The sequence below is a fragment of the Okeania sp. SIO2F5 genome (genome assembly GCF_010692685.1).
Classification (GTDB): domain Bacteria; phylum Cyanobacteriota; class Cyanobacteriia; order Cyanobacteriales; family Microcoleaceae; genus Okeania; species Okeania hirsuta.
On record NZ_JAAHGU010000008.1, the window covers coordinates 198084 to 255754 of the forward strand.

Genomic DNA, 57671 nt, shown 5'->3' on the forward strand with positions numbered 1-57671 from the left:
AGCAAGGTCTCCATCTACTAAAACCAAGTCTGTACTAACAGCAAAAACTGTTTCCCTTAACTCCTTTGGAAGTTTAGCAACTGCAGCATCAAACAAAGGCTTAATTTCTTGATTTTTAATCATACCGAGAAGACGGTCTTGCATTTCTGTCTTACGTTCCTTTGAATAATCACTAAACAGTTCCATGCGAGAGAAAATATTATTAATACCTTGAGATTCACTCTTCGTAATAACACCATCAGCAGCAACAGCAATTAAAGCGATCGCTGCAAAAGCTTCTGCCGGTTCTAATTGAATATCAGTAGCTTGTATTGTTGTTGTTCCTTGATCGAAAAGACCCATTTTAGTACCTCATCAATGATTTTTTTACCATCTCTATTTTGGAAAAATATTAGGTGTTATTAAATAAGTTTTAGATTGAATATACAACCTAAAATTTACCACCTACTACCTTCTTCAATACTTCTCAAAAACTGCTAAATTAGCTTTGAGAAAATCAATAAATTGTCGTGCCGTTCGCCCAGAGCGACCATTATATTTCGTAGCCCATTGTAAAGCTTGATAGTCTAAATCTTCAGGATTTAGATTAATTTTTGCCTGTTTTGCCAGATGTCTAACAATTGTTAAATAAGTATCCTGGTTAGCAGGTTCAAAAGTTAAAGTTAAGCCAAAGCGATCGCTAAAAGAAAGCTTTTCTTGAACTGTATCCCAATTATGAACCTCATCACTATCTTTTGGGCGAGGGCGATCGTTAAAAAATTCTCTAATTAAATGCCTTCTATTTGATGTAGCATAGACTACCACATTTGTTGGTCTAGCAGTTAAATTACCCTCTAAAACAACTTTAAGAGCTTTAAAAGTATCATCATCTTCTTCAAAAGAAAGATCATCTACAAAGATAATAAATTTTTGTGGAATATCGCGTAATTTTTCTGCAATTAATGGTAAATCTTTTAAGTCTGATTTAGCTACTTCCACTAAACGAAGATTGCGTTGACTATATTCATTTAATAAAGCTTTTATTAAAGAAGATTTTCCAGAACCGCGACTACCATAAAGTAATACATTAAGTGCTGAATATCCTGCTAGGAGAAATTGTGTATTTTTGATTAAGGTATCTTTTTGAAATTCATATCCGACTAATTCTTTTAATTCAACTGGGTCGGGGTAAGTAATAGTAAGTAGTTGACCGTTACGCCATTCAAAGGCAATTGATTCAGCAAATAAACCAGTGCCATTATGATGATAATGAGTGGCTAAGGTCTCAATGGCATCTGCCCAATTTTCTAATTTTTTTAACTCGTCGTAGATAGCTTCTTTTTGTTGTGATTGTATTTCCCACGCAATAGGGGGATTCTCTAATTTAGCTATTGTTTTTACCCACTGACTAATTGTTTTACCACTGCACTGATAAAGATTTTGTAAAATTTGTAAATCATGTTTTGCAGCTGCAATTAAATTTGGAGATAGGCTGGTAATATTTATTTTTTGAACTTGTTGACTAAAGGGATTATCATCTTGAATAATCTGAGCAATTAGATATTCTTGCCAGGAAATATTTTGACTAGCAATATTTCTAAACCAGTTACCATAAGCTTGAAGGCATTCTATAGCAACTCCATCATTTTTAGACAAAGATTCTAATAATTGGATAAAAGCTTCACCCACTGTTTTTTTTAGAACAGACTGATATAACAATAGAGATGCTATTTGCTGTTGTAAGTTTTGAATTTTGGCTAACACTTGGGAACCTAAACAAGACATAATTAATGATATGATTGCCTTATTAAATAAAGGATCAGCACTTAGCACTCAGCAATTAGTAGGAGCATTTTTTTTAGGTTTAGAAGGGGATTTCAACTCCTACTAAACTATCTGAAACAATATTTGTTAGAGATTTTAACCCAAACTCAAAAAACTTTATAATAGCTGATAGCTTACCACTGGATACTTACCTATTTCTTTGGCGTAATGTAAATCTATGTAATTCTATAATAAATTTTACTCTTTGTAGTTATAAACCACTATTTTTTTACATTTACTTAAGATGCAATTTAAGATCGAGAAATATTTCAAAAAATGTTATTGAATAGTTGAAAATTTCATTTTTAATCATAGTTTAATAATTATTGAATCTTGATTAAGCAATATTAAGTTTTGATAAATTGGCTAGCTATTGCCACAAATAAGCTGTATAAGTTAGTTTTAGTTTTAGGAGTTAATAATAATGACTATAAATATCGCCATAATAGCAGCGATCGCCTATGGTATATTAGCCATTGTTGGGGGCATTATTGGATATACGAAAGTAGGCAGCAAAATATCTTTAATATCTGGTAGTATCAGTGGTTTACTACTAATTGTTAGTGGAATTATTCAACTAATGGGCATGAATTGGGGTCTAATATTTTCTACCCTCATTACAACTATTCTAGTAATTACATTCATTATTCGTTTAGCAAAAACTCGTAAAATGATGCCTGCGGGATTAATGATTTTAACTGGAGTTGCTGCTGTAGCAGTTATGGTTTATGAAATTACCATAAACAATTCAGCCACAATTTAAAAAGAAACGTAAGTATTTAGCCGTCAGCTTTCAGCTCCATTAGAACTAATGACTATAGCCTTTAAAGCAGAAGTTACCATTGACAGATTTTATCTAATTAAAAATATGAATTAAAAGTTTCCCTAGTAACTTCTAAAGTCTTAAAAAATGCTTACTTCATTTATTAATCAAGATGAGAGCTGACCACTAATCACTGTTTGTGGAGCATTCAGGCACGGAAATCCTTATACCAATTTCATAAACTTGAGCTACTTAGGTTTGGAGTAGTCAGTAGTCAGTAGTCAGTAGTCAGGAGGTAAGGTGAGTAGCCTTACTTTTTGAATTTGGTATTACAAAGAAACAAAGAATATGGAAGAGATAAAAAAGTAGAAACTTGCTCAATAGACATATAGATATCTCCAGAAAAGAGATAACAGGTAACAGGAAGAAATAATAGAAATCATCAATTATTTCTCCCTACTCCCCTACTCCCCTACTCCCTGCTCCCTACTCCCTACTCCCTAAATTGGGATTAATCAACCCATTAGCCGTACCAAAAATATTAATTGGACTCTTACCATCAGTAATTAAAACACTCTGAAGACCAAGCCCCTACAACAACCTCGCCTGCATTTCTGGGCCATCTTGAGCGATCGCCCGAATTGTCTCAGCCCCCAAAGCCTCCACTTTTTGCTGAAACTCAGTAGCAGTAATTTCAGCCATTTGCCTTGCCTTCTCAATCTCTAAATTATTCAGTGTCTGCTGATGGGCTAACTCAGTCTCCTGACGCGCCCTCAACTGAGCCATCTCAGCCTCATGGCGAATCCGTGCTGCTTCTACTTCCTGCTGCGCCAAATTCACCGCCAACTGGCCTTGAAAAGGAGATAACATATAAGCTTGAGGTCCATTGACTAATTTTAGTTCCCCACTTTGAACATCCCGTACATATATACCTTCATTTTTGTCTAGGGGAATAGCCTGAAGTTTTTCTAATACTTCTAATTCCACTGGGGGAATATAATCTCTTGGCCCAGTAATCATCCATAAATCTCCTGGTTGCCGAGTAATAACGTTTGCTCCTGTTCCCTCGGTGAAAGTTTCCTCAACTCTGATTAGGAGTGCTTCTTGTTCACCAAGAATATAGACCTTTTTAATTCCTGTTTCTAAATCTTCTCCTGGGTGCAAAAAGAAAGATGTTCTGCCCTGACGCACTTCTTTCATACCCCACTGCGGTTTACCATCTGCATCTATGGGATTAGTTACTATGCACCATTCGCGATCGCTTAAAGTAGTGATTTTGACTTCTCCCACTACTTCTTCATAAACGTCGGGAATATGAATTTCAGCATCTGCAAAAGTAACTAACTATTCATCTCCCGCTTTGCGTTGCTGACCAAAAATATCAGTAAAAGTCCGTTTTGCTTTTAGATGTAGTGCTTGACGTTCGGTTAATACATAGGCATCAATAGTATCGACAATTTCTTCATCTACTCCAGGCAAATAAGCACCTTCTTCCCTGACCAACCATTATTCCCCAGTTCTACGTCTGTTACCTTGACGATCTATACAATTTTGTCGTGCCAGCAGTCGTAAGGCTTGGTTAGGTTTAATTATTTTAGCTATAACTGTGACTACCACTTCAACTTCTACCCTGGGAGTGTAAGTTCCTGGCCCCTCAAATAACCATTCATCCCCTGTCGTACGAGTGACAGTTTGAGACTCTCCTGCAACGGTGACTGTATCAGTAAAATCTCGTATTGCTTTGAGACGTAGAGTTTGGTTTGTGTCAATTACTTGTAGTTGAGTTACATCTTCTTCGAGTATTTCTCCTGGATATAGTGGGAAAGTGTCTTGAGCAAAGCGAATTTCCAGATCGCCATATTTGAGTCTAATTTAACCATACTCATCGGCCACAAGTTGATCTGAACTATTTCTTAGTACAGGGTTAGTTACTACACAATAATGGCGAGGTGGAACTACAATTGTCAGTTGTGGTTGTAAGACTAACCTTTCTGCATCTCCAAGGGTAATGGTTTGAGGGCCTATTTCTAGTCTGGTGACACCAGTGTTATTGTCAAGAACATGAATATACTGTTGTGGCTTCAGGAGAATTATACCATTGTTCTCTATTGTAATTGGATATTCTGTGGTACTTTTTATTTTACTCATAGTTTAATAGTTTTGTAACTAGGAATTTTAAGTTATTCATTATCCATTATTAATTATCTCTTACTATCGTCGCCAAATTTTAATAGTTCTGTCTTTACTACCACTAGCAATACTATTACCATCAGGACTAAAAGTAACTGTATAAATCTCATCTTTATGCCCGGTCAAAGTACTAACTAATTCTCCTGTTTCTAAATCCCATATCTTAATATTATTATCCTTACTGCCACTAGCAATATATCGACCATCTTCGCTAATATCAACAGATACAACTTCAGCAGTATGACCAAGAATAGTTTTGATTAATTCTCCTGTTTTTAAGCTCCAAATTTTAATAGTATTATCGTAACTCCCACTCACTATTTTTTCCCCATCTGGACTAATATCAACAGACCTAATTACTCCTTCATGTCCAGTCAATGTATTAATTAATTCTCCAGTATATAAATCTTCAATTTTTATAGTTTGATCTGCACTACCACTAACCAATATTCTGCCGTCAGGACTAATAGCAATAGAATAAACTACATCTGAGTGATCGGGGAAATTAAAAATTAAGAAACCTGTTTCTAAATCCCAAACTTTAACTGTTTTATCTCCACTAGCACTAGCAATTGTTTGATTATCAGAACTCATAGCAACTGACCAAACAGGTGCCCAATGTTCAAATACTCGAAATAATTCTCCTGTTTCCAAATTCCAGATCATTACTCTCCAATCATAAGTACCTACCACTAATTTAGTACCATTATTATTCAAAGCAACTGACCAAATTGGAGAATCATCTGCAGCTAATGTGTTGATAACTTTTCCTGTAGGAACTTCTAAAATTTTTACCGTTGTGTCTCTACTTCCAGTAACTAAAGTTTTGCCATTAGAACTAAATGCAAGAGTACCTATAGAAGCATTAAACCTAGACAAATCTTCAACTTGATAATTCTGCCAATTTATACCTTGTTGACAATTTTGTAAAAGAGATTGAGCTTCAGCAAAAATGCTAGATTTTTCACTAATTAAAGTTCCTTGATTAATACATTCTTCATAGTTGCGCTCTATGTATAAGTTTTTTACAAAATTAAATTTTGCCGATTCTTGTTCTTGCTGTTGTAATACTTGTTGTTGACGTAATTGTAAATAATTTTGGAATTTAAGATATCTATATATAGCAAAGATTATTACAATTAAGGTAGCGATAAATCCTAAAATCAACTGCCAGTTAAAAGATGATTGTTTGTTATTATTGCTAAATATTTTTTTAAATTTAGTAAGTAGAGATTTTGGTAAAACTCTGTTTTCTATTAATTCTATATCTTCTTGAGTTAGTCCTAAAATTTGCTGTAGACGCTCTAACTCCTGGCGAGTTTCTTGACTAAAAGGATATTCTTCCTGAATCGCAGCTTTTAATGTTTCTTCATATCTTTCTCCTTTCATCCGATATTTACGGTAAGGATTTAATACTTCATCCTCAATTATTTCCGTTTCTTCCCGGGAGAGTTCTAAACTTTCTCTAAGTTCATCTAAAATTCTTCTCCCGACAATAGAAATATCTCCTCTATCGCTAGCTCGACGAATAACCTCTTCCCGATAAATTTCTTTATTATCTGTAGCGAAACTTGGAAACTCATTAATTTTTTTTAAATCTGCTATAACTTCTGCTGCTGACTGGTAACGTTCGTGAAAGTTATAGCGCACCATTTTATCTAAAATATCTGCTAGAGAAGTAGAACAATTTGTTAGGTATCGCCAAAAAATCTCTTTTTTTTCACCATTTTCATTATCCTTTAGTTTCGATAATTCGCTGCTAGGCAATCCCGTAATTGCCTGAATGCCAATCATTCCTAAAGCATAAATATCACTATTGAATTGGGGATTATATTCAAATTGTTCAATTGGCATATATTCCATTGTGCCAATCCTAGCTGTACGATTTTGCTGACCAATATTAATTTCTTTAACAGCTCCAAAATCAATTAATACTAATTGATTATCCGATTTTCTTCTAATTAAATTAGCAGGCTTAATATCTCGATGAATAACACTATTTTCATGCACAAATACTAAAATTTCTAATACTTCATTGAGAATTAAAATTACTTGTTTTTCAGATAGGGGTTTACCTGGTAATATTTCATTGTCTAAAGATTGACCAGGAATAAAAGATTGAACTAGAAAAAACTCTCGATCTTCTTCAAAATATGCAAGTAGTTTAGGAATTCGATCATGTTGAGAAAGCTTTTCTAGCATCTGTGCTTCTTTTTGAAATCGATCGCGAACGATATTAATTAATCTTCGATCATAAATACTTGGTTGCAGATGCTTAATAAAACATTGTGCTTCTCCAGGACGACGAATGTCTAAGGCCAGATAAGCATGGCCAATTTCCCCTGATTCAATAATTTTAATAATTTGATAGCGTCCATCTAAAATATTACCAATCATCATTATTGTGGTAGAGCCTTTTTTAGTTGATTATGGCATGAAACAATTTACTCATTTTGACATCTACAATTATAAAAAAAATAGTTTTAATTAAGAATATTTTCCTGATTCCAAAACTGAAAATTAGAAGTTTAATTGTAACCCTTAATCATTAATTGATAGAGATATGTTACTCCAGAACACAAATTAATTCTGATAAAAAGTGTAATATAGAAACCAAAATAATAATTTTGGCCACTCAAAACAAAAGCACAATTTTAACAGTGCTATCATAGACAGAAGCAAAGCTAAAATCAGGTATAGGGAGTTAAGTGGATGAGCCATGAAATAATAGCAATTAGGAGACCTGTTAGACCAAAACAGCCTATTGAGCCAAATTCTCCAAAGGAGGCGCTTCACGAACAAATTGAGTCAAAAGTAGAAAAACCAAATTCAATAAAAAATAGCCCCTCATCAAGAACAGAAGGTACGAATGAAAGGCAATTAGGAAAACCAATAAGTAAATCAGAAAGACCCAAAAAACCAGGAAAACCAAAGCTAAAAGAATCTATCCAACAAGTCACCAATGCTAACGGAAAAGTTTTTAGTTCGGGGGATAAGATTTTAGTATCAGCACCCTGGAGTAGTATTGTAGAAGCTGAAATTACGGGTTTTTATAAAAGTCCTGGAGGTTCAATCTGGGCAATTTTTCTTCCCCAAGAATCTCTACCTAAGTGGAAGTGGGAAAAAGGTTGCATCCGAGCTGAATTATTAAAACAAGCATAATTAAGGCAAAAAAAATCTTAAATTCAGGATAATTTAGCATCTAAAAAAAATCCTAAAAAATATAACAGGATGATTTGGGTTGTGTAGAAAATATCCTGAATCAAATTAAGAGGAAACAGGGAAAAAATATCCTGAATAAAGGGAGGGGGGAGAGGATATATTTTAAACTTTTCTCCTGTTCCATAAATATTTAATCAAACTTGATATAACTGATACTAAATCTGATTTAGATAGGTTACTTGTTAAGGTAGTAAATATTTATCCAAATGGTTAAATTCAAACAAATCAATTTCTTAAAGTGCTGAAAGTGTTAGTTTTTCAGGAGTTAATTCTTGAGCAAATTGGAAAACAAAATTTTCTTGCTGTTTAGTTTCTATTGTGTATTGAAGAGTTTCTCTGACCTTAGCGATCGCCTCACTATCAGTTCCGGTGCTCCCTACTCCCTCTCTTGGTGAGCGTTCCTTGCCTTGGTCGATTGGATATGGCGTTAGCGCAACGGATCTGCCAGAGCGGGTTTCCTCGCCATTTCACCCTACGGGAAGCTCCAAAGATCGACCGCTTGCGTCTGTCGCACCCCGCGGGGTCGCACCGCTGCTCCCTACTCCCTAAATTTTTGATTGTGGTTATTCAAACAGACATGATATAATAGTAAAAATCCTTAAAAAAAATTTAGAGACGCGATCGCCCACATCTCTAAAATTACTATTCGACTATTTCAGCCAGAATTGATATCCTCTCGACGTTGCGCTTAGGCGACAACGTGGGATTCCTAACCATCACTGATTAGGTTTTTCTGTTCCCTCTTGCCTCCTCCGGAGGAGCTGCGCTAACAGAGGATCTGCCTCCGAGGTCTTTCCCTCTTTTTGGTCTTAAGGTCGCTCCACAGTACGTCACCAATCCGATGGCTCCCCTAGACACTGCTAGCCCAGTAGCCTCAATTTAAGTATTATAGCACATGGTTTGAAAAAAACCCAATATTGATTGGTTTTCCCATAGGATTATCCCGCACTCTCCTGAGGGCGGGTCTTCAACCAACGTTGAAATAAGTAACTTAATTATTGCGTGACACAGAAGCCTCTTCTACAAAATTGTCACCATCTCTCCTCTGATTTTTAGGAGAAGGTTTTTGATGACGAATCTTCGGTGAGCGTGGCTTTGGCTTTGGCTTCGGAGTTTCATAGACAGGGATTTCTTCCTCCTGAGCATAATCAGGCCCCATCCAAGCAGGACGAGTTTCATCATAAGCTATTTGTAAAGCTGCTGCAGCGATCGCATGGGGGTCATACTCTTCACCCAACTGAGCAATCAATGGTAAGAAAGAAGCCATTCGTTCCCCACTCAGAGCATCTCGTACCTTATTCTGTAACTTCTGCAACTGTCGGGCTTCAATTTGAGACCGCTTAGGAATCGAGCGAGTATCCAAACGTTGACGTAGATGACGTTCTATCAACCGTAACTTCCGCTTATCTAAAGGATTAATTAACGAAATCGCTGTACCTTCACGACCTGCACGACCTGTACGACCAATACGGTGAACATAATTTTCCACACTATCAGGTAAATCGTAGTTAATCACATGAGTTAAGTGGTCCACATCTAAACCACGAGCTGCAATATCAGTTGCCACTACCCAACGTACTTGTTGATTACGAAAGCGACTTAGCAACCGTTCTCGTTGGGATTGATTCAAGTTACCATGATATTCATCAACACTATGACCTGCTGACTGTAATTGGTTTGTTAGTTCAGCCGCTGCTTGCCTTGTCCGCACAAATATCAAAGCTGCTTCTGGGTCTTCGAGTTCTAGAACTGGCTGTAAGGCTTTAGCTTTCGGCCAACCACGAGGCACCATGTAAGCAATCTGAGAAATTCGCTTCGGAGTTGTCTTTTGTTGAGCAACTTTGACTGTTACTGGCGATCGCAAATATTTATTCACCAGTTTCTTGATTGAGTAGTCCATGGTAGCAGAGAAGAAAGCTGTTTGATGTTCAGTGGGTGCTGCATCCAAAATTCTTTCTACATCCTGAATAAAACCCATACTCAACATTTCGTCAGCTTCGTCTAAAACCATCATTTTCAAACTATCTAGTTTTAAACTATTGCGACTCAGCATATCCAGAATCCGTCCTGGCGTTCCAACTACGATATGAACACCTCTTTGAAGGCGCTGAATCTGACGTTCAATAGATTGACCGCCATAAACAGTTAAGACCTGTAATCGATGTTTCGTTGGACTCTTGTTATCCAAACCAGCAATTTGACGAATCGCTTCTGTAACTTGCAGCGCTAACTCACGAGTGGGAGTCAAAATCAAAGCTTGAACTGCCTTTGTCTCCAGGTCAATTCTCTCCAATATGGGTAACGAAAACGCTGCGGTTTTACCTGTTCCTGTTTGGGCTTGACCTACAATATCGGTTCCTGCCAGCAAATGAGGTATTGCTTGGACTTGAATCGGAGTAGGTTCAGTAAAACCAATTGTTTCCAGATGATTTACACGCTCTTGTGAAATTCCTAAATTTGCAAACGATAAATCCATTAATTCTCCTAAGTAAATTATTTGACATCTGGTTTTGTTACCCAACTTGGAGGCAGATTTATGCTCAACTATAGCTGCTTATCAGCCCTTGCTCACGATAAACCTGTAGTTATTTGGTAGGGCAATGCCTTTGCCAATCACAGTCTCTACTAAACTGATAGCATTAGAGTTAGTAGCTAAAATTTTAGTAGTGTCTGTGTGTTCTTAACGGCTAGGTTTTAACCTGAAGATCGACGACAGAATTAAAGGCAAAATGCCTGTTCCTTTTCTCCCTAGTTGGGTATAGTGAAGTACCTGCTGCTCTATAAAACTGGTACAAAGCGTCACATAAAGTGACAAATTGACGTTTACTTCTTGCTTCAACTGAGGCCGTCGGCGGTTACTCATCCACAAGTATTTACGGTCGAGCCGACCGCATCTCTCAAATTTATACTGGCGTTTAAATCTCCTCAAAAGGAGAATCCACGCAGCCACCCTGCTTCTCAAGGCGGATAAATTCTGATTTTTTTTGTAGAGGCTTTCCGATTTTACAGGCAGACAAACATGAACATTATTAAGTTATGTAGTTTGTCTGATTACCTGAACTACCGCTAGTACATATACTAGAAAATTTACATTGTTTCTAAGACCTTTTAAGTAGGTCAGGCAGGTTATCAACCACTACAATATCAACAATATAAGGATAAAGATATAGAGATTACTACCATCTCACAGATGTCAATCTCAGGAATTTTAAACCCCTGTGATTGAGCCTTCTTTCGTCTCACTCTTAAACCTATGGCTATAGACAGGAATTTCCTAGAGGGACTTTTTCCCAAAGATTAGAGCCTATATTTGGCGATCATTAAGCTGTTGTATATATCAAGTTATCGTTGGACAAAGGAAGAAAAAATGACCTTAATTTTGAGGTTTTCCATGTCCCCGCATATCTACCTAAGTTCCCGTAGGTATTTTATGATACTTAACAGCTTGCTTTGGGTACCTTGTCTTTATCTTCATAATCATTAACATAATAACAAATGACTTAACATTTGCCACATTTATTACATATTTTCCTGGAATTAACTTAATTTTTTAGATTTTGTACATTGATGTAGAGGTTTTGGGACATTATACACTTTTTACAGAAGTTACTTAAAAGTGATACAGGCGTTACATATAAAGTCTGTAAAGCAATCAAAGTTAAGAATAATTTCTGATGTATATATTGTAATGTGTTAAGATTTTAAGTTGGGCAAGAAGTCTAGTATAGTTTATATCTTCATAAGTATCATTTAGTTGCAAGACTTTATGTGTCTAATGATGCTTTGGCAATCCCTAAAAATTTACCCTACACTTCAACTGAATGACTAATTGCTTGATTTACTCAAATCTACATAACCATACAAATCGTAAACATCTGCATCTGTAATCATCACTGGCACAATTGAACCCAAACGAGCTTTACCTTGGAGATAAACAAGTCCATCCACTTCTGGAGAAAACCGTGGTGACCTACCAATCAACTCTCCTGTCTGAGGATTTTCCTGTTCAATCAGTACATCAACTACTTGTCCCACTGATTTTTGATTCTGTTTCCCAGATATGGGCTGCTGGACTTGCATAATTTCTTCTCTGCGGGCCTCCATCACCGCTTTGGGTAACTGATTAGGCAAAGTATAGGCGGGTGTTCCTTCTTCTGGAGAAAAAGTAAATACCCCAACATGATCAAACTCGTGGCGCTTGACAAATTCTACTAAATGTGCATGATGCTCTTCCGTTTCACCAGGGAAGCCCACTATAAAGGTTGTCCGCAACACGGCATTGGGCATAGCTGCTTTTATTTTTTCGATTATATCATCATTAACCCGACCTTGCCAAGGTCTATTCATGGCCTGCAATATTTGGGGATGAGAATGTTGTAAAGGCAAGTCTAGATAGGGTAAAATATTGGGAGTTTCTTGAATAGCAGCTATTACTTTGGGAGTCAAACCTGTAGGATAGGCATAGTGCATTCTAATCCAGGGTATATCAACTTTTCCTAGGGCGCGGAGAAGTTCGGCGAGTTTGGGTTCGCCATAAATATCGATTCCATAGTTAGTGGTTATTTGGGAGATGAGGATGATTTCTTTTACCCCTTGGTCTGCTAGTTGTTGAGCTTCAGTGACAATAGATTCTATGGTGCGCGATCGCTGATTTCCTCGTAGATGAGGAATAATACAAAAAGCACAACGATAATCACAACCTTCAGCTATTCGCACATAAGCAACTCCTTCGGATGTGGTGCGGTAACGTGGGGTTGTTTCATCGGCAATATAGGTGGGTTGAGGGGAGACTTCTGTGACGCGATCGCCTTTTTCTACCCGTTGCATCACATCAACTATTTTATGATAATCACCAGTCCCCACAACTGCTACTGCTTCTGGTAACTCTGCAAGTAATTCTTCTTGGAAGTGTTGCGCCATACAACCTGCGATGACTATTTTTTTGTTAGCTTCTGCTAATTCTACCAAAGTACGAACAGATTCTTCTCTGGCAGTTTGAATAAAACTACAGGTGTTAACGACTACATAATCTGCTAATTCTTCGTTAGCATCTACTTGATAACCCGCTTGTGCTAGTAAACCTATGATATGTTCGGTATCGATACGATTTTTTTCGCACCCTAAGTGAGAGAATGAAATGGTAGGTTTTGTAGACATTTAGAGTTCTGAGTTATTAATTTTGATCGGGAATAGTCTTTATAATATAGCATATTACCTATGGCCAAATAAGGTATGGCAGTCGAAGGAAAGGGTGCGAACAGATCGAGAGCTTAAAACTCAGACAACACAATATTTTTTCTTTTTCCTTCTTCCTTCTTTACTTCTTCCTTCTTCTTTCTGCTATAAAGCAAGTCAAAGGTCTTAAACAGACAAAAACTGGCATTAAATCCTAGAATTTGGCATCTGCCAGTCGAAAAATAAGAGTTAAAAATTAATATTGATTTTGTGAAGAAGTTCAAAGTTAATTAGCGGGTGTCAAAATAATTACTGTTCGCTGATTGACATCAGCAGCAGGATCGCTACCAGGGAGTGGTTGAGAAAATCCCATTCCTTTGCCAACAACCTGATATGGTAAATTCTGCTGTTTCAAATATTCGACTACTGCATTTGCTCGGTCTTGAGATATTTCTTGGTTTAACTGAGCACCACCGACCTGAGATGTATGACCTTCAACTCTAATCGTAACTTTATTAGGATCGTATTCTTTAATTTCTGAGATGAGACTATTTATAGTTTGCTCTGCTTGGGGAGATAATTCAAATTCATCAAATCCAAATTTTACTTGACCTAAAGTTTTGGCTTTACTCAAATTCTTGCCTTGTGGTTGAGATGTTGTAGATGTGTTAGTAGAGGTAGCAGCAGAAGTTTCGATTTCTGGCGATGATGTAGCAGTTGGTTGTGCAGTTCCAGATCCAGAGGTAGTAGTAATATTAGTAGTAGGTGATACGGTCGCAGATGGAGAAGTAGATACTGAGCTAGTAGTTGTTTCAGTGTCTGTGGTTTCTGTAGTTGTAGTTATAGACTCTGCTTCAGTGGTTGTTGTATCAGTTGTAATAGGAGTGGGAGACTCTGCTGTAGTAGTTGTTTCGGTTTCTGTGGTTTCTGTAGTTGTAGTTATAGACTCTGCTTCAGTGGTTGTTGTATCAGTTGTGATGGGAGTGGGAGACTCTGCTGTAGTAGTTGTTTCGGTTTCTGTAGTTTCTGTAGTTGTAGTTATAGACTCTGCTTCAGTGGTTGTTGTATCAGTTGTTTCAGTTTCTATTCTTTGTACTTGAGTAACTTCTGTTTTATCATCTACATCTTCAGTTTCAGTCAATTGAACATCAATAGTAGGTTTTTCAAAAGCTTTAGGACCTGCAAATGCCCAAGCACAAATCATCATAAAGCCCATACATCCTGCTAAGATACTAGGACTTAAAGTTTGTTGGTGATGTATTTTTTTTTCAGCAGTCATATCTAATAATATAGCTCCAAACTAGGTTGATCTGAAATAACTTCTATTAAACTAATATGATATTGATAGAATCAGCAACTGGCAAAAAATCCAAAATCATTGAGATTCTTGTTATTATTTATAGCAGCATTTTATGACAAATGGAATAAATCGTAAATTATTTTTTTTAAGTTCTTTATATCCTTTTAATATTACTATTTAATATTACTATATTCTAAATAAATTGGATTTTAATTGAAAATTAAATATCTTAAAGAGACGTTCCGCCAGAACGTCTCTAGAAAACTTGTATTGTTGTTAACTAGCCAACTGTATAAGCGGTACTAAGTCCCCACAAAAGAAGCAAGACTATTGCACCTAGAATCACAATCGCAGAAATGGCGATCGCGCTGGGAGTATCTGCTCCCTTAAATTTCATTATTCCACGGTCAAGGTCTGACATAATATTTATCTCCTAATTATGTTTTTGATTTTAGCTAAGATTTTCTGGAAATATGTCTATATTGCTACTATATTTTCTCCCATTTCTGTTTATGATTTGTCTCTAATATTAAAATAATAATAAAGATTGGCAATGGTCATATTTTAGGCCGTTTATAAATTAGATAATTCTATGATTTTGTCATCAGTGTTAATTAATTATTGACTGAGATCAGACTCAAATTGTTTCCTAATCTAATCAGGGGTGTTAAAAAAAGGGAAGATACTTCAGAATATGATAATTATTCTGGTAATTCTGAGCAGGTTAAAACTGAGGAGGAATCTGAGCAAATTAATGAAGTTTTGCATGTTTAAACAGCAGATTCTCAGGAGTTATCTCAAGATATTAGTTTGCTCAGGGATTTTTTATACTTATTTGTACGGTTCTCTTTACAATCCAAGGGCTTAATTTACTTTTTAAATGTTCGGGAAATTAAGAAGAATGGATTTTATGTTTTTTGAACGCAGCACATAAACAACCAGAATTAATGTTGATGATGATATTATTTATTCCAAGTATCACAGTTTCATTGTTTGTGATTTACTGGCTAATACTTCAGTTTATTAAAGCTCTGGCTTTGCTTAAGCAAAAGTTTCTTGAAATATACTTCTCCGACATTAACTTTAATCCCTTGTAATACCTGGGAAAAAACTTAGTTTCCGGAGATGAATAATCCAGAAATAGGAAGGTAAAAAACATCAAAAAATTCCCGAAAAAAAAATGATATAAATGTTAGGTAGATTGCCTTCTCTAAATATAGAAGCTAGAAATAAGAATTGTTTAGATAGATCGGTTCTGACAATATGTAGATAACGACTGTACAGATCTCTACATTTATAATGATAGCTTTTTGTCGAATATCTTTACTCACTAATAACTTTGATTCAGGTATAATAATAATATCTCAATAAAAGATTAAATATATATACCTATGGATACTGCAAAAATTAGCACCGAATCAGTAAAGTTACTATCTATTATTACTGGCAATAAACTAAGCAAAAGAGATATTAATCCACCAGTATTGTTTCTGGCAAATTTAGTCATCATATTGATAGGTGTTATTTATGCAGATGGGAAAGTAGCAGAGGAAGAAAGAGCAAGATTAAAAATTACCCTCCATAAATTTATCCCGCCGAAAGGAAATATCTTGGAATTAACTAAGTTAATGATTAAAGGAGTATCAAAGCAACATCTTTACAAAAAAATTGAGGCGATTTTGACATTAACTTATCCTCTGTCTCCTCCAGAAAAATTGTTATTAATTTGCTTTGGTTATGAGATGTCTGCTGCTGATGGAAATATTGATGTACGAGAAAAAAAATATTTGGAAATTATTAGTCGTAAGTTAGGCATTAAAACCAAACATTTGCAGGTATTAGAAGCAGGATTTACTCATCAAGAAAATTTCGCCCATAAGGCAATGGAGGAAGTGGCATATTTACTCAATCCAGCACGTTTCCATCAGTTAGATAATATTTTTGTCAAAGCTGCTAGTGAAATGCTAAATTCACTCTTACCCAACTACAATCAAAATCAAAACAAAAAAAATCAGCCTCAACAAACTGTTGTTTATCAAAGATTAAAAGAGTTTCAAAAATATAAACAACAATTGCATAATCTTTGCTCCGAAATTTATCAAATAGTTACAGTATCAACTGAGAGAGATTTACTGCCCAATACTTTAATATCTGAAGTAAATAAAATATTAAAAAAATTCCAATCCCAAAAATTCCGAGTTGCAGTGGTTGGAGAATTTAGTCAAGGTAAATCAACCTTATTAAATGCTTTGTTAGGAGAAGAAATTCAACCAGTCAGAGAAATTCCTTGCAGTGGCACAGTTACAGTTTTAAAATATGGCGAACAAAAGCGGGTAATTTGTCGTGATAAAAATGGTAATGAGATAGAAATTTCTTTAGCAGAATATCAGGAAAAATCTACTATTTCAGAATCAGCAGCTTTAGGAGATATGAGTCAAGAATTAGCACACTCAGAGATAGAATCAATATTTTTTGAACATCCAGATTTAGAGTTATGTAAAAGTGGGGTAGAAATTATTGATTCTCCTGGTTTAAATGAAAATCCTAACCGTACAGCTATTACTCAAAAACTATTAGAAGATACTGATGCAGTGATTTTCTTAACTAATGCTTCTCGACCATTAACTCAAGGGGAACAAGAGTTAATTCAAAGTATAAAGTTGCAGTTAAATGGGAATCAAATTAATTTACCTGCAGATAATTTATTTGTGTTGGTGAATTTTCTAGATTTGGTCAGGAGTGAAAAAAGCCGTCAGCAAATTAGGCAACGATTAGAAAATTTTGTATTTGGTGAAAAACCGATTATTTCTACTAATAGTCATTTACATTTTATTTCTGCTCAAGCTGCTTTAGATGCAATTTTAGAGAGTGAAGAAAATGAATATTTAACCTCTTTTAATAATTTTACAAAGTCCATAGAAAAGTTTCTGACTATTGAGCGAGGTGTTGTGGAATTTCAGCAGTTTGTAACTAAGATGAATAGTTTAATTTCTGAGTCAATAAAAGGATTAGAACAAGCAGAAAAAATTTTAGATGGTCAGGTGTATTTGCCGGAAGAGGCAAAACAGAAAATATTGGAAAAAATAGGGGAAGCTAGTGAAGGGGATGTGAAAATTTTATCAACTACTGAAAAACTGAAAGATAAGAGTATTAAAAAAGTGGCTGAAGCATGGGTTCAATGGACAGAAGGATTGAGCGATCACTTATCTGAAAAAATTAATGAATGGGATTCAGAACATTCACCTCTTTGGGATAAGGAAAAAGTTATCAAAGATTATGCTGAAGGATTTACAAGTTCTCTTTCTACAGAATTAGAAAATTGGGGTAATACAGAAGTCAAGAAAATTGTGGTGAATAATTTACAGATTTTAAGTAAAGAAGTTTGTCAAAACTTAGAGGTTGTTAGAATGAATTTACAAGAGGTTGATGAGCAAATAAATTCTAATTTGAATGAGCAATTTAATTTGGCAATTAAAAATATTAAAGTAGATGGATTAGATATAAATTCTGTAATTAAGTTAGAAGAGTATGATGATAATGGAGGTGCTTTATGGGAAGGATTACAATTAGGTAGTCTCACGGCAGGTGCATTATTTATGTTTACAGGATTGGGAATTTTGCCTATTATTATAGCTGGGGGAGCAGTGGCTTTGATTAGCTCATTTTTTGGTATTGGTGGTGATGAAGAAAAAGCAGATATGAAAATTAAACAACAAGTTTATAATGTGGGTTTTCAAAAGTTTCAGGAGTCTTCTGAAGAAATACTTGATAAGGTTTGTGACAATATTGCTGAAGTTTTCTATACTCAGTTTAAATCTGTAAGTACGGTAATTGAACAGGCAATCTTGCTTTACGAAAATATCCTGGAACAACAAGATAAAGCTCACAAAGAAACTCAGTCACAACTACAAGTTGAAAAAGTATTTATATCCACTAAACAACAGCAACTTAAACAAATACAAAGCCGACTTGAAATAATCTTAACTCAAATTAGTGGGAGTAAATAAACTGCTATTGACTGAAATGAAAAGTCCTCAATAATTTATTTACTAGAAAAGGCGATCGCTCAAATTATTCAGCGGGGGAGTAGAGGAGAATTCAACAATTAATAATTAATAATTACCTCTCCTTAAAAAGAAGAGGATTGACGCTGAAGGAATTTTTTTTCTTTTTTCTCCTTTAAAGGAGAGGCTTTTAATCTTAATTATTCGGTAAATACAAGAGTAATTAACAATAACTGGTTAATAATTACTAAAAGTTTATTCAGTATATAGCGTTTTTCAAATTAGTGAGATACAGTTGTTTTTCTTTTTTTCTATCCCCTGTTTCTCGAATTACTACTCCCTACTCCCTACTCCCTACTCCCTAAAACAAACGAATTTTGTACCTCACCAATATGAGAATTGCTATATGTTAATTAATTAATAATTGAAGTGTTACTTAAGTATAGTATTTTTTATTTCAAATTGGTATAAAAGTGGGTAGGGAATAGTAAGTAGAAGAATATCCACGCCCTATTTGCGTAGTGCTATATTTATTCAAATTGTATAATTCAGAGGAATAAAATCAAATGAGTCGCAAGAAACCTTTTTCTCCAGAAGAGTTTAAACTGCTATATTCTCAAGTTCCTAGATTAGTTGTAGAAGTAGTTGTGAAAACTGATTTAGGTGTGGCATTAACTCTTAGAAAAGATGCTGCATGGAATAATCTGTGGCATATTCCTGGAGGTACGGTTTTTTATCAAGAATATATTGAAGATGCTATTCAAAGAATTGCCGTAGAAGAGTTGAGTATTACAGTTACAAAACAACAGTTATTAGGATATTTAGAATATCCGAGTGAAGAAAAACAACGTGGTTTTGGTTGGTCTGTAGGATTAGTATTTTTATGTACTCCTAATTCTCCGCTCCCGACCGAAAATCAAGAAGGAGAAAAAATTCAAATTTTCGATTATGTTCCTGAAAATATTGTTGAAGAACACAAAAAAATTTTGACTCAAGTTTTATCGACTTAAGAGGAAACAGAAAACCAGAAATTTATATTCTTAAAAATTAGAAATTAACTACACTGTGTTACAGGTTGAGAGTATTAGATAGGGAAAAAGATTACCAAATAATGAATAATTAGGATTTGCTGAAAAAGTATTATGATTGAGGTTAGGAGTCAGGATAAATAGGAATTATAGAGTAGGTATGAGTAAGAATTGTCCCTATATTTTTCTGCCCAACTCTTGCACAAAATGCTAACTTTTTGAGCTTGAGCAACCGAAAAGCTGGCACTTTTTTTCAGCCTAAAACAGTTAAAAACTTTATCTATCAATCCTTTGATATTTAATCAGCAAGTCCTAATTATTCATTAAAGTTTAAATTCAGATTCCCCACGTCAATTTGTTACATAAAAAGTTTGCTGAAAAAGTCTTTTAGTAGGCGTAGGAGACAACCCACCCCTAACCCCTCCCAGGAGGGGAGAAATGGGAATGATCCAGGAGGTAGGATTCAACAATTAAGAATTAATAATTAATAATTACTTCTCTTTGAAAGCAGATAGGATTGACTCAAAGGAAAATTTTTTTCTCCTTTAAAGATAATAAAGCTGATACCTGATAGCTGACTGCTGTTTGCGCAGCATTCCGCAAGAAATGCTTACAACTGTATTGACTTATAAATAGGGAGTATCGGAAATATTTCTCGTTGAGAAGAGGCTTCAAACCCAAATTTTTCGGTGAATATGGGGGCAATTTTCTACCTTTTTCCCTATTGTATTTCTCGAACTCCTAACTCTTGACTCCTTTGCCAAAAACCCTTACCTTTGCAAAGATATCTAAGGGTTCTTTCATTAATGGATAATTGATAATTGATAATTACCTCTCCCTTTTAGGGAGAGGATTGACCAATAAGGAAAGAATTTATTTTTTCCCTTTGAAAGGGGAGACTTTCAACCTGAATTATTTAATTATTTAATTATTTAATTATTAATTATTCGGTCATACCAGAATACGCGATAAATTTTGGCTACAAATAATAGAAAATTGTGATGATAATTTCTCTATATTATTGCTCTTTTCTTACTTCATTCTACTTCTTCCTTACTCCTTATCAAAAAACTAAATATTACAAAAATTTCAACTTAGATAATTAACCTTTTCTTGACTACCTTCTACTATAGCAATCAGGAATCAGTTGTGAGAATTGAGTTATTCCTTAAAAATATAGAATATAGCAATTATGATATTCATATGATACGTTTTTTTCTTCTTATCTGTTGCCTGTTCCCTGTTGCCTGTTCCCTAAAAGTTTCCAATATCTCACAACTCAAATCATATTGCTATATAAACTTACTGTCGCGATCGCAATTGCTTTACTATTACGATCTACTTTTATTATCCAAAATCTAAAAATAGTAAATTCTTGATTATATATTACTCAGTGTAATATGTATGTAATATAATTGATATAGCACTACGCAAATAGGTTAGGAAATTTATAAATACTCAAAGTTAGTCAGGGATTACTTCTAACTTTTGTAGGGGCAAATGGCCATTCGCCCCTGCTGACTTCTGACTTGCGTAGCGCCATAGCTGTGCCTCTAAAATATTTGATAGTAGAATTATGGCAACTTTTCGGGACATCATTAAATACTACCAGGCATATCTACCACTTTCCATCTTAGGTATCGGAGCATCTAGCACTCTCGAACTAATTGATTTAATAGTTCCTTATGCCATCGGTCAGACTTTGAACATACTTTCAGACCGCTCTACAGACTGGCCAATGGAAAACTTGATTGGAGCAGTCTCCAATGTAACTGGACTACCAACTAATCAACTATTATCCCTATCAGTGACATTAGGACTAATATTTTTAGTCAGCATCACCAAAGGTCCAACTATGGCTTGGTTAGGACACTGGTATCACTGGGTAGTTCCTCTAAAAGCACGTCGAGACCATTTCCAAAACGCCGTCAAAAAAATCCTCACCCTACCTATAGAATTTTATGATGAAAATAACCCAGGACGGATAGCTAACCGTATTTCTAAAGGAGTCTTAAACCACACTTGGACTTATCCTGAAATTGCTGGTGTATTAATACCCAAATTAGTGCGTGTAGTTGGAATTTTTATCGTCATCTGTTTAATAGAATGGCAGATTGCTATTCTATTCTTAATTTCTTTTATCTTTATCCTCAGCTTTACTATCAAAACTCTTCAAAATCTTGCCAAAACAGAAGTAACTTTTGATAAGTATGAAGAAAACACAGAAAGTCGCAACTCAGAAATTATTACCAATATTAAAACAGTCAAAGCATTTGCCACAGAAACTCAAGAACTGCGCAAACAAACTACCCGAATTAACCGCGCTCTCAAATTTATTATCTATCGAATTCATCGAGGCTATGTTTGGCTATCTATGTATCAGACAACAGTTGTTCAATTTTGCCTTTTCTTCATTCTAGGTTTAACATTATCAGCAACATTGTCTGGCGAAATTTCTCTAGGATATTTCGTGACTGTATATACACTAGCAAGTATGGCTTATGCAGAGATAACTCCTATTAGTCAGCTAACTGAAGAATTTGTCCGTCGCTATGCTTCAATGATTCGTTTCCATGAATTTATGAAGTTACCTATAGGTTCTGATGCTGCTAATTTATCAGGAAAAATAACCAGCTACTCACAGATTAATGCCTATAAATTTACAGGAAAAGTTGAGTTATCTAATTTAAGTTTTGGTTACAACCCAAACCAACTTGTTTTACAGGATATAAATCTCTTAATTACACCTTGCCAAACAGTCGCTTTAGTCGGAAAATCTGGCTCAGGAAAATCTACTTTAGTCAAATTAATATTTAGATATTTTCAACCAAATCAAGGGAAAATTTTAATTGATGGAGAAGATATTAATACTCTGGATATTACAGGTTATCGACGTAGATTAGCAATTGTTCATCAAGAAGTAGATATATTCAATGGCACTCTATTAAGTAACTTGACTTACGGTAATCCTCAAGCAACTTTTGCCCAAGTTAAAGATGCTTGTAAAATTGCTAAAGCTGATGAATTTATTGAACAAATGCCTCAAGGTTACTATACAGTTGTTGGTGAAAGAGGAATGCGATTATCCGGTGGTCAACGACAACGTATAGGAATTGCTAGGGCATTATTAGTAGACCCAGATGTGCTAATTTTTGATGAGGCAACTTCAAGTTTGGACTATGAAAGTGAGCGATCGATTCAGTTAGCAATGCGTAATATTTTTGGTACTCGCACTACAATTATTATTGCCCATAGATTAAGTACAGTTAGGGAGGCGGATAAAATCGTAGTTCTTGACCAAGGTAAAATTGTCGAAGTTGGTAGTCACGAAGAATTATTAGCTCAAAAAGGTATTTATAGACGACTACATTCATTGCAAGAGACTGGAGAATTAATAGCTTAAGTTTGGCAGGAGGAAACAAGAAAAAAAGTGTCTACTTTCGTAGCATGATCTAGTACACTGACACATCTAAAATGGTGCAATAAATATAGGTTGGGTTGCGGGACGTTAGCGGAAGCAAGCTACAACCCAACCTACATTTTTAGGCATGTCGGTCCACTAGGAAAAGTTAGTCCAAAAAAGAGAATAACTTCAATCTCCTAAAAATGACTAATACCCTTGATATTTAAGTATTTATGCCTTTTTTAGATCAAACCGTCTGCCTGTATATATTTGAGTCTATTCCATCGCTCTGTTTTGTCTAAGTCCCACTAATATCAATTTTATAAATATTTGCTACAAATGACTGAGCTTTTTACCCGGAGTTAGGACTCAGAATCGGGAGTCATAATAATGGCTTTAATACCATTTTTAAGTCGAAAATTCTCTTTTTTGTCAAAGGCATATCTGCTACAAAGTATGCACTATCACACTTATTATTTGTAACATTATTTTTTTAATTGGTACAACTACTATTTCTCCCTGTTGCCTGTTGCCTGTTCCCTCTTTTCTAGAGATGTCTAATAAATTTTTTCCCAAAAACTATTGCAATTAATTTTTTTTGTGTTATTATATATAGATGTGAGTAGTAAGGGTCGATGCCCGAGTGGTTAATGGGGGCGGACTGTAAATCCGCTGGCTATGCCTACGCTGGTTCAAATCCAGCTCGGCCCACTCACAAATAAAAAGGATTGAAAGAAAAACGCCCGTGTGGCTCAGTGGTAGAGCACACCCTTGGTAAGGGTGAGGTCACGAGTTCAATCCTCGTCACGGGCTTTTAAAATAATTAACATTATTCCTAAACGTATAATATAATATAATAATAAACAAGTTTTGCTTTTTTCAATTATATATAGTCATGGTTAGAGCCAGATGAAAAAAGCCTAAAGCATCAGATGATGATGTAATTAAAGCTTTAGTATTTTAAGTAGAGTTATACATATTTAGCTATCATTTTCAAATAGCTTCAATGGTATGGCACAATCAATAAACTAAGTATTTTTTGGGGAAGGTGGTATGACACCTACAAAACTTTCAGATTCAGAAAAATTAGAAATTGTTGAGCTGTATCAAACTACAGAAAATAATACTATTACTCTAGCAGACCTCTATGGAGTAAGTAGTTCTACGATTAGACGTATATTGCAAAGTAGCATACCAGAAGATGAATATAAAGACCTAGTTCAACACAAACAAAAACGTCCATCTCGTTCCCAAAAAAATATCGACCAGGATACAGCAGACGACTTGGATGAGTTCAAATTAAAGGAAGATCAAGCTCGAGAAGTATTAGATGATGGGGAAGATGAATCAGGTGAAGTAGTCAAAAAAAGACGACGACGGTCTTCTTCATCTAATAATTCTGAGATTAATCAGCAAACAGAAGTTTCTAAATTATCTTTAACTTCTCAAGACAAGCAAAGATCAAGCGATCGCCTTGAGAATAATTACGATCTGCCAAAAGAAGAAATAGAAGAGATTTTAGCAGCAGATTTACTAGAGCAAACCCAAAACTTAGATGATTTTGAGGATGATGATTTAGAAGATTTTGCTCAAGAATTTGACGATGAAGATAAGCTTGACGAAGAAGAGGATGTAGAAACCCCTTATAACTTATCTATTCAGAATTCTAGTTATTCTGAAATTAGAGTATATCCTCTCACAGAATCTGTTCTGCCAAAAATTTGTTATCTAGTAGTAGATAAATTTACAGAGTTAGTTACTAAACCTTTGATGGCCTTTGGCGAGCTAGGACAAATACCTATAGAAGATTCTCAAGAGAGGACTTTACCAGTTTTTGACAATCACCGAGTAGCTCATAGATTTTCTACCCGCAACCAAAGAGTGCTAAAAGTGCCTGATGGTAGAATGTTGCAAAAAACTTCAGTATATTTACAAGCAAAAGGAATTACTCGACTACTGATTGATGGTCAAGTATACAAGTTATAGTAACTACTGAGGTCAGGAAATTCTTGACTAAATTCTTTAAATTAAAATCTAAGAATAAGAATAGGCACAATTTATTTTCCAGAATCAAATCAAAAATCTTCTTGATGATCTTTCATCTGTCCAATACCAAGCAGAGGTGGTAGGAGAATAGAACTAACGATAACTCCTATACTCACGCTAAATGCCAAAATTACTCCGATAGGTATCTCGATAGACCGGAAAACAATAAATTTCAAAGATATTGGGGCAGAATTCTGGACTGAGAAGATTGCAATACCACTCACCCACAATGCCAGAATTATACTACTGAGAATTGGCGAAATGAATTTTTGCATTAAAAAATCAGCTTAGGAAACGGAATATAACTAATTATCACCTTACCATGAATTACAACATTGAAGAAGGAAGAATGAAGAAGGAAGAAGGAAAGACTGTAGTCCTGCTCGCGTAATGTTAGATGGGGATTAACAACGGTCCTTTATGGGAGTATCTTGCTCCCACTACTGTTGTCCTTAACCAAAAAAATTACAATAGACCACTATTACAATGCACTACCACCGAAAAAACTAAAGGACTGGAAAGGTGGATGGAGATACTAATACAATTTCTGAATAGTAATGCTATGTTTAATTACCATCTCCCCATTAAAAAGATACATAGCAAACTGTTTGAGATTTGGTCTAAAATGTCGCTGCTTGATCGAACCCCAAAAAACTTGTAGATACCGCAGTTGACTTACGTGGGTATTAAATCCATAAGAGAAAAGATAAAGGAAACTAATGGTAACTAAATAGTATAAAAAATTTGCCAGATTAAGTGTAATAATATTACTCATCTAAATTATATTTAATTCATTGATGTACCGTAGTCTAAAATTAAATCAATTCATCTAAACTTTAAAATCTATAAATGCTAGTTCCTCTAACTCGTAAAACATTTGAGCAACTAATTCCAACTGTAGCTACGAGCGACCAATATAAATATTATTGGGGAAAATTCTCTGATGTGTTGAAACGAGCTTTAATTTCTGCTGTTGCAGTTTTGACCATTGTTTTAATTAACGTATTTGCTCATAACGATGGAGACCCTTTATTTTTACTAATTGGTATTACAGCAGGTCTTTATTGGTTTTGGGGACCTGTTTTATTAGCTAGTCTTCGCAATATGGAATGTAGGCGATATCCATATAGTGGTCTATGGCAAGGACGAGTTTTAGATGTATATATGACAGAAGAAGTTGTTGGTGAAGAAGAAACAGTTAATAAGAAAGGGGAACTAATGATCGTAGAAAATTTAGAGCAACGAATTAATTTAGAAGTAGGCGATAAAACAGGATTTGTAACTGAAATTCAGGCTCCACTGCGCCGTCATCATCAAGGTGTTTCTAGAGGTCAGGTAGCTGTAATGTTGGTGATGTCTTATCAAGAAGATTTAGGAAAAATTGTGAAAAGTTCAGATGTTTATCTTCCTACTGTAAATCTCTGGGTTAGTGATTATCCATATCTGAGAAGAGATGCTTTTATTGAAGTAATTAATCAGGTACGCTCATCTCGTAAAAAAAGTAAGCAAGGTCAATCAAGTGATATGAGATTTAGTTAAAATTCTACAAGTTAGACTATAAACATATTTAACTCTATCTTCTTATAGATGATTAAAATTAGGTTATTTTCCTAACAAAACTTCGATATGGCTTATTTCTAAATAGTACAATTTCACGAAATATTCAATAAATAAATATTACTTAGTTTATACAGTAAAAATTTATAATTCGGCATTAATGTTTTTGTCAATACATATTTCTAGAATCATAAAATTTATCTGATAGTCGGTATTATAAAGGTTATTCAACCATTAATAATTAACAATTACCTCTTCTTTTCAAGGAGAAGATTGACGTGGTAGGAAAAATTTTTTCTTGTTTCTCCTTTAAAGATGAGGCTTTAAACCTTAATTATTCGGTAATTTATGATCTATATTTTTATTTTTAATCCCACATTCCGCACTTCAATTTGTAACATGAAAGTTAGTATAAAATCCGTAGCTTGCTTAGGTATTTATACTATATAAATTATCTTCATTTACCTTAATCGGAAGTCAAATTCTCAGTTAAATATTAAGCGCATAAATACTTACTGAATCCTTAACTCCTATTGACCACTATAATTTTCTTCTTACTTGTTATTTCTGACTTTTGACTTTTTACTTTTGAATTTTGGCTTTTGACTTGTTATAATAATTTATAATCAAATTCAGTAGTTCACTTACCTTGACCTTGTTGACCATAAGCTTGCCAAGCTAAGTCCACTAAACCATTAATAACAGCCACTGCTACCACAGCACTACCCTTACGACCATCAATTCTAATATGAGGAATCATCGAATCGTATAAACGTGACTTAGCTACATCCACCCCCACAAAACCAGAAGGAGTACCAATAACCAAAGCAGGTCTAATTTCCTCCGCTTCAATTAAGTCAACAATTGCACAGAGGGCAGTTTGAGCTTCACCTATAACAAAAATTCCCTCTGGATAACGTCTAGCTAAAGTTTCAATTCCCCAAGCTGCCGTAGTTTTTTCCTTCTGGGGTCTAGTTATAGCATCAATTGAACAATAAACAGGATTAACAAAGGTACTTTGAATTACTGGTGTAATACCCACCTGAACCATTGGCACATCTACGACAATAGTTGTACGAGCGGCTAAAGCAGCAGCTCCAGACTGTAAAGCATGGTCAGAGAAACTAATTAGAGACTTATATTCAAAATCTGCCGTAGCATATATTACCCGTCTCACAATTTCGTACTCCGCAGGAGAGAAGGCGTGAGGGCCAATTTCTCTGTCAATAATTCCTAAGCTTTGGGCATCTGTGATGTGCCATTCCATATCAAATTATCCCCTGCCTGCAATAGTTAATTAATATAAAGATTCAAATAAATGAAAATATTAGCACTTAATAATACCCTGGAAGGGCAAAATTTTCCAGAAATCTCCACGGAAGTAAATCTATACTTTATAGATATTAAATCAGCTATAGCGTTTTTATAGATATGTTTAACCATCGTCAATTTATACTTTCTTCTGCTTTAATCGGTGGTGATCTAATTAGGGTTTGCTGAAAAAGTCTTTTTGCTCTTCGTAGTAGTCAGTTTTGGGTCTTAAACACTATGTATCTATAACGTTATAGTTTTTCAACGCTATATATTATATTCAGGAGTTTGGCATTTTTGGGTCTTAAACACTATGTATCTATAACGTTATAGTTTTTCAACGCTATATATTATATTCAGGAGTTTGGCATTTTTGGGTCTTAAACACTATGTATCTATAACGTTATAGTTTTTCAACGCTATATATTATATTCAGGAGTTTGGCATTTTTGAGTCTCAAACACTATGTATCTATAACGTTATAGTTTTTCAACGCTATATATTATATTCAGGAGTTTGGCATTTTTGAGTCTCAAACACGATTTATCTATAACGTTATAGTTTTTCAACGCTATATATTATATTCAGGAGTTTGGCATTTTTGAGTCTCAAACACTATGTATCTATAACGTTATAGTTTTTCAACGCTATATATAGTGTCTCTGCGTAAATCCTGATTCTGTTTCCCCCATTTTTTAACAAGTTGAGGGATACTCGACACACCATTAATAAGCAATATTATTTCCTACTCCGCATTATTCCAGCCATCAATCGAAGCCATTAAAATATTAACTGCTGGATGGTCAATCAACTCCTTAAAAGCTTCCTTTCCTCCCTGTTTTAAAGCTTCAATTATTCGAGATTTCAGAGAGGGATTTTTCTCAATTTCTTGCATTACTTCACCTACAATTATTGCATTTTCCGTAGGAGTTGCAGAATAGTCCGGTTTAGACAATTGTTGTAATAATTGTTGAATTTCTTTTGCTGCCTCTGCTAAATTTTGCTTTTGCTCTGGGGAATAATTATATTGAATTACTTTATCTATCTTTGGTTTACCCGCAGCAATAATAGAACGATCACCCTTAATATCATATTTATTTTCCTCAGTCATTTTTAATCTCCTTATTTCACTATTTACAAAAATATTAGTACCATTAATTTTATACTCAGTAGTTGTCTGTTGAACAACCTTTTCTGAATTGTTCTCCAGATATTGGATAATATCGTCAAACTTAAACTTAGCTTTTATTGCTTCATATTTATTCTGCTCCTTAGCTTGATTAACTATACCTTCCAGAGTTGAAAAGACTTTCCTAAAATATTTTGTAGACGCTTCTTTAACGGGAATAATAAGCTTTTATTGACCGGATATTTCTGTTAAAGGCGGCAAGAACACTAAGCAAGGCAGTTGTGCAATAGGAACGCCTAAGTCTCGTGCTATTTTGTAAGATTCATTTCGATTAAATGGCTTTTTAGTAAACAGTCTAATTGGTTTAAATATTTCATGCAGCTCTGATAAAAGTAGATACTTCCAATACTTGATGAAAAGCTTCCAGTTAATTCCTTTTTTTTCTAAGACATATATATAGCACCACTTACCAGTTAGCTCGTCAAAGTCTTCAAAGTTATTCATCATATAGTCTACTATTTCCGCATCTCCATCTGTACACAGGAAAATTCCTTTGACTAAACTATGTGAGTATTTCTTGATATTTTTGTCAGTGATTATAGTGTCTTCATATAGAGTTTTGCTTGCAGGGATAAAAGGGACAAAACCAAAAATCTCTTTGTATAAAGCTTCGATTGTAGGGACAGGAGGCACAGAACTTTGAAAATAGGGACGATAGTCCTCTAAAAACTTGTAATACTTTTCCTCAATTACAGGGGCAAAAACTTTACTAATTACAGGGACAAAAACTTTACTGTTCTTTTCAATTAAATTTACCTCCATTAGGTCAATTAATCTTTGATATTTAGCCTTGATTGCAGAAGCAAAATTAGGATTATGATTACCTCGTAGAGGGTAGTAAATATCTTCAATTATTGTTCCATACATTACCTTGATTGCAAAGATAACATTTGTCCTATTACTCTCAGCTAAATTTGATTTTGCCAACTCCACTAATTCTAGGTACTGTTTCTCAATTCTCAGGACAATACTTACCTCGTTATGTGCATCTATACCTCGCTCAATTAACAATTCAGCTAATTCAATTAACTTTTTATGTACTAGCTCAATTCTAAATAAAATAGATGTATTATCTTCAGTTGAACTTAACTCAATTAACCCAATTACTTGTTGATTGACTTCCTCAAGGACAGAAACAATGTTAGTTGTTTTATTATTAATTGAATTTAACTCTATATTTGATGCACTTAATGTTCTGAGCTTTCTTATAACAAACTTTCCCAATTGCTCTAATAGTTCGTCCCGACTCTTATTACCCATAATAATCTCCCCCAATTAACCCAACTTCTTAACAACCAACAACTCATTCCCTTGATCGTCGCGCCTTAACTGCTATCTCCCGATATTCCCCTGATTCAAACGGTGCGTTGGTAGTACCTGCCAAATGTTCTTACACAGAATCTTCATAACTACCTTTCAATTCTTTCTTGATACTATCCCAAACATTTGTCCGCTGAATTCTAAATTCTGAATTCTACATTCTAAATTCTTGTAGCGATCGCCTCCTTATAGCTTTTATATAAATTTCAGGAGACATCTGTACAATAAAAAACCAGCTCAATTAACTTATAAATTCTCAATTCCCAATTCTAAATTCTGAATTCTAAATTCTACATTCCAAATTTCCAATTCTAAATTCTGAATTCTAAATTCTACATTCCAAGTTTCCTTTATTTAAAGTCCAACATTTATCAGCTATGGGTAAAAGGTCACTAGCATCATGGGTGACAACCAATAAACTCCAATGATTTTTCAATTTAGCCAGTAAATTGACAAGTTGTTTTCGCATTGACCAATCTAATCCTGCTGTTGGTTCGTCTAACATTAAAAGATGAGGTTGTCTAATTAGTTGTACTGCTAAAGCAAGGCGACGTTGCTGACCTCCACTTAAAGCATGAGGTGATGTACTTAATAATAAATCCTGAAGTCCTACTTCTTCCAGAGCAGAAGATATTTGTTCTGACCGTATCTCTGGATGGCCTAATCGTAATTCTTCGAGAATAGTAGCGCCACAAAAATGTCTTTCTGGGAATTGAAATACTAAACCACCGAGTTGTTGTAGGTGTTCGGAGGTTAATTTTTGGTCTCGCCAGCAAATTTCTCCTTTAGAACATTCAGCTAAACCAGCTAATATTTCTAATAATGTAGTTTTGCCGGAACCGCTACGACCGATAATTAGTCCCATTTGTTGAGGTGCTAGTTCCAGATTTATATTTTTGAGTATAGGGGTGATACTAGCGGCTGGATGATAGTGTAGGTTTTTGAGATATAGCATTGATGAAGAAAGAAGAAGGAAGAAGGAAGAAGGGAGAATTTAATTTTCTGTAATACCCTTGTTCTTTTAAATATATTTTTTATTGTTTCTACTCATAAATTTTTCTGAGTTTGGGTTAAAACGTTTTCTGGATTTAGATGAAAATTGTCTAAAAAATTATATATAATCTAGCTTAGATAATAACATAGAACATCACAAAATCCACTCTAGTAGTAAATTTCTCTATTAACAACCCAAGCACCGTCACAATCTAATTAGTCTCAAAATAAATTATGCGAAAAATATTATTTAATTGGTGTCAAAAAAAATCAGTCTTGAAACAAATATCAGTTCTTTATAGCGCTACTTTCATCAGTTTAAATCTATTAGTAAATCCAGCAATAGGAGACCCATTTCGCAAAAAAAATCCTATTGAAATAGGAGAAAAAACTGAAGCAGCTTTTAAAGCGATGTTTGAGGAAGGAGATTATAAACAAGCAAAAGATTATCTTAAAATAGCTGAATCTGAAGAGATAAGTGAGCCACTTGTTTATGCAATGATATCTTCCTTACATTACTTAGATGAAAATTGGGAATCGTTAAAATTGTATGCCCAGAAAACTACTGAAGTAGCAGAAAATTTAATTACAATTAATCCAGTTCGCGGTAATATTTATGCTGCCACTGGTAAATTTTTAGAAGGTGCTTATATTATATCTACTGAAGGTACATTAAAAGGCGCTCCAAAAGCTCTGGAGAAACTTCGGAAAGCTTTAAGTCATTTTGAAACAGCAGAGAGAATAAATTCATCAGATCCAGAGTTAAATTTGCTCAAAGGATATATGGATTTAATGTTGGCTGTTAATTTACCATTTTCTGACCCGGAAAAGGCAATAAAAACATTGCAAGATAAAGCTTATCCTCATCATTTAGCTTATCGAGGAGTGGCAGTAGCTTATCGAGATTTAGACAAGCTTGAAAAAGCTTTGGAATATGTGGATAAAGTTTTGTTAGAAGTTCCAGATAATCCTGAAGTACATTATCTAAAAGCACAAATTCTAGTTGCTCAAGCTAGAGATAAAGATAATGATTTATCAATGAGAAAAAAAGCTAGGGAAAACTTTGATATGGCTTTGGAAAATTCAGATAAAATGCCAAGACGTTTGGTAGCACAAGTATTTTTTGAACAGTGTAAAAATATTAATAACATAGATGATGGTAAACGACCTTGTGACCCAATGCGAGATGCTATTAGGGATGGTTTAGGTACATGGGGACCAACAGAATTACCACTGCTTTAAAGTAGCATTTAGCAATTAGTAATCAGCACTCAGCAGTAGTGGAGCATTCCGGTACGGAAACGCTAAAAGCTAGTTAAATTGTTAATTCAAAAGTATAAATTTTCAACTAAATTATATTTTTTTCTATAACAATTCTTGGGGTAGTGGTGGATAAAATATCTGGGAATGAGAGAACAGATGTAAGGATTCATAGTTTTTTTATCCTGGTAATTTTTGATGATTTATACCCAGATTACTATATTGATAAATCGTTATAATTACTCTAAATAAAATCAGGTATGACAAACATTTATGGAAATACAATTTCGCGAATTTAATCCTTTTGATGTGTGGATTTGGTTAGAGTTTAGCACTGTTCCTTCAACGGCAGAAAAGCATTACATAGAGGAACTATTTGATTCCTGGTTTTTATTAGGAAAACTGGGTGGCTTTAATGCAGAAAATCTACAGGTTCAAGATGCAGGAATAGAGGTTAGTTATATGGAATATAGCCAGGAAGTTGCAGGTCAAAGTATGATGGCTGTTATGCACAATATGGGAGAAGTAGAATATCAAGGATTTTGGGGTCGTTGTTGGTTCGATTTGGGAACTAGCGATGCTTTAGCAATAGATATTTTGACTAATAGTTTTCAACGATTAGATGAGGAATTTGTCAAGATAGAAAAACTTATTATTGGGGGGCAAAATGAGGACTGGCCTGTACCAGAAAATAACTATGAAATGGGTTTTTCTGATGATAATTGATTGTCAGTAGGTAGGCGTTAAAATTTATCGCTAGAGGAAGCCAGCAGGCAGAAGGGAAAAGGCTTATAAACTACTTTACTTTTTGTTACATACTAAATTTTTTTGTGCCTACCTACTTAATTTCTTTTTTTTCTATATTGTAAAAATTAAACCTGATTAAGCTTTTTTTACTGACAAAAAAATTAGGTTTCAACCTTCCCCTTTTAAGGGGATAAAAAGCGGTCGATATTCGGAGCTGGATGGCGTTACGGAGCGGCTCTGTCAAGAGCGGGTTTCCTCGCCATATCCAATCGACCAAGAGAAAGAAAATTCAGTATTTCAAGCCCCCTAATGAAGTAGGAGGTACTGTTAAATGTTAACGGCTAACTGATAACTGAATTGACTTGTATTTCCCAATTAACTTTGATATTTATGTGAGAAAATTATGAGTAAGAAGAATAAAATAAGGGTCTTAGCTTTGGGTTTAATTAGAGATGACGATCACTTGTTTATTTCTCAAGGTTATGACTCTATAAAACAGGAAAGTTTCTATCGAGTTATGGGTGGGGGCGTTGATTTTGGAGAGTATAGTCGTGATGCTTTACAGAGAGAGTTTCAAGAGGAGATTGAAGCTGAGTTGACTAATATTAAATATTTGGGATGTATGGAAAATATTTTTATGTTTAATGGAGAGGAAAGACATGAGTTAATTCAATTATATAAATGTGATTTTGCTGACCCAAAGTTTTATCAAATAGAGGAGTTAACTTTTTGGGAGAAGGAACGAAAAAAAACGGCACTTTGGGTTTCGATAGATAGATTTAAGTCTGGAGAATTGAAAATAGTTCCAGAAAATTTTTTAGAATACTGTGATTAGGAGAATAATTAAAATGGAGATTAATATTCCAGATGTCGTGGCAGAGGTAACAGGAGGATTTGAGCAATATGAAGTTGCTTTGATTAGTAATAATGTGAATGTTTTAGCCCACATTCCGTACTTCAATATGTAGTATAAAAATCAGGAAGACCGAGTCAGGAAGACCGAGTCAGGAGAAAAAAATAGTGGTTAATAGGAGTAAATAATTAAGTATTTATACTTAATATTTTCCTGAGAATTTGACTTTGAGAAAGGTCAATGAATAGGATCTATATAGTATAAATACTGATCGATCCTCCGATTTTTATACTACTTTTAATGTTACAATTTGACGTGCGGAATGCGAGTTTTAGATGAATTATTTTGGCATATTCCCCAGACTATCCGTTATGCAGTAAATGAAAATCTCTATGGATATGAGGCAATATCAGCTTTTAGAAAAGCGCGTGGAAAAGTTAATTTAGAGCGAGTATTAATGAATACTGTTATTACAACTTATGGTCAAGATTTTGCCACAGCAAATACTGAATTTCAGCGTCAAAAAACTGGAAAAATGGGTAGGCAAAGTCAAACTTGGATGTGTACTTCTGTTGGTTGGCGAGTTGTGAGTGCTCATGTTTCTTTCTTATAAGGAAGGGAGAAGGAAGAAGGAAGGAGGAAGGAGGAAGAAATAAAGGGAAAAAATTAGTTGAGATCAGTAGCTTTTAGAAGATGAATCAAAATTTACAAGATAAAAAAACTTTTCAACAAAATAATAAATCTCAAAATTATACTGAATTAAGTCAAGTAAAAAATGATTATTCAGAGTTATGGAAATATGAACAAGATGATGTTGATACTATTAATAAGTTAGCTGAGATTTATTATAATCAGGGAAATTTTACTGAAGCGATCGCTGTTTGTCAGAAAGTATTAAAAGAACAAGCAAATTTTGCTCCAGTCTACAAAACTTTGGGAAACATCCTACAAGCACAAAATAAAATAGATGCTGCTATTCGTGCTTATTCATTGGCAATAAAAATCAATCCAAATTTTATTGAAGCTATTGTCAATTTGGCGAGTATGTTTTATAAAAAAGGGCAAATTGATGCAGCAATGATTAATTATAGAAAAGCAATTAAAATGAAACCCGATCTAGCAGAAGCTTATTGGAATTTAGGCAAAGTTTTAGAACAAGAGGGCAGATTTTACGAAGCATTTTTTTTTCAAGAAAAAGCTTTAGAGCTTCAGCCTAGTTTAGTTGATAATACTGAAAATAATCATCAATATAGTCATTTTCAAAAGTGGAATAATATAGAGAGTTAAATCAGTTATCAGTTATCAGCAATTAATAATTAAAAATTACTGCTACGGTTAATATAGGGTAAGTAATTTTTTATCTATAGCAATATGAAATGATTCGTCAAAAAAAACTGATAAAATTTTACAACCTATTTAGAATTACTATATCTCAATTTCTCATTTGCTTCAACCTTTTTTCTTTCTTCCTTCTTCCTTCTTCCTTCCTTAGTCAGAAAAAAGTAGTTTTGCGAAATTACTTTAACTCTTAGTTCCTTATTTCCTTTTTCCTTCTTCCTTCTTCCTTATTTTTATGAAATCAGAAGAACAACAGCATCCCCAATATCATAAAGATAGACTAATAGTTAACACCCTATTAGCAGAAAAAGATACTGCCTATAACTTAGCAGAATTAGCAAGACTAAAAATTCGTTATCGAGGTTTTCCTGGGGCAAAAGATATTCAGGAAGACTTAGAGAAAGTATTAGTAAAGTGGGAACTAACTGAAGAAAAGCTCTATGAAAAAACTCGTGAAATTCATCGCAAAGGTCAGGTTTATAAAAAACACAATAACGACCAAGAAGATTGGTTTTAGAAATTTTTTATAATTATTTAATAGAGTGGTTAAATAAGGTAATAAGCAGTAGGTCTGGTTAGCAATGGAAGTAGAGGTTCGTGAGATTATTGCTGTTTATATGGACTCACGGGATTGAGAAGTCACTAGGCATTTGTAGCAGTCCTTACCTGCTGTAGGTCGTCAATTTGCCTTTCGCTCCGCGACATTAAACGTGTAAATAATGTGTAGTCCGTTACTGTGAATCGCTACATTTATATAGTTTTTGCAGATAATATCAAATCCGGTTAATTGCACATAAAAAAATTCTCCAATCGTCATAACTACGCTTATCTTTGTAATTCTCTTTCCTCCTGACTCCTGACTCCTGACTCCTGACTCCTCCTGAGTTAACCATTCTATAACTGTTTAACCGGACTTGATATAATTTGGCATTCCACTATACCTAAAGTATAATTAATATGAAATACGAAAAATTATGCTACAAATAAAGCATCAGATAAAGCTTCTAAAATCAAGTCCCATCCGGTCACAGATATAATAGTTTTTGGGGTTAATTCTAGTAAGATTTTAGATAATCGCTTTCTGAAAATATCGAGATTTTCAAACAGTTCCCACTTGAATTTTTTTTGAATTTCTTTCCACAATCTTTCAATGGGATTGACTTGTGGAGTGTAAGGAGGTTGAAATAAGGAGTGTAAGGAGGTTGAAATAAAAGGATGACATTATTGGGAATTAGGCGATCCATCTATAATGCCGTAATCTGCAAGTCTTACCTGTGAATAGTCTTGGATAGATTCGATTGCTTTTGTTACTAAATCACCAGTAGGTTCGAGAGAAGGTTTTGCTCCAATTGTGTTGAATGAAGTAGTTAGATGTCATATAAATTTCCATGTCATATCCTCTCTAATGATGATTATTTGCAACCTGATTTTTAGCTAATTCATCCTCAATAAACTCAGAAGTTTTACTTCCAACTTTTGGTTGTTTATCTACGTTCTGAAATTATAGTAGTTTAACTTAAAAATGAGACGTTTTTTCATCTGAAACTCCCTCATAGCAAGAAAGCTTTGTCTCAATCTAAAGTTAAATGACTATAGTGTTGATATGATTCAGGTATTTCATAATGCCAAAAATCACAATAGCATATTTTGGACATCCAAATTGAAAATTTAGACCGCTTAGGTATAAATCAATACAGTTCAGTTAAGGATTTTTTTTGGCAGTTCTGTAATCTCAAGAGCTACTCTAATAGTTCCATACCTTATGAGTTTTATCCCTATTCCCTACTCCCTATTTCCTACTGCCTAAAATTTAATGATTATCTGTTTCACTTTTTGCGATAAATATGAAACTTTTGGCTTTCATGGATACTAACAAAACTAAATCCAGCTTGTTCCATAATTTCTTCTTTTTTCCATTGCTTAATGTAACTCAACTTAAGTTTTTATTGAGCTAATATTTCCCCATCTTTCTTAAAAAAATAAGTTTTATCAATGGATTCAATTTCATAATTTTCCCCAATTTTTTCTATCTCATGAGAATAAACAATTCCTGTGGGAAGACTTTGTTGATAACTTTTATGTTCTCCTTGAAAACTCAATAGGAATAACCCATCTTGATGCAGATGTTTAGCAACATTAATTAATCCCTTAATATCCTCATCAATATCCTTAGTATGATTTCTTAAGTCAGTCCGATCACCTCGTTGACTTATTACCCAAACTCCTCTACTAGAAACAGCGATATCAAAAGTTTCTTGGAGGTTCATATCATAGATATCTGCCTCTAGCAACTTTCCCCATCCTCCTAATCTCTTTCTGGCAATTTCGAGCATTGATAAGGTAATATCTACTCCTGTAAATTCAGCTTCGGGAGCAAGTGGCAATAATTTTTCAGCAAATAATCCTGTTCCTACACCTAATTCAAGTATTTTTTTATGACCATCTTTCATCAAAGAATAGACTGCATTAGCCATTCCTTGATAATCATAATAGCCTTGGGTCATCAAAAGATCATAATAATCAGTAAAACTATCGTAATAATCGGTGATATTAATATATTGACTCATAGTTAATTTTGCAGGAGTCAAGTGCAGTCCCTAATAAATAATTTGAATTTTAGTAACTATAACCATGATGATTTGATTGAAAAATCCGTATCAATAAATCAGCTATTTATTTTCTCAATTTGATGCAACTTAACAGGGAATTTGTATCAGACTTAATTTGGATACAATTATTTGATTATCTGTTTCACTTTTTGCGATAAACATAAAACTTTTGGCTTTCATAGACACTAACAAAACTAAACCCATCTTGTTCCATAATTTCTTCTTTTTTCAATTGCTTAATGTAGTTCAACTTAAGTTTTTGTTGAGCTAATATTTCCCCATCTTTCTTAAAAAAATAACTTTTCTCAATGGATTCAATTTCATCATTTTCCCCAATCTTTTCTATCTCCTGAGATTAACGAAGTCAGAAGTCAGAAGTCAGAAGTTAACCCACCCCTCGCCCCTCCCCCTCCCAGGAGGGGAAGTAGGGGATGCGTGAGCAACTCTCCAAAAATATTGCGCCTTAAAAGGCGGGGTTTTAGACCAATATTATTTTGATAAACAATTCCTGTGTGGAAATTTTGTTGATAACTTTATAGGTTAGCTATGGGTAATTAGGGTTTGCTGAATAAAGTATGAGTAGTAGGGGTAGGAGTCAGGAGTCAGGAGTCAGGAGAAATGGGGAATTTAGAGGAGGTAGGAGTAAGAATTGTCCCTCAATTTTTTTGTCCGAAGGTTTGCCTTTTATGCTAACTTTTTGAGGGTTTTAGACTAAAACAAGCGCATTTTTTGGGAATCGAAGAAAGCTCAAACCTTTACCTGTCAATGGTCTTAAAATTAATTGGCAAACCCTAATTATAAATATCTGGAAATCAAAGAATTAATTTAATATTTGGAAAAGGTAGGCAATAGGTAATTTCAGTTATCAGTTATTAGTAACTCTTCAATAAGGAGGCAAGAAAATACGGAATTCTCTTTTCTCTTGGTCAATTGGATATGGGGAGGTCTCCTCGTCACCCCACCCTACGGGAAGCTCCGAAGCTATACTGCTTTTTATCCCCTTAAAAGGCTATGCTTTATCAACATATTTACTTAACATAAAACTTGACAAAATAGACAAGTTATATTCAAGCCTTTAAAAGTTTTTTTTCAGAGAAAAAGTGTATTCAAAGGTATATTTGTTTTGATAACTTAAGTAGCTTTTCCTATCTATATGATTCTTTCTCCCTTCTCCCCTGCTCTCCACAAGGTTTTCAGGAGTTCCTTATAAGGGATAGCTTAAAAGGGGAGGCTTTAGACCAGGATTTTTCGGTCAAAAGAATATCGTTGATTAGTAAATGCACAAATAATTTTATCCATCTACTTAGCACAATAATTTGATTGAAAAAAATCATCAATTTCCTGCAAATTTTTGATAATCTTCTAGTAACCAATGAGGCAGTTTAGTTATATCTTCGATTCGTAATTGTTCAGAACGACAATATAACATTGCTGCTAATAAATAATTTATAGTTTTTGGTGCTTCTATTCCTTTGGCAAGTTGAGCAGCTAACTGTCGTAAAAATTCTTGTTCGCTTTCTATTAAAGATTCATTTTGAATTTTGCTATTGAGTAATGCTTGATAACCTTTACCCATTTCACCCAAGTAAAAAGTTTCTAGTTTTTGAGGTTCTAAATTTATCCAAAAATCAGCCATTTGTTTTCTGATTTGACGCAATTCTTGAACCACAGATTCATCAGATGGGTCAATATAGTAAAGATTCACACTGCCCAATAATTGATTGATAAATTTTTGCTGTGGAATGTCTAAATTATCTGTTTGATTTGCTGTTAAAACTACATTTTTTTCTGGTCTAACTTCAGCAGTTGTGACTGGAGAATTTTCTGGTAGATGAGGGGATTTAGATTTAAAAGCTTTTTCCAACTTCTGGGCAACTTCTCGACTTTCAAATATCTGTTTATAATCATCTATCAACCACTGAGGTAAACGATTTTTAGCATCTCTGACTAACATTTTGCTTGGAGGAAAATATAACATTGCCCCTAAAAATGTATTGATAGCTTTTGGATTAGTTAAACCCATACTTGTCTCAGCTAATTCTTTGAGAAATTTCTGTTCATCTTCGGTTTGAGGTTCGTTTTGAATTCCACTTTTTAATAAAGCTTGATATGCTTGTCTAATTTTGCCTTGATAAGTATTTTCTAATTCTTTGGGAGCTACAGCTAACCAAAAATCAGCTATTTGTTTACGAAGTTGACGTAATTCTTCTATTAAAGATTGGTCAGTAGGATCGATTTCGTAGAGATTCACACAACCAATCAAACGATTGATAAATTCAGAAGTTAAAGAATTTTTATCTGTAGATTCTATAGTTTTTGGCGCGTGAATATTTTGCCATTCTTGGAATAATTCTTGAAATAATTTACCTATCTGTGTAGAGTAACTAAGACTGTCTAAAAATGAAGGGTTTTGCTCAATTTTTTCCAGAATTTCTTGCCGCTTTTGTTGACGTAACTGAGGATTAGTTGCTAGTTTCACTACTAAATTAATATAACTCTCTTCCCCATCAGCAATAAGATCGTCCATCTTTATCTCTCTGAGCAATGCTGATGCTTGTCGAAACCTTAAAGCATTTCCTTCAACAACTACTGGTGGAACTCCGACCATGAGTGGATCGACCAGAGAGGTTGCACCACCGTAAGGGAAAGAGTCTAAATAAATATCCGCTAATTTCAAACATTCTTTGATATCTGCTTGACTTGGTAATGCTTTAATTACGACCAAGCGCTTACTGTCGATACCATGACGTTTCAAAACAGACCGCATCTGTTTGATAAAAGGGGCAAATCGATAAGAATTAGTCCAGTTAGGATTAAAAGGATACAAGACTAAAATAGAATTGGGCACTTTTGCTAGGATTTTGGCCCAAGTCTCCCGCATCTCCGGTATAATTTTGTAGAAATTAGCTCCAGAAATAAATATGGTGGTTTGGTCGGTTGCCCCCCAACTAGAGCGAATTGGTTTTACTCCTGAGGGGGGTTCGGCGATCGCATATCGGAAACAGAGTCCGGAATCTTCTAGGTTGGCCAGTTTTTCTGTATAATGTTCTTGGGTTGTCTCTGTTGGTGCAGTAATTTTACCGGAGATATAGTAGTCTATGGAGTGCATCCCGGTGGTAGTGGGAGAATTGATGGATGTAATTTGTATTCTGGCCAGTTTGTGTATTGCCAGCAAGGTAGAATTTTTGATAGTAGCAGTAATATTAGAGCCAATAAATAGAATATCAAGGTTGTCGTTGCGAATAATTTGTGCTTGACTTTTCAATTCTTCTGGTAGTTGTAGAAATTTATCGGCGTGACTTTGGCAATATTTTTCTAAGGGATGTCCGTTAGATTTTATTGCATAGAGAAATATCTCAAATTTACTCCGGTCTAAATGTTCAAATACTGGGAGTAAGGAATATGTTTCTGTTTGGGGAGAATAATGATCTTTGAGAATTCCCAAGCGAATTTTTGGGCGGTTAAATGGGCGGTCGTTCATCTTATAATCTAACTCTAACCCACGATTTTTTAGAGCAAATTCTATAATTTCTGCACGCTTGATGTAGAGATTTTTTAAATTGGGCGTAGTAGTAAAATATAGAGGAATCCAATTAGCATTTTCCACAAAAAACCAGGCGATAACTTGCCATAATTCTGAGTCTGGATTAGTGGATATATTGTTATGCACATAATTCAACCATCCTACTAGAAAATTATGATAATTATCTGTTTCTCCTATTTCTTGAAAAAGTTGGGGAGAGGCAAACATAAATTTTAAATAGTCTGTAGCAAACCAGCTAGGTATGGGAGCTTTTTCGTATTTAATTCCTAGTCGATCTGCTCTTTGATAAAGCATCCCTGCCAATAAATACTGAATGGCTAAAGGTTGGTTAAATCCTTTGGCAAAATTAGCTTTTATTTTGTCTACAAATCTTTGTTCTATTTCAGTTAAAGTTTCGTCTTTTATACCACTTGCTAATAATGCTTTGTGTGCTTGACCAAATGCTCCCAAGTAAACATTTTTGAGTTCTTCCGAAGTTTGAATATTCAGCCAGCATTCTGCAATTTGCTTTCTAATTTCTTGCAATCTAACTAATGCTGATTCATCCAACTGGTTTTGCTGATAAAGCTGAATATTCTGATTTATTTCTGTCAGAGATGGTAATAAATTAGTTTTAACAGTAGGAACAACTTTTTGTTGTTCTATAGACTGAGGTTTTGGAGAATTGACTGACTGATTTGGTGTCTTAATTAAATCTGTTTCCCCACTGACCAAAACAGAGATAAGTAAATTAACTACAGAAGGAGATTGACTACATTTAAGACCTTCACGAATTTGAGCGATCGCTCCATTAGTATTTCCTCCTTTCAACATAGAAGCAGCCATTTTTATTGCTTCAATTGCATAATGTTCCCTAGCTTTATCAGATAATTTTTCTGCCATTTTTGTTGGTAAATAAGTTTGAGTAATTTCTATAGCTTTCCGAGCATTTTCTATATTACCGCCAGACTGCATTAAGCGGGAAGTTTCCGAGGAGGAATGTAAACGGAAACAAGCCAAAATTTCCGGTTCAAACCAAATAGGATAAAAAGCAGTTATTCGCTTCCAAATTTCCCAATCAGCCGCCGAATCTGCCTGAGAACAAAAACCTCCTAAATTTTCATAAACCTTACGTTTTACTACCATCCCCACAACTTGAATTCGTTGTTCAATAGTAATTTTTTCTAAGAAATTTTCTATAATACCTGGAGTTTTTCTTTCCAACACAGACAAATACTTTTTCTGGTCATATTCATCTATATAATAGTGGCGACAAAATGCTGCTCCTACTGTTGTATTTTGTTCAATTCCACGACGTAATTTTTCATAAAAACCAGGCAAGACAAAATCATCATCATGGAGTAGATGAATCCAATATCCTTTTGCTCTTTGTAGACAAATATTAAAAATCGGAGCTTGACCAATATCTTGTGGAAAATGTCGATAAAAATTAACTCTTTCTCCCCCTACCTTTCGGACAATTGCTTCTATTTCAGCTTGAATTTTATGGTCTGGACAATCATTTACGACTTCTATCTGCATTTCTTCTAGGGCAGGAGCTTGTTGCAATACACTTTTGAGAGTTTGCTCTAAATATTTCGCCTTTTTATAAGTAGGAATCATCACAGACCAAAACGGTCGATGGTTATTATCTGACAATGGATTAATTTCTGGATATTCAATACCCATTTGATTATTTTTGAGAGTAGCTATTTGAGGAAATTTTTCTATACCTACTTCTAGTTGTTGTTCTCGTCTTACCGTTGCCCAAATCCAAGGTTTAGCAGATTTTAAAGAAACTAAATTAAACCCCGCTGCCATTAATAAATCTTTTAATTTTTCTTCAGTATAAGCATTGCCAGAAAAATAATATTGTTGATCTTTTGCCCCTTCCTCATCAAAATTTCCTAAACTTTCAGCGCTGTGGTCATGTACTTTAATTCTCAAATATCCTCCCGGTTTCAAAACCCGAAATATTTCTCGGAAATAACTTTTGACAATAGAAATAGAACGGATGTGCTGAAAAACTATCGTCGAAAAAACAAAGTCGTAATTTTCATCAGCTAACTGTTGCAAATCATCGCCATTATTAATATATAGCTCTCCATTTTGTTTCCCATCAGCTAAATATTGTCGGGCAAACTGAATCATATTTTCCGAAATATCTACACCATCTACCCGTGCAAATTTTTCTCGCAAATACTTAATAAGACGACCAACACCACAACCGATTTCTAATACTTTCCACTCTGGTTTAACAGGGATACCTTCCAGAATTTGTGGCACCCAAATTTCCATTAACTCTTTCCTAACTTGCTTTTTTTGTCCTGGAGAAAGCGTCTCCATTCCACTGTAAGCTAAGACTCGCTCAAAAATAGCTTCATCTAAAGAATTAACATTCCTAAAATAGCGTTGTATTTCTAACTGCCCGTGATTTATTTGAAATTGAATTTTGCCTAAATTTTTCCTATCTTCCATACCAGATAATTCCTTTGATTTAAGCTGTATCTCTGACTCTCCATGATTTATTGGAGATGAAATTTCTCCTGACTTTTTCCTATCTTCCACACTAGAAAATTCCTTTGATTTAACCTGCATCTCTAAATCTCTATGATTTATTGGAAATGGAATTTCTCCTGACTTTTTCCTATCTTCCATAGCAGATAATCTCTCTACTTTAATCCGATTAAAAGTCTGGATAAATACATCAGTCATAATCTTAGCCATTCGAGACCAAGAAAACTTTTGAGCTTGTGCTAAACCAGCAGTTATTAATTGTTGCCGAACTTCTGATTTTTGCACTTCACCCAAAGCATTTACCAATCCATTAACATCATTATCATTAATATATAAAGCTGCTCTTCCTGCCACTTCTGGAATTGAAGCATTTTTACAAGTAATAACTGGACAACCACAAGCCATTGCTTCTAAAATAGGCAGTCCAAAACCTTCATATTTTGATGGATAAACTAAAGCCATCGCTCCAGAGTAAGCCGATTTTAATTCTTGGTCACTCAGTTGTAATAAATGAATTTTACTATCTGAAATATATTTGCTTAATTCTGGCTCTACTTTTCTATTTCCCCCTATACAAACAATCTCAAATTCTGCGGATTTTTTGAATTTAGCAAAAGCTTGAAAGAATAACATAGTATTTTTATAACCTAGCCAACCTATTCTCTCACCCACTATCAGAAAGTATGGGCGATGAATGTTATATTTCAACTGAAAATTAGTAACTTCTTGAGGGGTCGCTCTAGAAAATTTAGGTTCAATTCCGCAGGGAGCTACTCTGATAGAATTTGCGGATATTTGAGGAAAATATTTTACTAAATCACGAGCTGTATTTTCTGAAATTGAAATATAAGAAATTGCCTGTTTAATACTACGATGTTTTTCTTGCCATGAAGGGTTATCAAGATTTTTAGCTAAAACTTCTGGAATCATATCATAAGCCATAAATATAGATGGCGTTAAGATAGGTGTTGTGTAATAAGTAGAAATGAAAATATCAGCATTTTCTTCATCACATATTTGCTGCAAAATTTGACGGTCTGCATCTATTCTGCCGTAATTATATCCAGGGATAACACGATATTTTATGCCGGGAATTTTTGGTGCAGTTTTTGCTCTGTCAAGCACTAAAATATTTTTAGCAAAACTATCTTTTGACCATACTTCCAACAAAGACTTCCAGACACGGGCAATACCTGTATTATTTATTTGGAAAAATACACCATCAATAAGAACCTTGAAATCTAATAGCTGCCAATTTTTCGATTTTCTTTCGGCAATATTTTCAGAGTCTAACTCAGTTAACTGCTGCTGATTTTTTAGTTTCTTTTCTGTCACTTTTTCATAGTCTACCTCAGTTAAAGATTCTTTCCTTTTCTCAGGTTTATATCTACCTATCCTAAATATGCTGTGAAACTCGGAATTTGATAAACTTTTCTCTGTTAATAAGTGCAGAGATTCTCCATCCGAACATAAATTAAGTTTAAACTTTTGAGCAATTACAGATAATGCTTTTTTGTTAAATATAGAAATGTGTTGACCTTCTTCCAGAGCATAATACCACCAATCATTAGGACGAGGATTATCAGGTGGCAATAGCTTTGTACTAAATAAAATATTTCTAGTTTGTTGCAGTATCTTCTCAATTTCTGCCAGAGGATTTATGAAATGTTCAAATACTTCAAAAGCTGTGACTATTTCATATTTTTGTTCCCTATTTATTTCTCCTTCCCATCCTTGAGAAAAAATATTTTGGCAATATTTATCATATCCATAAAAATCTAATCCTAAGTCACGCATCATCCGGACAAATAAACCATACCCACACCCATAATCTAGGAATTTATCATTGGCATTAAAGAAGTTGAGAATTAAATTTTCTGTAATCAAAGAAAAATTTTGATTTCTAGAAACCAAACCCACATCACTACTAGCAATTGCCTCTGTATAAGCTTCCCCTAACCAGTAAGGATTTTCCGTTTGTACAAAACCACAATTAGAACATTGAAAATAGTCAACATTATATTTATTTAAAACCTTAGCATTATCAAATTTGTGAGATATTGAACCACAAACTTTGCAATGAACATTTTGAATTTGTAAACCACCACTAAACATTGTTTTTTCTGTAAAATTGTCTGCTGGAATATTACGAATAATAGAGGGAGGATGAGTCAGAGGAAAAATCATTTCCTCCACAGACATATTGGCAAACTTATTAATACTTGAAGTGTGAGTAGCACCTTGACCAAAACCAATATTAGAAACTAAATTAACCTTGGGTAAAATAGTTAAACCATGATAATTCCAACAGGCAAATGTCCAAGCATAAGCCCAAGAATTAAACCCTTGATAATTCTTCTGAAAAATCTCCGACCAATATTGAACTGCCCTACTATTTTGTAGAATATTTTCTAACCACTTACTACCTCTAAGCTTCGACCATAATTGCATTTGATTATCATAATTTTTCCATGCTCTTCGCCAAGTTGCCCAACCCCAACAATGGGGATAGCGAGAGAAATAATAACTAGACTCTATTGGATTATTACCAAACTGAAAATTATCTCCAGATATAGCCATAATCCTCTCATCATTTCGATATCTTTCTAATAACTCTTCACAAAACCTAAAAAAAGTTAAATGAGGTACACAGTCATCCTCCAAAATAATTGCTGATTCTACCAAACTAAAAACCCAATTTAATCCATTATAAATACGCTCTCTACAACCTAAATTCTTCTCAGAATAATTAGTCAAAACTTCACAATTCCAATCAACCTGATCGATTATCTTTCTTGCTGCCATACACCTCTCAACTTCTCCATATCTATCGAGGCGAGGAGCATCAGCTATTACAAATAATTGAAGAGGCTTTACTTGACGAATTGCCTCAAATACTTTTGCCGTTGTATCTGGTCGATTAAATATAATTATAACTACAGGAGTTGTTAATTGAAATTGAGTCATTTTTAGTTTAATAGGAAAGAAGGAAGAAGGAATAAGGAAGAGATAAGAAGGAATAAAGTAGATAAATCTACAGATAAATCAAGTTCAACTAAAGATTTGTTTAAGAAGGAGAAAGTCATTTCAGTTATCAGTTATCAGTACCTCTGTAATAAAGAGGCTTTAAATACGAAATTATCTTTTTTTTTCCTTAAAAGAGGAGGCTTTAGACCAAGATTTTTCGGTAATAAAGTTGATAGCTGATATCTCACTACTGAATCCTGAGAAACTTTTAATTATGGAAAATATTTCCATTATTTTTTCTCCTTTCAAAGTAATCAAAACTGATAGCTGACTGCTGAGTGCTAAATGCTTATAAGCTAATAAAGCTGATAGCTGATACCTGAGTGCTGAATGCTTATAAACTTTTAATTATGGAAAATATTTCCATTATTTTCCCCTCCTTTCAAAGTAATAAAAACTGATAGCTGAATGCTGAGTGCTAAATGCTTATCAGGTAAGAAAGCTGATAGCTGATACCTGAGTACTGAATGCTGAGAAACTTTTAATTCTGGGAAATATCTCAATTACTTTTTCCTCCTCTAAAGGTAATAAAGCTGAATCCTCACCGCTGAATGCTTAACCAATGGATAATTGATAATTATTTTGCTTGGGAATCTTTGTACAAAAAGTGAAAAATTTTATATTTTTATTATCTAAAAGAAATAGTTGATCTACAAGGTTTAAAAATTAAATTCATTATCCATTATCCATTATCCATTAATGACGTCGCTTTATATAAAATATCTTGATGAGACCGTTCCAGTAAAGTCTCATTGATAGAATTAGATAATACTGCAACAGGTTCATATAATGGTCTTAAAAAAGAGTCAATTGCTTTTCTATCTCCATAACGTACTTCTATCAACATAAACTTTGGTTGGTATTTATCAAAATCAATACCTTGCAACACATCTAATTCAAAACCTTCAACATCCAACGAAAACAAATCTATATTTTCAACTCCATACTTATCAAGAATTGCAGTTAGTGTCCTTACTCGTACATTAATTTCATAACTATGATTAATATTTTGAACTTGACAACCCGCTTTTAAATGAACCTTTTTTTCCTCCTCTGACTTCATAGCTCCATCAACAAAAGACATAAGATTACAATAGTACATTTTTATATAATCCTGACCATAATTAAAAGGAACCAAAGCATAATTTTCAACCGCTGACTTAGACCGATTAATTCTACATTTTTCTGCTAACTCTGGTATTGCCTCTATCAAAATACCTTGCCAGTTTTTGTACTTCTCAAAATATCAAGTATTACTTTGACTTATCCCATCATTCGCCCCAGCTTCAATAAAAAATCCATTTTCCCAAGTTAAGTAAGAAGCAAGTTTAAGATCGAGCTGATTCAAAGCATAAGATTTTCTCATTAAATCAGGTTTTATTTCTAATGCCTTTTGCTGATAAATATTAGCCTCAAATAATCTACCCTGTTTCTGTAAAATATTACCAATACTCCAATATATACCTGCCGACTTTGGTTCAAGTGCAATAACTTTTTGATAGTAAGCGTTCGCCTGTTCTAGCTGACCTTTTTGGGAATAAATTTTGCCTAGTTTTGCATAAACTATTGCCAAGTTTGGTTGTGATTTTATTGCTTTGTTATAAGAACGAATAGACTTTTCAATTTGACCTTTAGAATAATAAAAATCCCCTAATCCCTGATAAGCTTCAGCAGCATAAGGTTGATTTTTAATAGCTTCGTAATAAGCCAAAATCTGATTATCTTGACTGTCTAGATTTTTATTTTTTCTTTTAGCTCTTGCTTCACCTTGACCCAAAGAAATACCCAAGCAAGACTGCTTTTGACTAGGTAATTTTAAATCCGATAAAAAATCATCACTTTGAAAAAAAATAGAAGTACAGCTTTTATATCTTTGACTAGGAACTAAACCATAAAAATCAATACGTTTAAATCCTTGATGATGAAGCAAAATTACTCCCCTATCATTTTCCTCTCTATCCGAATTATCAAATACTATCCAGCCATTTTTAGATAATTTTTCACCACATATTTCAGCACATTTAACTCGCTCAATTCCATCAATAATAATCACATCAAAATCACCATTATCATAATTCTGAATTTCCTCAACATATCTTTGCCTATCTTCCCTCAAAACTAGCTTCACATTTTGAGGAATATAAGTTGAAACATTGACAAAATAATCAGGATTATGTTCTACAGAAACCACCTGCTTAACTCGGTCAGCGTACCAAAAAGTTGACTGTCCGCTCCCATATTCAAATACTCGAAAATCGCTCTTTAACTTATCCTCAATAAATTCAATAGCAGGATAAGAATACCAAGGAAGAGGATGATAATTATAATCTATAGATTTTCCTTCTTTTAATGAATTGAGCCATCCTGAAGTTTCTAGATAGTTCAAATTAGTCATATTATTTGAGCATTAGTATTTAGTGTGTTGAAAACTAAAGGAAACTGATATAGCGTGTTTCAACTTATTGAGGTTAGTTCATTAATTGATAATGGATAACCACCTCTGGTTAAAACCGTTCTTGATTGAATATAAGGAAATATTATTTATTTTTTTCCTCTTTGATTGCTATGTTATAGAGCCATCAAAAGATTAACAATAAATTTATATATAAATAATTTTGTCTGCTTACTTAAATTTTTTTCTTATTTTCTATTCCCTACTCCCGCGTAAAAAAGGAATTTTGTACCTCACGCTTCTTGGTAATTACTATAGAAAAAACTTCTACATCCAATTACCAACTTGATAATACAAAATAACAATAGTATAAATCCATAACTCTCAGCTAGCTATTAAAGAAAGAAAGCAAAGAAACAAGAGTTTACTTAAGATAACCTATCAGATAGCCAAAAATTATGAGAACTACTCATTGAAACTACCATAGACATCTCCAGAAAAGAGATAGTAAGGAGTAAGCGGTAGGGATGAAGTCTCCCTTCCCTCCAGTCCCCAAGAGAACGCCATATCCATCAGACCAACAAAAAAGAGAACTCCGTATTCTCTTGCCTCCCTATGACAGCAAGTACTGATAACTAATAACTGATAACTGAAATGACTGTTTACTTAATTACCGAACAACATTATCAAAATAATTGGGTCGCGCAACCCCACCTTTTAAGGCGAAATATTCTTGAAACCTTGCTCAAATCCCCTACTTCCCCTCCACCGGAGGGGGAGGGGCGAGGGGTGGGTTAACTTCTGACTTCTGACTTCTGACTTCAAATCCCCGTTACAAAAATAACTTCTGACTTCTAACTTTTGAGTTTTGACTTCAAATCCCCGTTACAAAAATAACTTCTAACTTTTGACTTTTGAGTTTTGACTTTTGACTTTAATCTACTGTGATATTATATTAGAAATCAGTTAACATAAGTTAATATACCAGGATTAAAAAATAGTCCCAATAGTATAAAAAGATAAGAAGGAGCAACCCCAGTGAATAATAAAAGGTGGAGAAATGCTGGCCTATATGCCCTATTAGCAATAGTAGTCATCGCCTTAGCAACAGCATTCTTCGATCAACAACCCCAAACCAGCGAAACCTGGAAATATAGTCAATTTATTCAGCAGGTAGAAACCAAAAACGTAGACAGAGTAAGCATCAGCGCCGACCGTACAGCAGCACGAGTCAAAGTCGCCGACGGTAGTATAGTCCGCGTTAACCTACCCAACGACCCAGACCTAATAAACATCCTCACCAAAAACAACGTAGACATTTCCGTACTCCCCCAAAGCGAAGAAGGTTTCTGGGTTAGAGCATTAAGTAGTTTATTCTTCCCCGTCCTATTATTAGTGGGACTATTTTTCCTACTACGTCGTGCCCAAAGTGGACCTGGTAGCCAAGCTATGAACTTTGGTAAATCCAAAGCAAGAGTCCAAATGGAACCCCAAACCCAAGTCACATTCGGCGATGTAGCAGGTATTGAACAAGCCAAACTAGAACTAACAGAAGTAGTAGACTTCCTCAAAAATGCTGATCGCTTCACAGCAGTAGGCGCAAAAATTCCCAAAGGAGTATTGTTAGTAGGTCCTCCGGGAACAGGTAAAACCCTATTAGCAAAAGCAGTAGCTGGGGAAGCAGGAGTACCATTCTTCTCCATCTCCGGTTCAGAATTTGTAGAAATGTTTGTGGGTGTAGGTGCTTCCCGCGTCCGCGACCTATTTGAACAAGCAAAATCTAACGCTCCCTGTATCGTATTTATAGATGAAATTGATGCGGTGGGTCGTCAACGGGGTGCTGGTTTAGGTGGTGGTAATGATGAAAGAGAACAAACCCTCAACCAGCTACTTACCGAAATGGACGGTTTTGAAGGCAATACAGGTATCATTATTATTGCAGCTACTAACCGCCCAGATGTTCTAGATGCTGCCCTACTCCGACCAGGTCGTTTTGACCGTCAAGTAGTAGTAGACCGCCCTGACTATGCAGGTCGTCTAGAAATTCTCAATGTTCATGCTCGTGGTAAGAGTCTATCTAAAGATGTAGACCTAGAAAAAATTGCTCGTCGAACTCCTGGATTTACTGGAGCAGACTTGTCTAACCTATTAAATGAAGGAGCTATTTTGGCAGCTCGTCGCAACTTAACTGAAATCTCTATGGACGAAGTTAATGATGCTATTGACCGGGTATTAGCTGGTCCAGAAAAGAAAGACCGAGTAATGAGCGAGAAGCGTAAGGAGTTAGTAGCGTATCACGAAGCTGGTCATGCTTTAGTCGGAGCGTTGATGCCTGATTATGACCCAGTACAGAAAATTAGTATTATTCCTCGCGGTCGTGCTGGTGGTTTGACTTGGTTTACTCCTAGCGAAGACCGGATGGACTCTGGTTTGTATTCTCGTGCTTATCTACAAAATCAGATGGCTGTAGCTTTGGGTGGTCGTCTTGCTGAGGAGATTATTTTTGGTGATGAAGAGGTGACTACTGGTGCTTCTAACGATTTACAGCAGGTTGCTAATGTGGCAAGGCAAATGGTGACTCGCTTTGGCATGAGCGATCGCCTTGGTCCAGTTGCTCTTGGTCGTCAGAACGGTAATATGTTCTTAGGTAGGGATATTATGGCGGAGCGTGATTTTTCTGAGGAAACTGCTGCTGCTATTGATGATGAGGTGCGCAATTTGGTAGAGCAAGCTTATCGTCGGGCGAAGGAAGTATTGGTAACTAACCGTCATATTTTGGATAAGTTAGCCGAGATGTTGGTTGACAAGGAGACTGTAGACTCTGATGAGTTACAGGAGTTGTTGGCAACTAATGATGTGAAGATGGCGGCTTTGATATAGGGCTATAGCAGAAGGAAGAAGGCAGAAGGCAGAAGGAAAAACCTAGCGTTGTCTAGAGTTTTAACCTTTTGATCTGCCCTCACCTTTCCTTCGACTTCGTATGATCTGAAATTTTTCTCCTCTTTAGTTAGTCAGGGATTACTTCTAACTTCTGTAGGGGCGAATGACTATTCGCCCTACTAACTCCTGACTTGCGCTACGCGCTATAGCTGACATCATTAGGTAATTTATCCTAAGTTCAATCAATACTATTACAGTTGCACCGACTGCCGATATTGAGTGTCTGGAATTTACATCTTACATTTATGTACTATTTGTCAATAGCTAGAATTACTTAGGCATTTATACTTGTTCAAAATTTGTTTTTTTGAAGTTATCTGACTCTGCTGAAAATTACCAGATTTGAGATGCAATTAACGTAAATACAAGGTTGTAGCTTTCTTGAAAAGGTCTTTTTTTTGATTTAAATATAACATTGGCATCATATCTTAATGTACAGAGTATGATACAAATCGCTGAAATAACGCAAGTTCGTGAAATATTTTGTAATAATTAGCGAAAAATGAGGCAATTTTGATTAATATAAATAATATTAAAAATAAATTTAATTAGTATAAATTATGTAAAAGGGTGACAATTTAGTTTTGTTTTTGAAATGAATTTTGCCCTCCCTTGGAGACAGTAGAACAGAAAGTAATGATAATTTTCTGATTACTTTGTCATACTCTAATTAGTTGGAGCGATCGCTACAGCAGAAGAATTCAAATTGTCAGAAATCAGAAGTGTGTTTGTGCAGCATTCGGACCGAAAGGCAGAAAGGAAAATTGCTTATGGATAGTCAATGACCGATCACCTTAATATCTTAATAACCCCAAACAATTTTCAGCACCCCCGTTGACTATGGGTGATTAAACCCGTAAAAGAAAAGATAATTTATGCAAATTATACAGTCATTCAATAATAGTAAATTAACTATTATCCACATCCTCAAAAAGTGCATCTAAATCTTGATATCCACTCACCACTTTCTAATTCTTTCTTCTCCTAAATTTAGCAGGCTTAAATGGAGTTGCTTGCCTATACGCATGACTTTTTATTCAATTAATTTTCCTTACTCAAAGGCGATGAACTATTCAGGATTTTTTTCCCAGAAGCAATACCACCAAGATTTTCATTCTCTGAAGCTCAAGAACTACTTACTTATTTCTTCTCTAATCAAATCTTTCCATCCATGGCAATTGAGTGAAAAATTACCAAGATTTTCATTCTCTGAAGCTCCGAAAAAAAATCGCGACTCAAAGGAATTTCCGGTTGCATCCTCACAAAAATTCTGATATCATCAGATTTAAATGGGGCTGTTCGTCTATGCGCATGACTTTTTATTCAACAAAATTCCCTTGCTTAGAGGCGATGAACTATTTAGGAATTTTTTCCCTGAAGCAATACCACCAAGATTTTCATTCTCTGAAGCTACCTGAAGAATACTGATTTTTCCCTCATCAAATCTTTCCATCTATTGGGACTTAAACAAAATAGAGCCAGAAAATAGGCTTAAATATAGACGGGCAAAGGCTTTTACGTCAAAAAGGTATAAATCCTGAATTACCAAAGGTTCTAGCCATTTTTAGGGAATCGACGTAATTCCCTTGTCTAGAGTGGCTTTGACGCATTTTTTCGACCAGAAAATGTTTAAGTACCACTATGACGATTGAGTGGAAAATCACCAATTTTTTTTTCATTCTCGGAAGCTCCTCCAGAAAAAATCGCGACATCCCGTTAGCAGAGATTATCCGTTAGGATAAACCCAACATTAGTAAGGTTTTGTTGGGTTGAACGGTAGTGAAACCCAACCTACTAAACTCTGACTTTTGACTTTTGACTTGTCCTATATGAGCAATCTTTCTTACAGTAAATTCACATTGGAAATAGCCAAGACAAATTTTGAATTAACCTTAGAAGAAAATCAAGATTTATTCGCCCAAATTAAACCAGTTAAACCTTCTGAAATTCTCACAACTATCTTACGAGAATATATTCCATTAGCAACAGCTATTAATACAGAAAAAGCTCGTTCTGAACTATTAATTTCTCAAATTTTAGCTGATGTGAGACGGCAATTAAATTATCGAATTAGTCTTTTTTCAGGAACAGAATTTAACGTAGAAGCAGAATTAGGATTACAAGGATATTGTGATTTTTTGCTCAGTTTTTCCTCCGAACAATATTTCATTACAGCTCCAGTGATTATCATTGTTGAAGCTAAAAATGAAAATATTATTCGTGGGTTAGGACAATGTGTTGCTAGTATGGTTGGAGCGCAATTATTTAATCAGCGAGCTGATAATCCAGTTAAGGTTATTTATGGCGCAGTTACAACTGGAACAAATTGGAAGTTTTTAACACTTGAAGAAAAAATTGTGTGTATAGATGCAGTGGAATATTACGTCAAAGAAGTTGATAAAATTTTAGGAATTATTTTACAGCCATTTCGAGAATATCGAGAAAATTCTTGAATGCTTAATCCCTAGATTTTCTTAAATCCATCCCTACATCTATAAACCTAAATCCTTAAATAAATATAAAGTATTTCAGTAATGAAAGCCTGGTGTAATTAAGATATTTAATCAAAAATTTTTAATTCTTATCACATTTAGGTTTAACCACAGTAAAGGAAGGGCTAGAAATGAAAATTATACAAAGTCGCATAGCAAAGGTTTTACTTGCAAGTATTATCGCTCTCTTAACAATTTTTACATCTGTTGTGAATCCTCAAGGTATCTCTGGTGTTCTATTTGCTCAGAAACCCAATGGAGAATTGTCATACTATAGCTATAGTGGTTTGCCAGACCGTAATAACTTTAACAACAATGGTAATGAAAGGGTAATATCTAGCGGTTGGAATATTTACAGCAAGATTTTTTCAGGAGGTTCTGGTGTTCTATTTGCTCAGAAATCCAATGGAGAATTGTCATACTATAGCTATAGTGGTTTGCCAGACCGTAATAACTTTAACAACAATGGTAATGAAAGGGTAATATCTAGCGGTTGGAATATTTACAGCAAGATTTTTTCAGGAGGTTCTGGTGTTCTATTTGCTCAGAAACCTAATGGAGAATTATCATACTATAACTATAGTGGCTCGCCAGACCTTAATAACTTCAACAACAATGGTAATGAAAGGGTAATATCTAGCGGTTGGAATATTTACAGCAAGATTTTCTAAGGAAGAATATCCTTTTTTTTCTGGGAATAGGAAATCACTCGCTAATACGCTCCATAGTAGTGGACTGTTTCATCTAAAGTAGAGAATATTTAGTAAGGTGCGTTTCGGCTAAGAACCGACATGAAACACTGCGTGACATGAAAATGAAATGTAATGCACCACCTCTGCCAAATATTTTTATCCTAAATATTTCGGTGCGTTACGCTTCGCTAACTACTGAACTCTAAAATTATTAATTACCTCAATTTTCCTATTTCCTTTTTCCTCTTTCCTTTTTCCTTCTTCCTTCTTCCCTCTTCCTTCTTCCTTCCTCACACAATTAGCATCCAAAACCAATAAACTATCATTCTCAAAAACAGTACAAGTAGATATAGTTGTTGCCAAAGCAGGAATATATCCCAACTGCAAAAAAGTAACCGCATCCTGTGCAGGTTCATATTGCATTAACCAACTATTATCCTCAATATATTCTGGCGTAAAACTACCACGATGTAACATCCAAAAATCAATTCCATACTTTTGAATAAAATTTTTCACATCTGCTAAATCTGAACTATATTGAGCAACAATTAAATCTATAGTTCGTTGCCGAAATTGACTGTAATAACCAACTTGATAAGGAATAGCATATTCCCTACCCAACAAAATAGAACGTTGAGCAAATGTAGGTAATAAATTTGCCTCTTCCTCCAAAGAAGCAATCAAAATATCTTGAGGTTGTGCTTGAAAAAAGCTATATAAATCTGTAGCTCTACCCACTTTATATTTCACCAGAGGAAAGCCTTTAACAAAAGCAGGATATAACACCAGAGATGCCATAATTAAACTCGTTAAAATTAAAGAAATAATACCCTGAAATTTAACAGGATATTTTTGTCTATTTTCTGCCCAATTAAACAAAGCATCAATAATTAAAGTCAGAGCGATCGCCGTTGCCAAAGCAATAATTATCCGGAAACTTAATCCTGTATATCTACTCGGAAGATGCAACCGAAAAAGTAAGGCATGAGCAATGAAAAACATTGCCAAAGATGACAGTAATAGATGTACTAATAACCAAATTCTATTAGTAATACTTCTGATTAAAGGAAAAGCAGATTTAAAAGTCAATAAAAACGGCAATAATAATCCTGCACATTGAGTAGCTGGAGTAAATAAAGACTTAGGAAACATTCCACTACGTTTGCCAGTTAACCAAAAATCTTTTGGATGAACGTGAAAAAAAGTACTCCTCCCATTTGGATAAAACTCTCTTAATTTCATCGCTGCTTCTCGACTAATAGCAGGTCCGAATTCTGAAGAAGTTAAAGCGTAGGGTAATAAAACAAAAAATGCCGTGCTTAAACCAACTCCACAAAATAGAAAAGTCCGTTTTTCTGATGATAACTGAAACCTCCCATTTTTCCAGTAAATTAGTTGGAAAATTAGAATGCCAGAAGCGATAAATACATATTGAGGATAAAATAATCCGACCAGAGCAATCGCTATTCCCATTCTGACCAATGAACCTTGGAGTAAATAATATAAAAAAGCCAGAAAAAATGGATAAACAAATGCTCTAGGTGTAGCAGAAGCAACATCATCTTTCATCCAAATAGCTTGATTCATTACCAAAGCAGCAATAAATCCTGCCATTGGTACTGGTAATATCTCTAAACAGATTTGAAAAATATAGTAAGTACAAATTAAACCCAAAATAAAAGGGATAATTTTGGCAAAGATAAACGGGTTAATTCCTATAATTGCTGCACTTTTATAAAGTAAAGTATATCCTGCTGGAGCTACTGACTGAAAATAATTAGCAATTAAATCATTGGGGAATAAATCTGGATAAAAAAAACGCTGCATCCAAAAAATATGTTGTCTAGCATCATCTTGAATACTCAGACTACTAGCAAAAGCTTTTTTAAGTGTCATAAAAGCATAAATTGTAGCAAAAGTCATGCTAAGGCTAAACCAAAATATCACCCCTTTACAAGATTTTTCATCTACGATAGG

The 57671-nt window shown here is 34.5% G+C and carries 38 protein-coding genes, 2 tRNA genes and 2 pseudogenes (2 of these 42 cut by a window edge); 20 read left to right on the forward strand and 22 right to left on the reverse strand.

Annotated elements, in window-relative coordinates:
- A protein-coding gene (locus F6K27_RS06025) for a tellurite resistance TerB family protein (protein WP_287274497.1) crosses the window boundary here: on the reverse strand, positions 1-342 show its 5' portion. 105 nt of this gene lie to the left of the window's left edge; 342 of the gene's 447 nt are visible here — the first part of the coding sequence; the start codon lies at positions 340-342; the stop codon falls past the left edge of the window.
- A 114-nt stretch (positions 343-456) separates the two neighbouring features.
- A complete protein-coding gene (locus tag F6K27_RS06030) occupies positions 457-1764 on the reverse strand; it encodes an ATP-binding protein (protein WP_287274499.1) in 1308 nt (435 codons plus the stop codon).
- Positions 1765-2233: 469 nt separating this feature from the next.
- Between F6K27_RS06030 and F6K27_RS06035 the strand changes: the two genes are divergently transcribed.
- A complete protein-coding gene (locus F6K27_RS06035) occupies positions 2234-2566 on the forward strand; it encodes a TMEM14 family protein (protein WP_124144439.1) in 333 nt (110 codons plus the stop codon).
- A gap of 591 nt (positions 2567-3157) precedes the next feature.
- On the opposite strand, the gene F6K27_RS06040 is transcribed toward F6K27_RS06035, so the two are convergent.
- The 5 genes and pseudogenes from F6K27_RS06040 to F6K27_RS06060 all read right to left on the reverse strand — a co-directional run bounded on the left by F6K27_RS06040 (position 3158) and on the right by F6K27_RS06060 (position 7153).
- Positions 3158-3856 carry a hypothetical protein gene (locus tag F6K27_RS06040; protein ID WP_287274501.1) on the reverse strand — a complete coding sequence of 233 codons (699 nt, stop codon included), beginning with the start codon at positions 3854-3856 and terminating at the stop codon, positions 3158-3160.
- 54 nt (positions 3857-3910) lie between these two features.
- Positions 3911-4069, reverse strand: a complete 159-nt coding sequence (locus tag F6K27_RS06045) for a hypothetical protein (protein WP_287274503.1) — start codon at positions 4067-4069, stop codon at positions 3911-3913.
- A 3-nt stretch (positions 4070-4072) separates the two neighbouring features.
- Positions 4073-4183 (reverse strand): hypothetical protein, encoded by a 111-nt coding sequence (locus F6K27_RS06050; protein WP_240038895.1) that lies wholly within the window; start codon positions 4181-4183, stop codon positions 4073-4075.
- A gap of 24 nt (positions 4184-4207) precedes the next feature.
- Positions 4208-4714 (reverse strand): annotated as a pseudogene (locus F6K27_RS06055) (colicin uptake protein); the annotation flags it as partial.
- A gap of 63 nt (positions 4715-4777) precedes the next feature.
- A complete protein-coding gene (locus F6K27_RS06060) occupies positions 4778-7153 on the reverse strand; it encodes a protein kinase (RefSeq protein WP_287274574.1) in 2376 nt (791 codons plus the stop codon).
- 315 nt (positions 7154-7468) lie between these two features.
- On the opposite strand from F6K27_RS06060, the gene F6K27_RS06065 reads away from it, so the two are divergent.
- On the forward strand, positions 7469-7918 hold the full coding sequence (locus F6K27_RS06065) for a hypothetical protein (RefSeq protein WP_124144433.1): 450 nt from the start codon (positions 7469-7471) through the stop codon (positions 7916-7918).
- A 1051-nt stretch (positions 7919-8969) separates the two neighbouring features.
- Here the strand turns inward: F6K27_RS06065 and F6K27_RS06070 are convergent.
- From F6K27_RS06070 to F6K27_RS06085, 4 genes are all read right to left on the reverse strand, one after another.
- A complete protein-coding gene (locus F6K27_RS06070; RefSeq protein WP_287274505.1) occupies positions 8970-10454 on the reverse strand; it encodes a DEAD/DEAH box helicase in 1485 nt (494 codons plus the stop codon).
- Positions 10455-11803: 1349 nt separating this feature from the next.
- Entirely contained in the window at positions 11804-13135 is a 1332-nt protein-coding gene (rimO, locus tag F6K27_RS06075; RefSeq protein ID WP_287274507.1) for a 30S ribosomal protein S12 methylthiotransferase RimO, read from the reverse strand.
- Between the two features lie 304 nt (positions 13136-13439).
- Entirely contained in the window at positions 13440-14432 is a 993-nt protein-coding gene (locus tag F6K27_RS06080; protein WP_124154420.1) for an OmpA family protein, read from the reverse strand.
- A 301-nt stretch (positions 14433-14733) separates the two neighbouring features.
- A complete protein-coding gene (locus F6K27_RS06085; RefSeq protein ID WP_287274509.1) occupies positions 14734-14874 on the reverse strand; it encodes a hypothetical protein in 141 nt (46 codons plus the stop codon).
- 970 nt (positions 14875-15844) lie between these two features.
- On the opposite strand from F6K27_RS06085, the gene F6K27_RS06090 reads away from it, so the two are divergent.
- The 6 genes from F6K27_RS06090 (at position 15845) to F6K27_RS06115 (ending at position 24874) form a co-directional block, all read left to right on the forward strand.
- A complete protein-coding gene (locus F6K27_RS06090; RefSeq protein WP_287274510.1) occupies positions 15845-18460 on the forward strand; it encodes a dynamin family protein in 2616 nt (871 codons plus the stop codon).
- Positions 18461-19023: 563 nt separating this feature from the next.
- Complete coding sequence (locus tag F6K27_RS06095; RefSeq protein WP_124144910.1) at positions 19024-19467, forward strand: NUDIX hydrolase; 444 nt, start codon at positions 19024-19026, stop codon at positions 19465-19467.
- 1594 nt (positions 19468-21061) lie between these two features.
- Positions 21062-22888, forward strand: a complete 1827-nt coding sequence (locus tag F6K27_RS06100; protein WP_287274511.1) for an ABC transporter ATP-binding protein — start codon at positions 21062-21064, stop codon at positions 22886-22888.
- Positions 22889-23517: 629 nt separating this feature from the next.
- A tRNA-Tyr gene (locus F6K27_RS06105) sits at positions 23518-23599 on the forward strand.
- Between the two features lie 30 nt (positions 23600-23629).
- Positions 23630-23701: transfer RNA gene (locus F6K27_RS06110), tRNA-Thr, on the forward strand.
- Positions 23702-23941: 240 nt separating this feature from the next.
- Positions 23942-24874 carry a hypothetical protein gene (locus F6K27_RS06115; RefSeq protein ID WP_287274512.1) on the forward strand — a complete coding sequence of 311 codons (933 nt, stop codon included), beginning with the start codon at positions 23942-23944 and terminating at the stop codon, positions 24872-24874.
- Positions 24875-24963: 89 nt separating this feature from the next.
- Here the strand turns inward: F6K27_RS06115 and F6K27_RS06120 are convergent, their stop codons facing one another.
- Positions 24964-25209, reverse strand: coding sequence for a DUF1049 domain-containing protein (locus F6K27_RS06120; protein ID WP_287274514.1), 246 nt, complete (start codon positions 25207-25209; stop codon positions 24964-24966).
- 574 nt (positions 25210-25783) lie between these two features.
- Here F6K27_RS06120 and F6K27_RS06125 point away from each other — a divergent pair.
- Positions 25784-26473, forward strand: coding sequence for a phosphate ABC transporter permease (locus F6K27_RS06125; protein WP_287274516.1), 690 nt, complete (start codon positions 25784-25786; stop codon positions 26471-26473).
- Between the two features lie 658 nt (positions 26474-27131).
- Here F6K27_RS06125 and F6K27_RS06130 read toward each other — a convergent pair.
- The 4 genes from F6K27_RS06130 to F6K27_RS06145 all read right to left on the reverse strand — a co-directional run bounded on the left by F6K27_RS06130 (position 27132) and on the right by F6K27_RS06145 (position 31266).
- Positions 27132-27758 carry a precorrin-8X methylmutase gene (locus tag F6K27_RS06130; RefSeq protein WP_287274517.1) on the reverse strand — a complete coding sequence of 209 codons (627 nt, stop codon included), beginning with the start codon at positions 27756-27758 and terminating at the stop codon, positions 27132-27134.
- 789 nt (positions 27759-28547) lie between these two features.
- Positions 28548-28913: a hypothetical protein gene (locus F6K27_RS06135; protein ID WP_287274518.1), complete on the reverse strand. Its 366-nt coding sequence runs from the start codon at positions 28911-28913 to the stop codon at positions 28548-28550.
- 246 nt (positions 28914-29159) lie between these two features.
- Positions 29160-30251: a hypothetical protein gene (locus F6K27_RS06140; protein WP_287274519.1), complete on the reverse strand. Its 1092-nt coding sequence runs from the start codon at positions 30249-30251 to the stop codon at positions 29160-29162.
- Positions 30252-30636: 385 nt separating this feature from the next.
- Positions 30637-31266 (reverse strand): ABC transporter ATP-binding protein, encoded by a 630-nt coding sequence (locus tag F6K27_RS06145; protein ID WP_287274522.1) that lies wholly within the window; start codon positions 31264-31266, stop codon positions 30637-30639.
- A 272-nt stretch (positions 31267-31538) separates the two neighbouring features.
- Here F6K27_RS06145 and F6K27_RS06150 point away from each other — a divergent pair, with 272 nt between their 5' ends.
- The 7 genes from F6K27_RS06150 to F6K27_RS06180 all read left to right on the forward strand — a co-directional run bounded on the left by F6K27_RS06150 (position 31539) and on the right by F6K27_RS06180 (position 36019).
- Positions 31539-32546 carry a Sll0314/Alr1548 family TPR repeat-containing protein gene (locus F6K27_RS06150; protein WP_287274523.1) on the forward strand — a complete coding sequence of 336 codons (1008 nt, stop codon included), beginning with the start codon at positions 31539-31541 and terminating at the stop codon, positions 32544-32546.
- 291 nt (positions 32547-32837) lie between these two features.
- Positions 32838-33290, forward strand: a complete 453-nt coding sequence (locus F6K27_RS06155; RefSeq protein ID WP_287274525.1) for a DUF3531 family protein — start codon at positions 32838-32840, stop codon at positions 33288-33290.
- 424 nt (positions 33291-33714) lie between these two features.
- Positions 33715-34146, forward strand: coding sequence for an NUDIX hydrolase (locus tag F6K27_RS06160; RefSeq protein ID WP_287274527.1), 432 nt, complete (start codon positions 33715-33717; stop codon positions 34144-34146).
- On the forward strand, positions 34139-34279 hold the full coding sequence (locus F6K27_RS06165) for an AtzH-like domain-containing protein (RefSeq protein WP_205127358.1): 141 nt from the start codon (positions 34139-34141) through the stop codon (positions 34277-34279). The genes F6K27_RS06160 and F6K27_RS06165 overlap by 8 nt, the downstream gene beginning before the upstream one ends.
- A gap of 207 nt (positions 34280-34486) precedes the next feature.
- The gene (gene hpxZ, locus F6K27_RS06170) at positions 34487-34777 is read left to right on the forward strand and encodes an oxalurate catabolism protein HpxZ (RefSeq protein WP_287274530.1); all 291 of its coding nucleotides are present in this window, start codon (positions 34487-34489) and stop codon (positions 34775-34777) included.
- A gap of 80 nt (positions 34778-34857) precedes the next feature.
- Positions 34858-35451, forward strand: coding sequence for a tetratricopeptide repeat protein (locus tag F6K27_RS06175; RefSeq protein ID WP_287274532.1), 594 nt, complete (start codon positions 34858-34860; stop codon positions 35449-35451).
- Positions 35452-35737: 286 nt separating this feature from the next.
- Positions 35738-36019, forward strand: coding sequence for a DUF3288 family protein (locus F6K27_RS06180; RefSeq protein ID WP_287238851.1), 282 nt, complete (start codon positions 35738-35740; stop codon positions 36017-36019).
- A gap of 455 nt (positions 36020-36474) precedes the next feature.
- Here F6K27_RS06180 and F6K27_RS06185 read toward each other — a convergent pair whose 3' ends face one another.
- The 5 genes and pseudogenes from F6K27_RS06185 to F6K27_RS06205 all read right to left on the reverse strand — a co-directional run bounded on the left by F6K27_RS06185 (position 36475) and on the right by F6K27_RS06205 (position 49573).
- A complete protein-coding gene (locus tag F6K27_RS06185) occupies positions 36475-36645 on the reverse strand; it encodes a hypothetical protein (protein ID WP_161564517.1) in 171 nt (56 codons plus the stop codon).
- An 800-nt stretch (positions 36646-37445) separates the two neighbouring features.
- Positions 37446-38069: a class I SAM-dependent methyltransferase gene (locus tag F6K27_RS06190; RefSeq protein WP_287274534.1), complete on the reverse strand. Its 624-nt coding sequence runs from the start codon at positions 38067-38069 to the stop codon at positions 37446-37448.
- Between the two features lie 1375 nt (positions 38070-39444).
- Complete coding sequence (locus F6K27_RS06195; RefSeq protein WP_287274536.1) at positions 39445-47118, reverse strand: methyltransferase domain-containing protein; 7674 nt, start codon at positions 47116-47118, stop codon at positions 39445-39447.
- Between the two features lie 742 nt (positions 47119-47860).
- A pseudogene (locus tag F6K27_RS06200) lies at positions 47861-48409 on the reverse strand (FkbM family methyltransferase); the annotation flags it as partial.
- A 15-nt stretch (positions 48410-48424) separates the two neighbouring features.
- Complete coding sequence (locus F6K27_RS06205) at positions 48425-49573, reverse strand: tetratricopeptide repeat protein (RefSeq protein ID WP_287274538.1); 1149 nt, start codon at positions 49571-49573, stop codon at positions 48425-48427.
- Between the two features lie 651 nt (positions 49574-50224).
- On the opposite strand from F6K27_RS06205, the gene F6K27_RS06210 reads away from it, so the two are divergent.
- From F6K27_RS06210 to F6K27_RS06225, 4 genes are all read left to right on the forward strand, one after another.
- Entirely contained in the window at positions 50225-50368 is a 144-nt protein-coding gene (locus F6K27_RS06210; RefSeq protein ID WP_287274540.1) for a hypothetical protein, read from the forward strand.
- 240 nt (positions 50369-50608) lie between these two features.
- Complete coding sequence (ftsH3, locus tag F6K27_RS06215; RefSeq protein WP_287274542.1) at positions 50609-52450, forward strand: ATP-dependent zinc metalloprotease FtsH3; 1842 nt, start codon at positions 50609-50611, stop codon at positions 52448-52450.
- 1889 nt (positions 52451-54339) lie between these two features.
- The gene (locus F6K27_RS06220) at positions 54340-54963 is read left to right on the forward strand and encodes a hypothetical protein (RefSeq protein ID WP_287274544.1); all 624 of its coding nucleotides are present in this window, start codon (positions 54340-54342) and stop codon (positions 54961-54963) included.
- 170 nt (positions 54964-55133) lie between these two features.
- Positions 55134-55673 (forward strand): tachylectin-related carbohydrate-binding protein, encoded by a 540-nt coding sequence (locus F6K27_RS06225; protein WP_287274546.1) that lies wholly within the window; start codon positions 55134-55136, stop codon positions 55671-55673.
- A 213-nt stretch (positions 55674-55886) separates the two neighbouring features.
- On the opposite strand, the gene F6K27_RS06230 is transcribed toward F6K27_RS06225, so the two are convergent.
- A protein-coding gene (locus tag F6K27_RS06230; protein WP_287274547.1) for a hypothetical protein crosses the window boundary here: on the reverse strand, positions 55887-57671 show its 3' portion. It continues 36 nt past the right edge of the window; the window shows 1785 of its 1821 coding nt (coding positions 37-1821); its start codon lies off the right edge, out of view — the gene reads right to left on this strand; its stop codon occupies positions 55887-55889.

What these genes read in the sequence shown, in the direction of transcription:
- F6K27_RS06195 (WP_287274536.1), bottom strand. Translation starts at nt 47,118, where the DNA reads ATGACTCAATTTCAATTAACAACTCCTGTAGTTATAATTATATTTAAT.
- F6K27_RS06220 (WP_287274544.1), top strand. Translation starts at nt 54,340, where the DNA reads ATGAGCAATCTTTCTTACAGTAAATTCACATTGGAAATAGCCAAGACA.
- F6K27_RS06140 (WP_287274519.1), bottom strand. Translation starts at nt 30,251, where the DNA reads ATGGGTAATAAGAGTCGGGACGAACTATTAGAGCAATTGGGAAAGTTT.
- F6K27_RS06060 (WP_287274574.1), bottom strand. Translation starts at nt 7,153, where the DNA reads ATGATTGGTAATATTTTAGATGGACGCTATCAAATTATTAAAATTATT.
- F6K27_RS06135 (WP_287274518.1), bottom strand. Translation starts at nt 28,913, where the DNA reads ATGACTGAGGAAAATAAATATGATATTAAGGGTGATCGTTCTATTATT.
- F6K27_RS06225 (WP_287274546.1), top strand. Translation starts at nt 55,134, where the DNA reads ATGAAAATTATACAAAGTCGCATAGCAAAGGTTTTACTTGCAAGTATT.
- F6K27_RS06115 (WP_287274512.1), top strand. Translation starts at nt 23,942, where the DNA reads ATGACACCTACAAAACTTTCAGATTCAGAAAAATTAGAAATTGTTGAG.
- F6K27_RS06030 (WP_287274499.1), bottom strand. Translation starts at nt 1,764, where the DNA reads ATGTCTTGTTTAGGTTCCCAAGTGTTAGCCAAAATTCAAAACTTACAA.
- F6K27_RS06160 (WP_287274527.1), top strand. Translation starts at nt 33,715, where the DNA reads ATGAGTAAGAAGAATAAAATAAGGGTCTTAGCTTTGGGTTTAATTAGA.
- F6K27_RS06150 (WP_287274523.1), top strand. Translation starts at nt 31,539, where the DNA reads ATGCGAAAAATATTATTTAATTGGTGTCAAAAAAAATCAGTCTTGAAA.
- F6K27_RS06210 (WP_287274540.1), top strand. Translation starts at nt 50,225, where the DNA reads ATGACTGTTTACTTAATTACCGAACAACATTATCAAAATAATTGGGTC.
- F6K27_RS06080 (WP_124154420.1), bottom strand. Translation starts at nt 14,432, where the DNA reads ATGACTGCTGAAAAAAAAATACATCACCAACAAACTTTAAGTCCTAGT.
- F6K27_RS06065 (WP_124144433.1), top strand. Translation starts at nt 7,469, where the DNA reads ATGAGCCATGAAATAATAGCAATTAGGAGACCTGTTAGACCAAAACAG.
- hpxZ (WP_287274530.1), top strand. Translation starts at nt 34,487, where the DNA reads ATGCGAGTTTTAGATGAATTATTTTGGCATATTCCCCAGACTATCCGT.
- F6K27_RS06130 (WP_287274517.1), bottom strand. Translation starts at nt 27,758, where the DNA reads ATGGAATGGCACATCACAGATGCCCAAAGCTTAGGAATTATTGACAGA.
- F6K27_RS06090 (WP_287274510.1), top strand. Translation starts at nt 15,845, where the DNA reads ATGGATACTGCAAAAATTAGCACCGAATCAGTAAAGTTACTATCTATT.
- F6K27_RS06085 (WP_287274509.1), bottom strand. Translation starts at nt 14,874, where the DNA reads ATGTCAGACCTTGACCGTGGAATAATGAAATTTAAGGGAGCAGATACT.
- F6K27_RS06190 (WP_287274534.1), bottom strand. Translation starts at nt 38,069, where the DNA reads ATGAGTCAATATATTAATATCACCGATTATTACGATAGTTTTACTGAT.
- F6K27_RS06100 (WP_287274511.1), top strand. Translation starts at nt 21,062, where the DNA reads ATGGCAACTTTTCGGGACATCATTAAATACTACCAGGCATATCTACCA.
- F6K27_RS06145 (WP_287274522.1), bottom strand. Translation starts at nt 31,266, where the DNA reads ATGCTATATCTCAAAAACCTACACTATCATCCAGCCGCTAGTATCACC.
- F6K27_RS06175 (WP_287274532.1), top strand. Translation starts at nt 34,858, where the DNA reads ATGAATCAAAATTTACAAGATAAAAAAACTTTTCAACAAAATAATAAA.
- F6K27_RS06155 (WP_287274525.1), top strand. Translation starts at nt 32,838, where the DNA reads ATGGAAATACAATTTCGCGAATTTAATCCTTTTGATGTGTGGATTTGG.
- F6K27_RS06120 (WP_287274514.1), bottom strand. Translation starts at nt 25,209, where the DNA reads ATGCAAAAATTCATTTCGCCAATTCTCAGTAGTATAATTCTGGCATTG.
- rimO (WP_287274507.1), bottom strand. Translation starts at nt 13,135, where the DNA reads ATGTCTACAAAACCTACCATTTCATTCTCTCACTTAGGGTGCGAAAAA.
- F6K27_RS06180 (WP_287238851.1), top strand. Translation starts at nt 35,738, where the DNA reads ATGAAATCAGAAGAACAACAGCATCCCCAATATCATAAAGATAGACTA.
- F6K27_RS06205 (WP_287274538.1), bottom strand. Translation starts at nt 49,573, where the DNA reads ATGACTAATTTGAACTATCTAGAAACTTCAGGATGGCTCAATTCATTA.
- F6K27_RS06070 (WP_287274505.1), bottom strand. Translation starts at nt 10,454, where the DNA reads ATGGATTTATCGTTTGCAAATTTAGGAATTTCACAAGAGCGTGTAAAT.
- F6K27_RS06125 (WP_287274516.1), top strand. Translation starts at nt 25,784, where the DNA reads ATGCTAGTTCCTCTAACTCGTAAAACATTTGAGCAACTAATTCCAACT.
- F6K27_RS06095 (WP_124144910.1), top strand. Translation starts at nt 19,024, where the DNA reads ATGAGTCGCAAGAAACCTTTTTCTCCAGAAGAGTTTAAACTGCTATAT.